Genomic DNA, 57671 nt, shown 5'->3' on the forward strand with positions numbered 1-57671 from the left:
CGGACGTTCGCCGATGTACTGGCCTCTGACCAACCGGAGTTGGTAAGAAGTGCTCCTTAGAAAGGAGGTGATCCAGCCGCACCTTCCGGTACGGCTACCTTGTTACGACTTCGTCCCAATCGCTAGTCCCACCTTCGACAGCTCCCTCCCACAAGGGGTTGGGCCACCGGCTTCGGGTGTTACCAACTTTCGTGACGTGACGGGCGGTGTGTACAAGGCCCGGGAACGTATTCACCGCAGCAATGCTGATCTGCGATTACTAGCAACTCCGACTTCATGGGGTCGAGTTGCAGACCCCAATCCGAACTGAGACCGGCTTTTTGAGATTCGCTCCACCTCACGGCTTCGCAGCTCTTTGTACCGGCCATTGTAGCACGTGTGCAGCCCAAGACATAAGGGGCATGATGACTTGACGTCGTCCCCACCTTCCTCCGAGTTGACCCCGGCGGTCTCCTGTGAGTCCCCATCACCCCGAAGGGCATGCTGGCAACACAGGACAAGGGTTGCGCTCGTTGCGGGACTTAACCCAACATCTCACGACACGAGCTGACGACAGCCATGCACCACCTGTACACCGACCACAAGGGGGGCACTATCTCTAATGCTTTCCGGTGTATGTCAAGCCTTGGTAAGGTTCTTCGCGTTGCGTCGAATTAAGCCACATGCTCCGCTGCTTGTGCGGGCCCCCGTCAATTCCTTTGAGTTTTAGCCTTGCGGCCGTACTCCCCAGGCGGGGAACTTAATGCGTTAGCTGCGGCACCGACGACGTGGAATGTCGCCAACACCTAGTTCCCACCGTTTACGGCGTGGACTACCAGGGTATCTAATCCTGTTCGCTCCCCACGCTTTCGCTCCTCAGCGTCAGTAATGGCCCAGAGATCCGCCTTCGCCACCGGTGTTCCTCCTGATATCTGCGCATTTCACCGCTACACCAGGAATTCCGATCTCCCCTACCACACTCTAGCCTGCCCGTATCGAATGCAGACCCGGGGTTAAGCCCCGGGCTTTCACACCCGACGTGACAAGCCGCCTACGAGCTCTTTACGCCCAATAATTCCGGACAACGCTTGCGCCCTACGTATTACCGCGGCTGCTGGCACGTAGTTAGCCGGCGCTTCTTCTGCAGGTACCGTCACTTTCGCTTCTTCCCTGCTGAAAGAGGTTTACAACCCGAAGGCCGTCATCCCTCACGCGGCGTCGCTGCATCAGGCTTTCGCCCATTGTGCAATATTCCCCACTGCTGCCTCCCGTAGGAGTCTGGGCCGTGTCTCAGTCCCAGTGTGGCCGGTCGCCCTCTCAGGCCGGCTACCCGTCGTCGCCTTGGTGAGCCATTACCTCACCAACAAGCTGATAGGCCGCGGGCTCATCCTTCACCGCCGGAGCTTTCGACCCCCACAGATGCCTGCGGGAGTGATATCCGGTATTAGACCCCGTTTCCAGGGCTTGTCCCAGAGTGAAGGGCAGATTGCCCACGTGTTACTCACCCGTTCGCCACTAATCCCCACCGAAGTGGTTCATCGTTCGACTTGCATGTGTTAAGCACGCCGCCAGCGTTCGTCCTGAGCCAGGATCAAACTCTCCGTGAATGTTTTCCCGTAATCGGGATGAACACCACGAGAGCGGTGCGAGAGGAGGAATGATCCTCTCGCACACAGCGTCCTCGCTGTGTTTTTCAAAGGAACCTCGTCCCGATCGTGACGACCGGAGACGGGGTATCAACTAATCTGGCGTTGATTTTTGGCACGCTGTTGAGTTCTCAAGGAACGGTCGCTTCCTTTGTACTCACCCTCTCGGGCTTTCCTCCGGGCTTCCCTTCGTGTTTCCGACTCTATCAGATCTTCATTCGATCCGATTTCCTCGGTGCTTTCCAGGTTCCCGCTTCCGCGTTTCCCTTTTCGGCGTTTCCGACTTTATCAGAAGTTCTCGGCCGGTCTGACCGGCCGTTCATTTCCGAGTTATCGGGAGTGCTTTCCGGGGCGCCGTTCACGGCCTCCGACCAAGCACATGTAGATTCTATCGGTTGCCGCTGAACATGTCCAGCTCTAGGCAACTCATTGAATCTACCTCCCCACGCCCGCCGTGTCAACGGCTCTTGCGAGGCGAAGAGGACACTAGCAGCTCACAGGGGCCGGACGCACATCAGGCGGCCGTCGGCACGGCGGCGCTGCGGTCCGTCTCTTCGAGATCACCCGTCTCACCCGAGCGTGCCGCACGGCCACCGAGGACGTAGACGTACGCCAGGAATGCCAGCTCGGCCGCGACCCCGATGCCGATGCGGGCCCAGGTGGGCAGGCCGGAGGGGGTGACGAAGCCTTCGATGGCGCCGGAGACGAGCAGGACCAGGGCCAGGCCGATCGCCATGCCGATGGCGGCTCGCCCCTCTTCGGCGAGAGCCGCGCGGCGGGTGCGCGGGCCGGGATCGATCAGCGTCCAGCCCAGACGCAGTCCCGTACCGGCGGCGACGAAGACCGCGGTCAGTTCGAGCAGGCCGTGCGGGAGGACCAGGCCGAGGAAGGTGTCGAGGCGGCCGGCCGAGGACATGAGGCCGAAGCCGACGCCCAGGTTGAGCATGTTCTCGAAGAGGATCCAGAGGACCGGCAGTCCCAGGAAGACGCCCAGGACCAGGCACATCGCGGCCGCCTGCGCGTTGTTCGTCCACACCTGGGCGGCGAAGGCCGCTGCGGGATGGCTGGAGTAGTAGGTCTCGTACTCGCCGCCGGGACGGGTCAGCTCGCGCAACTGGCTGGGGGCCGCGATGGACGACTGCACCTCGGGATGGGTGCCGATCCACCAGCCCAGGAGGACGGCGATGGCCGTGGAGACGAGCGCCGTGGGCACCCACCAGTGGCGGGCCCGGTACACGGCCGCGGGGAAGCCCCGGCTCAGGAAGTGCGTGACGTCCCGCCATGAAGCGCGGCGGGTGCCGGCGACGGCACTACGCGCGCGCGCCACCAGTTGGCTGAGCCGTCCGGTCAGTTGCGGATCCGGAGCGCTGGACTGGATGAGGGAGAGGTGGGTGGCGGTGCGCTGGTAGAGGGCGACGAGTTCGTCTGCCTCGGCACCGCTGAGACGGCGCCGACGGCGGAGCAGTGCATCGAGCCGGTCCCACTCGGCTCGGTGTACGGAGACGAAGACGTCCAGGTCCATCGGCTCTGACTGCTCCTCGGCTGGTCGTCCACGGTTCGTCGTGGATGCTCGTACGTGCTGTCAGCTTGTCGTACTGCGACGCGACGCGCCCCCAGCTTGGCAGACTTGCGTTCAGGGGCGGACCAGGGAAGGGCGGCGGGCGTGAGTGAGCTGGTGACGGGCGAGGCGGTGGCGCTCGAACTGCGGCCCGCGAAGCTGCCGAGCAGGACGCTGGCCGTGTTGCTCGACCTGGCGGTGGCGATGGTCGCGTACATCATCGTGATCACGGTGCTCGTGGCGTCGACGGCTTCGCTGGACGAGGCCGCGCAGGTCGCGCTGTCGATCGCGGCGTTCCTGCTGGTTCTGGTCGGCGGGCCGATCGCCGTGGAGACGCTCAGTCACGGGCGCTCGCTCGGGAAGCTGGCGTTCGGACTCCGGGTGGTGCGGGACGACGGCGGGCCGATCCGGTTCCGGCACGCACTGGTGCGGGGCGCGATCGGAGTGGTCGAGATCCTGCTGACGCTCGGGGTGGTGGCCTGCATCGCCTCCCTGGTCTCGGCGCGGGGGCGGCGGCTCGGGGATGTGTTCGCGGGCACGCTGGTCGTGCGCGAGCGGATACCCGCCGGGCGGGCCGGCTTCGTGCCGCCGCCTCCTCCCTGGCTGGCGGGGCGGTTCACCGGGCTGGATCTGTCGGCGGTGCCGGACGGGCTGTGGCTCGCGGTCCGGCAGTACCTGACGCGGATGCAGCAGCTCGATCCTCAGGTGTCGGCGGGCATGGCGCAGCGACTCGCGGCCGATCTCGCGCAGCGGACGGCGGCTCCACTGCCGCGGGATCTGCCTCCGGCCGCCTTCCTGGCGGCCGTGGTGCACGAACGGCAGACCCGTGAGGCCCGGCAGGCCGCATCGGCGCCCTATCAGGCTCCCGTCCTCTATCAGGGTCCCCTCTCCTATCAGGCCCCCCTCCCCTATCAGCCCCCGGCCTCGTACCGGCCGCCGGCGGGGGCCTGGCCCCAGGGTCCCGTTCCACCCGCTCCGGTTCAGGACCGGCCGCAGGAGCCTCCGGCGCCTCCTTCTTCCTCGCCGGTGTCGCCGCGGGACGAGGCGCAGGCCGGCCGGTCGGCCACCGGGTTCGCGCCGCCGGCTTAGCGCGGGGTGCCGTCAGGCGCGGTGCTCACCGCGTCCGAGTCACCGGTGGTGCCGGTTCAGTCGAATCTCGACGGCGGGGACTGAAGGTCCTCCAGCTCGATCCCGGGCGCGGCCAGGACCACGTCGCCGGCGATGTGGACGGCGTGCTGTTCGCCGGTGTCCAGGGCTGTGACCTGGTACTCCTCCACGATCAAGGCACCGTTGTCAGTGGCGTGTGCTTCGCTGTCCACCAGAGCCCAGGACTGGTCCACGGTGCGGGGGGCGAGGACGGGGTCCGTGAACGCCACGAGGCGTACGCGGGTCGCGGCGGACGAGGGGGTGAGGCGCAGGAGCCGGGCGGTGGCGACGAGGAACGCGGGGGACGTGCCGGTGAAGGCGTGGGCGCGCACATTGCCTTCGGTGGCATGGGTGCCGGTGGGGTCGGTGCGGACCCAGGTGACGCCGTCGAGGGCGGCGCCGCGCACCTGCCAGCCACCCGCGTGCAGTTCGAGACGGAGGGGACGGCCGAGCTCGTCCAGGGCGAGGTCGACGGAGCCGCGCTGATCGCCGGCGGGACCGGTCAGCTGCGAGACGTAGCGCCAGCCGGACGGGCCGGGGGCGCACTGGAAGTGCTCTTGGGCGAGGGGGGTGTGATCGTGCGGATCGTGGAGCGAATAACGGCCGCGGGGCATGGGGGTCCTGGGTCTTGACGGGCTGGTCCGGCCGGAAGCCATGGGTCGGCGGGCCAAAGGGGCAGGCCCCCGGCACGGGGGTGCGGGGGCCTGCCTCGGAGGACCTGCTGCCGGGGAGGGTGCGCCGGTGCACCGGCGCACCCTCCCCGGCGGGCGGGACTACGGAATCGCCGGCTCAGTAGCGGTAGTGGTCCGGCTTGAACGGGCCGTCGACCTCCACGCCGATGTACGCGGCCTGCTCCGGGCGCAGCTGGGTGAGCTTCACGCCGAGCGCGTCCAGGTGCAGGCGGGCGACCTTCTCGTCGAGGTGCTTGGGCAGCACGTAGACGCCGATCGGGTACGCGTCGGGCTTGGTGAACAGCTCGATCTGGGCCAGGGTCTGGTCCGCGAAGGAGTTGGACATCACGAACGACGGGTGGCCGGTGGCGTTGCCCAGGTTCAGCAGGCGGCCCTCGGAGAGGACGATGATCACCTTGCCGTCGGGGAACTTCCAGGTGTGGACCTGCGGCTTGACCTCGTCCTTGACGATGCCGGGGATCTTGGCGAGGCCGGCCATGTCGATCTCGTTGTCGAAGTGGCCGATGTTGCCGACGATCGCCTGGTGCTTCATCTTGGCCATGTCCGAGGCCATGATGATGTCCTTGTTGCCGGTCGTGGTGATGAAGATGTCGGCCTTGTCGATGACCTCGTTGAGGGTCGTGACCTGGTAGCCGTCCATCGCCGCCTGCAGGGCGCAGATCGGGTCGATCTCGGTGACGATCACGCGGGCGCCCTGGCCGCGCAGGGACTCCGCGCAGCCCTTGCCCACGTCGCCGTAGCCGCAGACGACGGCGGTCTTGCCGCCGATCAGGACGTCGGTGGCGCGGTTGATGCCGTCGACCAGGGAGTGGCGGCAGCCGTACTTGTTGTCGAACTTCGACTTGGTGACGGCGTCGTTGACGTTGATCGCCGGGAAGAGGAGGACGCCGTCGCGCTGCATCTCGTACAGGCGGTGGACACCGGTGGTGGTCTCCTCGGTGACACCGCGGATCTCCGAGGCGAGCTGGGTCCACTTCTGGGGGTTCTCGCCCAGGGTGCGGTGCAGCAGCTGGAGGATGACGCGGTGCTCGTCGGACTCGGCCGTGTCCAGGGCGGGGACCTCACCGGCCTTCTCGTACTCGACGCCCTTGTGGACCAGGAGGGTGGCGTCGCCGCCGTCGTCCAGGATCATGTTCGGGCCGCCGGTGGGGCTGTCCGGCCAGGTCAGCGCCTGCTCGGTGCACCACCAGTACTCCTCCAGGGTCTCGCCCTTCCAGGCGAAGACCGGGACGCCCTGCGGGTTGTCGGACGTGCCGTTCGGGCCGACGGCGATGGCGGCGGCGGCGTGGTCCTGGGTGGAGAAGATGTTGCAGGAGGCCCAGCGCACCTGCGCGCCCAGGGCGACCAGGGTCTCGATGAGCACGGCGGTCTGCACGGTCATGTGCAGGGAGCCGGTGACGCGGGCACCGGCCAGCGGCTGCGTCTCGGCGTATTCCTTGCGGAGGGCCATCAGGCCGGGCATCTCGTGCTCGGCGAGGGTGATCTCCTTGCGGCCGAACTCGGCCAGCGAGAGGTCGGCGACCTTGAAGTCCTGTCGGTTCTCGACAGTCGTCATTGCGAGCTGCTCCTCGGGGTTGGGGCGAGGTGGGTACGGCTGGTCTGCGCGGCGGCGGACACAGGGGTGCCCGGGAGAGGACACAGGCATGCCCGCGTACGCGCAGCGCAGTCCGTCGGAGGCCCTCTCTCCCTCGGCCGGTCCCTGTGGACCGCCCGACCGCCATCAGCAGCGACGTCTGGCTCCGTCCCAAGCTACACCGGACGACCCGGTCGCCCCCAGTCCGCCGGTGCATTCCCGGGGTCGTATTCGCGACGATTCGAGGGGCGGAGGTGGGGGCTGTGGTGGTGCGTCGGGGCTGTGGTGGTGCGTCGTGCCGGGGACGGCCGCTCGCCGTGGCGCGGGTCAGTGACCGGCGGTGTGCGGGGTCGGGCCGCCCGGGGTCGCCTGCGGGTCCGGGCCCTTGGCGGCCTCGGCCTCGCTGTAGATGTCGGGTTCGAGGTAGATGACACGGGCGATGGGGACGGCGGCGCGGATGCGGGCCTCGGCGGCGTTGATGGCGCTCGCGACCTCGGCGGCCGTGTCGTCGTGCTGGACGGCGATCTTGGCGGCGATCAGCAGTTCCTCGGGGCCGAGGTGCAGCGTGCGCATGTGGATGATGCCGGTGACCGTGTCGCCGTCGACGACCGCGGCCTCGATCTTCTTGACCTCTTCGACGCCCGCGGCCTCGCCGAGCAGCAGCGACTTGGTCTCGGCGGCCAGGACGAGGGCGATCAGGACGAGCAGGACACCGATGCAGACGGTGCCGATGCCGTCCCAGACGCCGTCGCCGGTGAGCAGGGCGATGCCGACGCCGCCGAGGGCGAGGACCAGGCCGATGAGCGCGCCGAAGTCCTCCAGGAGGACGACGGGCAGCTCGGGCGCCTTGGCGCGGCGGATGAACTGCGACCAGGAGAGCTTGCCGCGCAGTTCGTTGGACTCCTTGATGGCCGTGCGGAAGGAGAAGCCCTCGGCGATGATCGCGAAGACGAGGACGCCCACCGGCCAGTACCAGTGCTCGACCGCGTGCGGGTGGCTGATCTTCTCGTAGCCCTCGTAGATGGCGAACATGCCGCCGACGGAGAAGAGGACGATCGAGACCAGGAAGGCGTAGATGTAGCGCTCGCGGCCGTATCCGAAGGGGTGTTGCGGGGTGGCTTCGCGCTGCGCCTTCTTGCCGCCTACGAGCAGCAGGAACTGGTTGCCGGAGTCGGCGAGCGAGTGGACGCCCTCGGCGAGCATCGAGGAGGAGCCGCTGAACGCGAACGCCACGAACTTCGATGCCGCGATCGCGAGATTGGCGCCGAGTGCCGCCACGATCGCCCTGGTACCGCCTGACGCGCTCATGTGTCCGCGTTGTCCCTTCGCCTCTGTCGGCCTGGCCCTGGTACATCCGTCCGGGCGTGTACCCGGCTTTGCCCGGCCTTTGCCGGTGGGCCATTCTTGCAGCCCGGCCGGGCACCGGCGCGTCAGGTGTCCACAACCCCGGTCAGATGATCGGCCGACCGTCCACAGCCCTGGTCATACGATCACAGTGGCGCGGAAGACCGTGCCCGCGCCCGAGATCTCCGCCTTCTCGCCGGCCGGGACGAAGACCGACCGGCCGGGGCTCAGTTCGTGTTCGCCCGCCCGGACGGCACCGGCCGTGCAGAGCAGGATCTGCGGGGTGTCGCGGGTGAGGTCGTGGGTGGTGCCGCCCTCGGGGAGGACGTACCGGGAGAGCCGGAACTCGTCGATCGGCGTCTCGTAGACCTCCTCCTCGTCGGGGGATGCCTCGGGGCGCAGCACGCCCGGGTCGGCCGGTTCGAAGCGGACGACGCGCAGCAGTTCGGGGACGTCGACGTGCTTGGGGGTCAGGCCGCAGCGCAGGACGTTGTCGGAGTTGGCCATGATCTCGACGCCGAGGCCGCTCAGGTAGGCGTGGGGGATGCCGGCGCCGAGGAACAGCGCCTCGCCGGGCTGGAGGCGTACGGGGTTGAGGAGCATGGCCGCGATGACGCCGGGGTCGCCGGGGTAGTGGTGGGCGATGTCGGCGTAGGCGGCGTAGGCGCCGCCGAGGCGGGTGCAGGCGGCGGTGGTCTCGGCGACGGTGTGGGCCATCTCCGCCGGGTCGGCGCTGAGGATCGCGGTGAGGACCTCGCGCAGGGCGGCGTCCTCGGGGTGCGCGTGCAGCAGGTCGACGTACGGCTTGAGGGAGTCGACGCCGAGCCCGTCGAGCAGGTCGGCGGCCTGGGCCGGGTCGCGGAAGCCGCACAGGCCGTCGAACTCGGTGAGGGCGCAGATCAGCTCGGGCTTGTGGTTGGCGTCCTTGTAGTTGCGGTGCGGGGCGTCGATCGGGATGCCGCGCCGCTCCTCGTCGGCGTACCCCTCCTCGGCCTGCTTCAGGTCGGGGTGCACCTGGAGGGACAGGGGGGCTCCGGCGGCGAGGATCTTGAGCAGGAACGGCAGGCGGGGGCCGAACTTCGCGACCGCGCGGGCGCCGAGTTCCCGCTCCGGGTCGGCCTCGATGACCTCGACGAGGGTGCCGCGCGCGGTGCGCGAGGGGGCACCGGGGTGCGCGCCCATCCACATCTCCGCCTGGGGTTCGCCGGTCGGCTCGACGCCGAGGAGCTGCGGGATGGCGGTGCGGGATCCCCAGGCATAGGGGCGGACGGTGTTGTCGAGGCGGTCCATGTCTCTTCTCTGTCTCCGTGCGTACGCTGCTCGGCCGGCGCTGCCGCGTCCGCCGGCGCCCCGGGCGGGCGCGAGCGGTCGGCCAGGAGCCAGATCAGGCCCTCGAAGCGAGCGCCAGGTAAACGGCGGCGAAATCCGTGACGGCGATCAGTTCCGCGAGGGTCTCCAGTTCGCCGCCCTCCTCCGGTTCGAGTTCGCTGACGGGCGTGTCGTGACTGAGGGCGACGTCCCGGGCGGCCGGGGCGGCGGTGAGGCCGCCGACCGGGCGGTCGCGGAGCAGCACCACGCGCGCGTGCAGCGCGGGCGGCTCCTCCACGCGGTCGCGGAAGAAGTCGTCCGGGTCGGCGCTGGCGGCGAGGGGGCCGGCCAGCAGCGCGTTGTGTGCGGCGAGCGCCTCGGGCAGCTCGGCGACCAGGGCGGGGCGGCCGGCGAGTTCGGCGAGGGCGGCGGCGAACCGGCGGCCCGCGGGGCCGGCCGAGGGGCCTTCCGTCCACACCACGGGCAGTGCGTCGGCGACTTCGGCGGCGAGGGTCTTGGCCGGGTTGCTGTAGGTCGCGATGGCGGGGCCGCAGCGTTCCGCGACATGGTCCAGGCGGTCGGCGACCTTCTCCAGGGCCTCCGGCGGGGCGGTGAGCAGGCCGATCCGGTCCAGGAGTGCCAGCAGCGGGGTCAGCAGGGCCCAGAAGACGCCCGAAGAGGACGCGGCGAGCGGTTCCTCCTGGTCGTACGGGGCCGTCGCCATCGGTACGAACAGGCCGTGCGCGCCGGCCACCGCCTCGGCGAGCGGGGTGTCGGGCGGGGCCACGCCGACGACCGAGCAGCCGCGGCGGTACGCCTGGTCGGCGAGGAGGGAGAGGCTCGGTTCGGTCCCGTCCGGGGTGGCGATCAGCAGCAGGTCGACGGATCCGGTCCAGCCGGGCAGGTCCCAGCGGAGGGCGCCCGCGGCCGGGGCGACGCCGCTGGGGGCGAGCCGGACGACGGGGCTGCCGACACCGGCCAGCGTGCCGAGGAGGTCGGCGGTGTGGGTGGCGGCGGCGCCGGGGCCCGCGATGAGGACCGCGCGGGGGCGGCCGTCGGGCTTGAGGTCGCCGACGCCGGCCTCGGCGGCGTGCCGGGCGGCGGTGCGGACGCGGGCGCCGGCCTCCGCCGCACCGCGCAGCAGGCCCCGGTGGTCGGCCTCGGCCAGGTCTTCCGGGGTGTCGAGCAGCGATTCGTCCAGCATGGGCGGCAGCCTCCGATCGCCGGGGTCCTGGGGTCCTGTGCGGTGAAGGTCCGCGTCACTCGGGGCGGCGGGCCTCGTCCACCAGCAGGACGGGGATGCCGTCGCGGACCGGGTAGGCCAGGCCGCAGTCCTGGCTCGTGCAGATCAGCTCGGTGTCCTGCTCCTTCAGGGGGGCGTGGCAGGCCGGGCAGGCGAGGATCTCCAGGAGGCCGGCTTCGAGCGGCATGGGGTGTCCCTTCGGCGGGCGGATATGCGTCTGTGGATATGCCTGGTCAGCGTACCGCCGATGGCCGGACCGCTCAGCCCCTGATGATCGCCAGGGCTTCGTCGCGGACCTTGCTCATCGTCGGCTCGTCCTTGGCCTCGGCGTTCAGGCGGAGGAGCGGCTCGGTGTTGGACGGGCGGACGTTGAACCACCAGTCGGCCGCGGCGACCGTGAGGCCGTCGAGGTCGTCCAGGGTGACGTCGGCGCGGCCCTCGTACGCGGCGCGGATCGCGGCGAGGCGGGCGGACTGGTCGGCGACGGTGGAGTTGATCTCGCCGGAGCCGGTGTAGCGGTCGTACTGGGCGACGAGGGCGGACAGCGGGCCCTCCTGGCCGCCGAGCGCCGCGAGGACGTGCAGGGCGGCCAGCATGCCCGTGTCGGCGTTCCAGAAGTCCTTGAAGTAGTAGTGGGCGGAGTGCTCGCCGCCGAAGATCGCGCCGGTGCGGGCCATCTCGGCCTTGATGAAGGAGTGGCCGACCCGGGTGCGGGCCGGGGTGCCGCCGTTCTCCCGTACGACCTCCGGGACCGTGCGGGACGTGATCAGGTTGTGGATGACCGTGCCCTTGCCGCCGTTGCGGGCCAGCTCGCGGACGGCGACCAGCGCGGTGATCGCGGACGGGGAGACCGGGGCGCCGTCCTGGTCCACGACGAAGCAGCGGTCGGCGTCGCCGTCGAAGGCGATGCCGAGGTCGGCGCCCTCCGCCGGGACCCGCTTCTGCAGGTCCACGAGGTTGGCCGGGTCGAGCGGGTTGGCCTCGTGGTTCGGGAAGGTGCCGTCCAGTTCGAAGTACATCGGGACGAGGGTCAGGGGCAGGCCGGCGAAGACCGAGGGGACCGTGTGGCCGCCCATGCCGTTGCCGGCGTCGACCACGACCTTCAGGGGGCGGATGGAGGTCAGGTCGACCAGCGAGCGCAGGTGCGCCGCGTAATCCTCCAACGTCTCGCGCGAGGAGAGGGTTCCCGGCCGGTCCACGGGGGCCGGGGCGCCCTCCGCGAGCCAGCGCTCGGCCAGCTCGCGGATCTGCGCGAGGCCCGTGTCCTGGCCGACGGGGGCGGCGCCCGCGCGGCACAGCTTGATGCCGTTGTACTGGGCCGGGTTGTGGGAGGCCGTGAACATCGCGCCCGGGATGTCCAGCGCGCCCGAGGCGTAGTACAGCTGGTCCGTGGAGCACAGGCCGATCTCGGTGACGTCCACACCGCGGTCCGCCGCGCCGCGCGCGAAGGCACGGGAGAGGCCGGGGGACGAGGGCCGCATGTCGTGGCCGACGACGATGGCCGCCGCTCCCGTCACCTCCGCGAAGGCGGCGCCGAAGAGTCCGGCCAGCGCCTCGTCCCACTGGTCCGGGACCACTCCGCGCACGTCGTACGCCTTCACGATCTGCGACAGATCAGCAGTCACGGCCAACCCTCCTGAAAGTCCTATGGGTGCCCACAAACTACCCGTCGGGAGCGAGGGCCCGGTGCGCGGACACCAGGTGGACGCTCAGCGGACCCCCACCCGTAACGCGCGTCGAGGAGAATCGTCACGCCTGACGGGGGTGGCGTGGGGTGGCGTTCACCGGGGCGCCGTTCACCAGTGCACCGTTCACCGGGGCGAGGCGCTCGGCCGTGGCCCGGTCGCGGTGCTCGGCCGCCCTCAGTTGTCCGGGGAGCGCAGGACCCTCAGGTGGCCGCGGCGGGCGACCTCCATGGGATCCACCGTGCGGGCACCGCCGCCGCCCGCCTCGGCCGCGCGCTCCTGGGGGCGGGCCGCCTCGCGCACGGCGTTGGCGAGCGCTTCCAGATCGTCGCCGCTGGGGCGCGCGGGCGCGGAGCCGTCCAGGAGTCGTACGACCTCCCAGCCGCGCGGGGCGGTGAGGCGCTCGGAGTGCTCGGCGCACAGGTCGTAGCAGTGGGGTTCGGCGTAGGTGGCGAGCGGGCCGAGGACCGCGGTCGAGTCGGCGTAGACGTACGTCAGCGTCGCGACGGCGGGTCGGCCGCAGGCGGTTCGCGAACAGCGACGTACAGGGCTCACGACGTTGGACGGTACCGCACTCTTGAGCGGGCCGCGACGACTCTCCACCAGGTCACTCCACCGTGTCGGGTTGTGAAACGCCCCACACCGCGCTCCGAGCGGGCCCTGCTGACCTGCGCGGACGGGCATCCGGCGTTGGTCCGAAGGGGCCATCCCTGGTTACGAGTTGGTACAAACATCGTCAATTGCCTTGAGTCGGCGGTCCAGGAGAGTTACGGAAACGAGTCAGACCTTGGCTGGAATGGTCATGCTGCGACGCGGTGGTCCGGGGCCGGTTGCCGCGTGGAGCCGGACGGGCGGAGGGCGCGGGGACTACGCTTCACCAGTGATGGACAACCGTGTACCGCCCCGCGCCGCCGGCCCCGGGCCCCGTCGCCGTGATCGCCACGGTCGAGGCATGCGGGGGCCGATCGCACCTCCGCAGGTGCCGCTGGCGGCCAGCCGCGCCGAAGTCTTCGCGGACCTGGTGCAGGACTCCGTGGAGCGTCTCGAACGGCGGTGGCCGCAGCTGGCCGACATGGACTTCCTGGTGCTGGAGGTGCCCCGGCTGGAGCGGCCGGGTGATCAGTCGGCGTGGGGGGACGAGGCCGTGCCGCTCGGCGGGATCATCCCCGCGCGTGACGGACGGCGGGCTCGGGTGGTCGTGTACCGCCGGCCGGTGGAGATCCGGACCAAAGGGCGGGACGAGCGGGCGGCGCTGGTGCACGAGGTCGTGGTGGAGCAGGTGGCCGAGCTGCTCGGCCTGACCCCGGAGACGGTGGACCCGCGGTACGGGGAGGAATAGCGGGCCGGCTGCGCGAGCGCCCCGCAGGGGCCCGGGAGACCGTGCGAGCGGCCACGGCGGGCCGTGCCCGGCGGCGTACCGCAGGCCCGGCGGTGGTTCCCGGAGCCCGTTCCTCCTGCTCTTCGCGCAGGACCTGCCTGCGCAGGACCTCCTTCTGCAAGACCTACCTGACAGGAGCCATTTCTGCAGGACCTACCTCTGCAGGGCTTACTTCTGCAGGACCTACTTTCTGCAGGGCTTACTTCTGCAGGACCGACAAGTCCTCCTCGGTCTGCGGTACCGCCACCATCCCGTGGTCGTTCGGGAGGGTCTGGATGGTGAACGCGGGGACGCCTCCCTCGGTGGCCGCGAGGGTGCGGGAGGCGTAGACCGGGCCGCCGGAGACGGGTTCCACCGTGAGGGCGTACGTGCCCTTCAGGCCCGTCGGGACCGGGGCGTCGACGTTCTGGGTGGTGCCGGACTTGATGGTGTAGCTCTTGGTCACCGGGCTCCCGCCCTCGCTGCCGGCCGACGCCGTGACCTTGACCGTGGCCGTGCCGCCGGGGGCCGTCAGGGCGAGGGTCGTGCCCTTCGCGCTGTTGTCGGCCGAGGTCGCACGCGAGCCGACGGCGGCGGTCGCCGGGATGAACGCCGTTTCCCGCTTGTCGCCCTTGCCGCGCACGACCTGGAGGGCCGCCACGACCGGGACCGTCCGGTCGGTGGGGGTGAGGACGAGGGAGCCGGCCTCGCCACGGGTGACGTCGCCGAGGTCGACCGTCGTCGTCATGCCGGACTTGACGTGCAGGGTCTCGTTCCCGGCCGGGGTGATCAGGCCGTCGGGCGAGGCCAGGCGGATCTTGAGGTCGGCGTCGTCGTCGCCGGGGGTGAAGGCGATCAGACGGACATCGGTGGCGTCCTTGGGGATGCCGGGCAGGATCTGGCTGCCGGCCGGGTCGGCGGCAGCGGCCAGCCAGTCGCCGCCCGCCTTGTCGTCCAGGGCCTGCACGGCCGCACCGACCCGGCCGCTGCGCACGCTGACGTGCACGGTCAGGTCGGTCTGCCGTTCGTCGGTGAGCGTGGAGAGCAGGATCGGCTCGCTGGCGTGCGGACCGACGGTGAGGTTCTCGCCCAGGGACGCCTTGATCGCGCCGTCCTTGCCGTACAGCTCGATGTCGACCACGGCGGCGGAGTCGTCGGGGTTGGTCAGATGGACGTAGTCGGTGCGGCCGGCGGCCGTGCCGGCGCCGGGGAACCAGAACTCCGTATCGGCGCCGGTGCAGTTGACGCCCTGGAGGCCGCGGCCGGTGCCGACGGCGACCTCGGTGGTCTCCTGGACGGTCCAGCCGGGTGCGAACCCGCCGTCCGCGGTGCCGACCAGCGCGGGCGCCTCCGCGCCGGAGGTGTCGCCGGTGGCCGGTGTGCCCGGTGCCTTCGGCGTGAGCACCGGCTGCCCGGCCTTCTTCCCGGCGCCCTTGCCGTCCTTGCCGCCGTCCTTGCCGCCGCTCTTCCGGTCCGCCGACTGTCCGGTGGCCGGCTGGAGTCGGGCCTTGCCGCTGCTCGCCGCGCCCTTGGTGGCGGGCGTGAACGACGTGTACGCCGTGTCGGCGACGTCCGACGTGCTCGGCGCCGGGCACAGCAGGCTGGTGCGTTCCACGGGGAGTTGGGCGGCCGCCTTCGGGGCGGCGGCGCCGGAGGCCGACGGGGAGTCGAACCCGGCGTACGCGGTGACGGCGGCCAGCGCGGCCGTGCCGGCGATCAGGGACAGGGTGGTGCGGTTCACTGCTGGCTCCCGTCGGGGCGCTGGCTGCCGGTGCCGTGGGGGTGCTGGGCCGGGTCGTAACCCTGCTGGGCGGGGTCGTACGCCGGGTCGTAGCCCTGCTGCTGGTAGGCCGACGGGTCGTAGGACGGCTGGTCGGTGCCGGCGTTGTAGGCGTACGGGTCGTACGGGGCCGTCTGGTACGGGTCGGCCTGGTACGCCTGCTGGTCGTAGCCGGTCGGGGACGGGTACGTGTCCTGGCCGTATCCGGTGTACCCGGCCTGCGCGTACGTGCTCGCGTCCCACTCGTCGTACGACTGCTGCTGCGGGACGGCGGCCGGGGGCCGGTCCGGCGGCGGAGGGGTGCCGGGCGGGTCCTCGGCGGGCGGGTCCTCGGCGGGCGGTTCCTCGGCCTGGGCGCGCAGGCGGCGGGCGCGGCGGCCCTCGCCGGCGGTGGCCTGGGCGGGCACCGGCTGCTCCTCCGGCAGGTCGTCGTCGACGTCGCGGCGGCGGCCGGGCAGGGCGAGGACGACCAGGACGACGGCGAGCGCGCCCTGCGCCCAGAGCCAGGCGGCGTGGGCGATCGGGGCGTCGTAGGTGACGTCCAGCCGGCCGCCGCCCGCGGGGAGCCGGAAGCCCTGGGCCCAGCCGTCGACCGTGGTGCGGGTGAGCGGCCTGCCGTCGACACTGGCCGTCCAGCCGTCGGCGGTGCTGTCGGCGAGGCGCAGCACCCGGTCGCCCGAGCCGGAGGGGATCGTGGTGTGGATCTCCACCGGTCCCGCGGCGACCGGCTGGGCCTTGCCCGAGCCGTCGGCGGACACGATGGTCGCGCGGGCGACCTCCTGGTCGACGCGCCACAGGGCGCTGCCGTTCTGCTGGCTGAGCCGGGCCAGGCCGGGGGTGGCGTCGAGGACGCGGGTGATGTCGCGGGGGGCGCCCTTGTGGACGAGGACGTAGCGGACGGCGAAGCCGCCGAGTTCGTCGGCCTGGTCGGCGCCGGAGCCGGCGACGAGGTTGGCGACGATCTTGTCCAGACGGCTGTTCCCGCCGTCGGCGGCGGTGAGTTCGGCGTCGCCCGTGCGGGCCCCGGAGCCGCGGACGAGGCTGTAGCGCACGCGCGCGGTGGAGTCGCTGTCCAGGACCAGGGTGCGGGCCTGGTCGCCGCCGCTGGAGTCCTCGGCGACGAACGCGGGCACCTGGGCCGGGTCGCGGCGCTCCAGGGGGCCGTCGGCGCCGCGGATCATCCAGCCGGCGGCGACGAGCAGCGGACCGGCGGCCGAGGCGAAGGCGATCAGGGCGGCGACGGGCTGGCGCCAGCCGAAGCTCTGCTCGGCCACGCGTGCGCGTGCGCCGTCGGCGCCGAGGGCGGCGGCGGCCAGCAGGGCGATGCCGTAGACGAGGGTGGCCGGTCCGGCCCAGGCGGACTTGTTGGCCAGGACCGCGAAGACGAGGCCGGTCAGGGCGACGGCCCACGCGGTGCGGATGCCCAGCTGCCGCTCGGAGCGCAGGAGGGCGGCGAGCGCGGCGAGCACGATGCCGATGAGCATCAGGCCGTGCACGGTGCCGGGGCCGCCGGGGGCGGCGCCGAGCAGGTCGAGCGCGGAGGCGGCCGAGGGGCCGTACTCCAGGCCCGCCTCCCGGAAGAAGCCGGTCGGGAGCAGGGTCAGCGACCAGGGGGCGAGAAGCAGCAGCGGGGTGCCGAGCTGGACGAGGAAGCGCAGTGCGTGGGCGACGAGGTCGCCGCGGCGCAGGACCAGCACACCGAGGCCGAGCAGCAGCGCGATGGGCCACACGATCGGTGTGAAGGCGGTGGTGATGGTCAGCAGCAGCGCGTACGCCCAGGTGGCGCGCCAGCTGCCGCGGGCGCCGGTGCGGTTGGCCAGGCCGCTCGCGGCGATGCCCGCGCGCGCGATGAGCGGCAGCAGTACGGTGAGGACGGCGGTGCCGATGCGGCCGCCGGCCAGGGCGCCGGTGGTGGCGGGCAGGAAGGCGTAGGCGATCGCGGCCCAGGCGCGCAGCAGCCGGGAGGTGACGAGGGGCCGGGAGGCGAAGTAGGCGGTGAATCCGGCGAGCGGCACCGAGCCGACCAGCAGGACGGTGACGGCGAGCCCGGTGGAGCCGAACAGGAGCGAGGCGAGGGTCGCGACGACAGCCAGGTAGGGCGGTGCGGACGGGGTGCCGCCGGCGCCGACCGGGTGCCAGGCGTCGAGGTAGCGGGACCACAGGTCGCCGGCGCCGGCCGGGGCCGGCAGCAGGGCACCGCCGGCGAGCGCGCCGCCGCCGAGCAGGGCCCGGCAGGCGACGAGGGAGATGACCAGCAGCGCGAGGAAGAGGACCGGGCCGGGTCTGCGGGCGATCCGCTTGAGCCGGGCGAACTGCTCGACCTGGAGGAAGTCGGCGTCGTCGCCGCCGGGCCCGGACTCCACGGCGCCGCCGTGCCGGCCGGCCGAGGAGGTGTCGGACTCGGAGCCGCTGGTGAAGTTGCCCGCGATCTGTTCCACGGTGGCCCGGACGGTGGCGCCGGGCGGCGGGAACAGCTGGCGCAGTTCCCCCTTGTCGATCTGGGAGGAGCCGCGGCGGCGCCGGGCGGCGATGATCCGTTCGGGCCGCAGCAGGGTGCTCAGCAGACCGCGGATCTCGTCGAGGGCCTGGCCGGGGACCTTGCCGACGAGGTAGGCGAGGGTGCGCAGGACGGTGCCGAGGACGAGTCGCAGCAGGACCCAGGGCAGCGCGGCCGTACGGGTGTTGGCGAGCAGGGTGTAGACGGCGCCCGCCTTGTCGACCTTGTGCGGGGAGGCGGCGGTGCGGCCGGCGCAGTCGACCGCGCGGCGCTCGCGGGAGGCGGCCTCGGCGTGCCGGACGACCGCGTCGGGGGCGATCAGGACGCGGTGGCCGGCCGCGTGGGCGCGCCAGCACAGGTCGACGTCGTCGCGCATGAGGGGCAGTCGGCGGTCGAAGCCGCCGAGCTGCTCGAAGACGTCGCGGCGGATGAGCATGCCGGCGGTGGAGACGGACAGCACGGTGCGGACATGGTCGTGCTGCCCCTGGTCCTGTTCGCGGCGGTCCAGGCCGGTCCAGCGGCGGCCGGAGTGGGCGATGGAGACGCCGACCTCCAGCAGCTGCCGGCGGTCGTACCAGCCGCGCAGTTTGGGACCGACGACCGCGACGTCGTCGCGGCCGAGTTCGAGTTCGTTGTCGACGACCCGGAGCAGCTGGGCGAGGGCGTCGGGTTCGGGGGCGCAGTCGTCGTGCAGCAGCCACAGCCATTGGACGGGCTCGCCGTGCGGCAGTTCGGGCAGGTCGTAGGCGTCGTCGCGCCACGCGCGCGTGACCGGGTCCCAGCCGCTGGGGCGCTTCAGGTAGGGCAGGTCCTCCGGGGTGAGGACGGGCGCGGTGCGGCTCGCCTCCTCCACGGCCTGGCCGAAGCCGGTGCGGCGGGCCAGGTGGAGCACGTTGGCGTCGCCGAGGGCCTCGGTGAGGAGCTGGGCGGAGGCGTCCGCGCTGCCGGTGTCGGCGGCCACCGCGTACTGGACGGGGCGCTCCTGGCCGAGCAGCCCGGCGAGCGCGTCGGGCAGCCAGCGGGCGCCGTCGTGGGAGACGAGGACCGCGGTCACCACATGACGCGGGGACTCAGGGGTGGCAGCCGGGTTGTGGGCTGCCGCATGGCTGTGCACGGACATCGAGGTACGGGCCCCGGTTCGATGGACTGCGGTGGACGCCTGCGCCTCCTCGTGCGTCGAGGGGACAGCGGGGCGTCTCGGACGAGCGACCACACTATCGGCTGCCCATGACGACGGCCCGCCGCCTGTGGATAACCCACGGGCTACGGGCCGTTCGTGACGTTTCCGGTGAGGAACGCCTGCGCGTGTGTGCGCGTGCGCGCGTCCGGCGCGGGTGTCACGCGCGTGTGCGGCCGCTTCAGACGGCGGCCTTCTTCAGGCGGCGGCGTTCGCGCTCGGACAGGCCGCCCCAGATGCCGAAGCGTTCGTCGTTGGCGAGGGCGTACTCGAGGCACTCGGAGCGGACCTCGCAGGCGAGGCAGACCTTCTTGGCCTCTCTGGTGGAGCCGCCCTTCTCGGGGAAGAAGGACTCGGGGTCGGTCTGGGCGCACAGCGCGCGCTCCTGCCAGCCGAGTTCCTCGTCCGCGTCGTCGACCAGCAGTTGCTGCACCAGCTCGGTCATGTGCGCCCCTCGTCTGTCTTTCGCGTCCCCGTGCGTGGCCGTTACCGATGGCGGCTGAACGACACGAGTGAAATTACAAGTGTGCTGCTCCGGGCGAGTCAAGCCGAGATCTGCTATTGAGCCCGTTATTCACTCTGCGGAACCAAGGCCATGCGGAAAGTGTTCAAATCGGCATAAACCTCGACACGCAGCGGGCTCGCGCGGGGGCGGTCGTCTCCCCGTACAAATCTCTGTACGGAGAAAGACGCCTCCGTGTTCGATCGCGTTCCGCGAGGCTCCAGCGCTCGGATGTGCCCCATGTGTCCCGGCACCCCCATGCACAAACCTTTCACCTGAGAGATGAACCGGATGAGGTGAAACATGTCCCACATGCCGGGCGCCGAGTTGACAGTGCGCGTGTGAACCGATGTCCTAGTGGGCATGCTCGCGAACTTGGCACTCACCTCGACCCGCATCGCCGGGTCCGTCGGTGCCGCCCGCGCGCGCTGTAGCTGTTGTTGCTGTCACAGCTGTTGAGCCAAGCCCGCTCCGGCTGTTCCCGAGTCCATCCCGGCTCGGTCGCGTCTCCCGCCCCCTGACCCCTCCTTCGGGGCACCCCGCTCGCCCGTGACCCGGGCGGACCGTACGCGCCGTTCGGATCCACCTCCCAGCTCCAGCCCCCCACTCTTTCCGCCGAGGACCACCGCACCCCGATGAACAGCGACAACGATCTCCAGATCGCCGGCGACATCCTCGAAGTCCCGCACCTGCTCCAGCCGCCGCGCGAGCACCCGGCCACCGTCGCCGAGTTCGTGGGGCTCGCCCGCTCGATCGCCGCCGACCGCGCCCAGTGGGCGCACCTCGTCCGGTACGACGCCACCACCCGCTGGTACCACCGGCTGCGCACCGGCCCCGGCTACGAGGTGTGGCTGCTGTCCTGGGTGCCCGGCCAGGGCAGCGGACTGCACGACCACGGGCGCTCCTCCGGGGTGCTCACCGTCCTGGAGGGCACCCTCACCGAGCGCACCGAGCGCGGCACGCGCGCGCTGGCGGCGGGTGCTCAGCGGGTTTTCGCGCCGGGGTACGTCCACGAGGTGGTCAACGACGCGCTGGAGCCGGCGGTCAGCCTGCACGTGTACCACCCGGGTCTGACCGAAATGCCCATGCACACCTCCCCGCACTGCGAGGCTCGTCCGGTGACTGCCTGACGCGTTGTCGGACCCGCCTGCAAGACTTGGCGCATGCGCATTGTGGTTCTGGCAGGCGGCATCGGCGGTGCCCGTTTCCTGCGCGGTCTGAAGCGGGCCGTGCCGGACGCGGACGTCACGGTCATCGGCAACACCGGCGACGACATCCACCTCTTCGGGCTGAAGGTCTGCCCGGACCTGGACACGGTGATGTACACGCTGGGCGGCGGCATCAACGAGGAGCAGGGCTGGGGAAGGACCGACGAGACTTTCCACGTCAAGGAGGAACTGGCGGCCTACGGGGTCGGGCCGGACTGGTTCGGGCTCGGTGACCGGGACTTCGCGACGCACATCGTGCGGACGCAGATGCTGGGCGCCGGCTTTCCGCTCAGCGCGGTCACCGAGGCGCTCTGCGACCGTTGGAAGCCCGGCGTGAAGCTGATCCCGATGACCGACGACCGCGTCGAGACGCACGTGGCCGTCGAACTCGACGGCGAGCGCAAGGTGATCCACTTCCAGGAGTACTGGGTGAGGCTGCGCGCCTCCGTCCCGGCCGCGGCGGTCGTCCCGGTCGGCGCCGAGCAGGCCAAGCCGGCCCCGGGCGTCCTGGAGGCCATCGCCGAGGCGGACGTGATCCTCTTCCCGCCGTCCAACCCGGTCGTGTCCATCGGCACGATCCTCGCCGTGCCCGGCATCCGCGAGGCCATCGCCGACGCGGGCGTGCCCGTGGTCGGCCTCTCCCCGATCGTCGGGGACGCGCCCGTGCGCGGGATGGCCGACAAGGTGCTCGCCGCGGTCGGCGTGGAGTCCACCGCCGCCGCGGTCGCCGAGCACTACGGCTCCGGGCTGCTGGACGGCTGGCTGGTCGACACCGTGGACGCGGGTACGGTCGAGCGGGTCGAGGCGGACGGCATCCGCTGCCGGGCCGTACCGCTGATGATGACGGACGTGGACGCGACGGCGCAGATGGCGCGCGAGGCGCTGGCGCTGGCCGAGGAGGTGCGGACGGCGTGAGCGGATCGGCGTCCGCCACGGCGGAGGAGCGGCCCGAGTACCGGGTCTGGGCCCTGTCCGGCATCCCCGAGGTGCAGCCGGGCGACGACCTCGCCAAGCTGATCGCCGCGAGCGAGCCGGGCCTGGCCGACGGAGACGTGCTGATCGTCACCTCCAAGATCGTCTCCAAGGCGGAGGGCCGGGTCGTGCGGGCGGCCGACCGGGAGGCCGCGATCGACGCCGAGACGGTCCGGGTGGTGGCCCGGCGCGGGGCGCTGCGCATCGTGGAGAACCGGCAGGGCCTGGTCATGGCCGCCGCCGGGGTAGACGCCTCCAACACCCCCGCCGGGACGGTGCTGTTGCTGCCCGTGGACCCGGACGCGTCCGCGCGCGCGATCCGGACCGGACTGCGCGAGGCCCTCGGCGTCAACGTGGGCGTCGTCGTCACCGACACCTTCGGGCGACCCTGGCGCGCGGGGCTCACGGACGTGGCGATCGGCGCCGCCGGGGTGCGCGTGCTGGACGATCTGCGGGGCGGCACGGACGCGTTCGGCAACCCGCTCAGCGCGACCGTCGTCGCCACGGCGGACGAGCTGGCCGCCGCCGGTGACCTGGTCAAGGGCAAGGCGGCCGGGCGTCCGGTGGCCGTGGTGCGCGGACTCCCCCACGTCGTCCGCCCCGAGACCGACGGCGCCCGCACGGGCGGCGGTGCCGACAACGGCGGCGGTGTCGACAACGGCGCCGGTGAGGACGTCGGTGACGGTGAGGGCGCGCGGGCGCTGGTGCGTGACGCGGCCGACGACATGTTCCGGCTCGGCACCTCCGAGGCGATCCGGGAGGCCGTGACCCAGCGCCGCACCGTACGGGCCTTCACCGACGATCCCGTCGACCCCGGAGCGGTCCGGCGTGCGGTGGCGGCGGCGGTCACCGCGCCCGCCCCGCACCACACCACGCCCTGGCGGTTCGTGCTGCTGGAGTCGGCGCGCTCGCGGGTACGGCTGCTCGACGCGATGCGGGACGCCTGGGTCGCCGACCTGCGCCGGGACGGCAAGAGCGAGGAGTCCATCGCCCAGCGGATCCGGCGCGGCGACGTGCTGCGCAACGCGCCGTACCTGATCGTGCCCTGTCTCGTCATGGACGGCTCGCACACCTACGGGGACGCTCGGCGGGACGGTGCCGAGCGGGAGATGTTCGTGGTCGCCACGGGCGCGGGCGTGCAGAACCTGCTGGTCGCCCTGGCCGCGGAGCGGCTGGGCTCGGCGTGGGTGTCGTCCACGATGTTCTGCCGGGACGTGGTGCGCGAGGTGCTGGAGCTGCCGGCGGACTGGGACCCGATGGGCGCGGTGGCGGTCGGCCGTCCGGCCCGGGAACCGGGACCGAGGCCGGAGCGGGACGCGGCGGCGTTCGTGACGGTGCGGTGAGTTCCGCGCGCGCACCCCGCCCGCTCCCGTCCGGCCGGTCCGAGCGCCTAGTCTCGTAGGACGGCACGGGCACCCCGAACACCGGCACCCCGAGCACCGGCACCCCGAGGACTCATTCGTGGCAGGACGCTTCCCTCAGCGGCCCACGCGTACCACCGTGCGCGGCGGGCATGCCGCCGTACCCGCGGCGGCCTCGGCCGGGATACCGCAGCAGGCGGTGGCGCCCGCGCTGGTGCGCCGGTGGGTGCCGGACGGGCCGCTGGACCTCGGGCTGACCCTCGGGCCGCTCCGGCGCGGGCCCGCCGACCCGACGTTCCGGGCCACGGCGGACGGGTCGGTGTGGCGGACGAGCCGCACACCGGCCGGGCCGGGCACGCTGCGGGTGCGCGCGTACGGCGGTGAGGTGCTCGGCGAGGCGTGGGGGCCGGGTGCGCAGTGGCTGCTGGACCGGCTTCCGGAGCTGCTCGGTGCCGCCGACGATCCGGCGGCGTTCGTGCCGCGGCACCGGGTGGTGGCGGTGGCGCGGCATCGGCGGCCGGGGCTCAGGCTGACCCGGACCGGGCTGGTGCTGGAGTCGCTGATCCCGTCCGTGCTGGAGCAGAAGGTCACCGCCGACGAGGCGTACCGGGCGTGGCGGCTGCTCGTGCGGAGGTTCGGCGAGCGGGCGCCGGGGCCCGCGGGGGCGGGCGAACGGCCGATGTGGGTGATGCCGGGGCCGCGGGCCTGGGCGCTGATCCCCTCCTGGGAGTGGCACCGGGCCGGGGTCGACGACAAGCGCGCGTCCACGATTCTGCGGGCCGTGCGGGTCGCCGCGCGGCTGGAGCAGGGGGTGGGGATGCCGGCGGCCGAGGCGCGGGCACGGCTGGAGGTCGTGCCCGGCATCGGGCCGTGGACGTCCGCCGAGGTGGTGCAGCGCAGTCATGGGGCGGAGGACGCGGTCACCGTCGGAGACCTTCATCTGCCGGGGATCGTGGGATGGGCGCTGGCCGGGGACCGCGACGCGGACGACGCGGAGATGCTGCGGCTGCTGGAGCCGTACGCGGGCCAGCGGCATCGGGCGGCCCGGCTGATCCTGCTGAGCGGCCATGTGCCGGCCCGGCGCAAGCCGAAGATGCCCCGGGTGGACATCGGGCTGTTGTGAAGTGTCGCGGGCCGCACGGCGTGGGCCCGCTCACCGGCACCGGCCGGGGACGCCGCCCCCGGGCCCACCACCGGGCACGCCCCGGATCCGCCCCCGCCCGCCCGCGCTGAGTCACCGGTCGGAGGAGAACCGCACCGGCACCGGCACCGGCACCGGCACCGGCACCGGCACCGGCAGGCAACGGCAACGGCAACGGCAACGGCAACGGCCAGGATGCCGACTTGAGGCGCACCCCCGGACCTGCCCCCCCGCATCCACCACCCCGCCCGCGCGCACTGAGCGCCGCCCACACGGAGCGCCGCCGCACTGAGCGCCGCCGCACTGAGCGCCGCCGCGTCGAGCTACTGGTCGGAGGAGAACCGCACCGCCCCCGCCGGGATGCGGGCGTCGCACCACACCCTGGCTCCCTCGCGGAGTTCGTTGTCGGCGCCCACGATCGCGCCGTCGCCGATGACCGTGCCGGTGAGGACGGAGCGTTCGCCGACGCGGGCGCGGGTGCCGATGAGGGAGTCGGTGACGACCGCGCCGGGTTCGATGACGGCGCCGGGGAGGATGGTCGAGCCGAAGACCCGCGCCCCCTCCGCCACGAACGCGCCCTCGCCCACGACCGTGCCGCCGGTCACCTTGGCGTCGGGGGCGACCGTGGCCGTGGGAAGGACGAGGCGGTCGCCGCAGCGGCCGGGGACGGCCGGAGAGGGAGCGCGCCCGAGGACCAGGTCGGCCGAGCCGCGGACGAACGCGGCCGGGGTGCCGAGGTCCAGCCAGTAGGTGGAGTCGACCATGCCCTGCAGATGGGCGCCGGCCGCCAGGAGCCCAGGGAAGGTCTCGCGTTCCACCGAGACCGGGCGGCCGGCCGGGATCGTGTCGATGACCGAGCGGCGGAAGACGTACGCCCCCGCGTTGATCTGGTCGGTGACGATCTCCTCCGGGGTCTGCGGCTTCTCCAGGAAGGCCAGGACGCGGCCGGTCTCGTCGGTGGGGACGAGCCCGTAGGCGCGCGGGTCGGTCACCTTCGTCAGATGGAGCGAGACGTCCGCGCCCGTCGACGCGTGGGTGTCGACCAGTGCCCTGATGTCCAGGCCGGTCAGGATGTCGCCGTTGAAGATCAGCACCGGGTCGTCGGGGCCGGAGTGCAGACGGGCGGCGACGTTGCGGATGGCGCCGCCCGTGCCGAGGGGCTCCTCCTCCGTCACGTACTCGAGGTGCAGGCCCAGCGCGGAGCCGTCGCCGAAGTACGGCTCGAAGACCTCGGCCAGGTAGCTGGTGGCGAGGACGATGTGCTCGACGCCGGCTGCCCGCGCCCGCGCCAGCTGGTGCGTGAGGAACGGCACTCCGGCGGCCCGGACCATCGGCTTGGGCGTGTGCACCGTGAGCGGTCGCAGCCGGGTGCCTTTGCCGCCGACCAGGAGGATCGCTTCTGTCACCTGTCGTCTCTGCTTCCTGCCGGGACCGGCCGCACTACTCGTGGACTCTCGTTTCGGCCGGTCAGTGTATGCAGACCGGGCGACGACGCCTTCGCCGGCCGCGCGGTGTCCCACGAGATCGGCGTACGGTTTCCCCCGACCGCCATGGACCGGCCCCCCGGCCGGTCCCGCCCGTCCCCCGGACCACCCCGCCCGCCCCTCGACGGCGGTGAACGAGCGCGCCGGCCTCAACGCCCCTGCGAGCGTGCCGCGCTGGAGCGGGCGGTGCCGAGCTCGGCGTAGAGCCGCTTGCCGGGGCACTCGGTGGCGTACCCGTCCCGATGGCCGGAGATCACGTTCAGTCGTACGTTCTTCCCCTTGGGGTAGAGATTGCCACCACCCGACGTGAGATATGTCTTTCCGCGTGGATCGGCCCCGAAGAGCCCGAGCTTCCACGCGGTGAGCCTGGCGACGGCCGTCATCGCGGCGCCGGTCGGCTTGCCCGACCCGTACGTGCCGATCACGGCGACGCCCATGCTGTCGGTGTTGAAGCCGAGGGTGTGGGCGCCGAGCACCGCCCTGGCCACGCCCCCGGCCCGGCCCTCGTAGAGGGTTCCGCACTTGTCGACGAGGAAGTTGTAGCCGATGTCCCGCCAGCCCATGCTCTTGACGTGGTAGCGGTAGATACTGCGGATGACGGAGGGGGCCTGTGCGCAGGTGTACTTGTTGCCCGAGGCCGTGTGGTGCACGAAGGCCGCCTTGACCTTCCTGGTGTAGGCGAACCCGTGCTCGCGCAGTGACTCGTCCGCGCCCCAGCCCCGGCGCGTGACGATCCGCGGGCGCGGGCCGATGTGCGGCTTCGCCGGTGAGGGACCCTGGAGACGGGTCATCTCCTCCTCGGTGGCCGGCCGGTCCAGTTCCGGGATCTCCGTGGCGCCGAAGGCGGTGATCTCGGCGTTGGCTCCCGAGGCGGCGATCGCCGCCTCCGTGTCCAGCGCGGTGCGGGGCGGCTCGTCGGCCGGCAGGTCCGCGGGCAGCGCCTCCCCCGAGTCCCCCGTCTCCTCGGCGTCCCCCGCGTCCTTCCCGGGATCCACCAGTTCCAGGCGCAGCCCGGACGGCAGCGGCAGCGGGGCCGCGCCGCTTCCCGCCCGGCTCCCGGCGGACCGCGCGCCACGCGCGCCGCCCCCAGCGGAATCGCCGTCCGCGCCGGAATCGCCGCCCCGCCCGTCCACGTCCTCCGACCGCACCCGCACGTCCACCCCGTCCGAGTCGCCCACCCACAGTGGCGCGGTCGCCCCGCGCACCCGGCGGGAGGAGCGTTCCGCCGTGCCCGGTTCGGCGCCGTGGTCGGCGTTGTGCGTGTCGACGTCCTGCCAGCCGGACCACTGCCCCGTCGCGGCGGCGCGGGTGCGCACCTGCACCCGGCCGCGCAGCTCGGTGTCCGGGTCGTCCCAGACGACGCCCACCAGTGCGAACCGGTCGAGGCCGGCTCGGCGCAGCCCCTGCTCCGGAGCCACGCCGAGAACGCGCCGGCCGGAGAGGGGGACGAGCGGCAGCGACCGGGTACTGCCCGGGACCGTGGCCCGCGCCGCCCGGCCGGCGGTGACGGCACCGCGCCCGGGCACGGCAGGCGCCGCGGGCACGGCAGGCGCCGCTGTCGGGGTCGGCGCGGCGGTCGCGGTCGGCGCCGACGCGAGCGCGAGGACCACGGCGCAGGTGACACCGATCGAGCAGGCGGCGAGCGGGGAGACGCCGAGGAAGGGAGGGAGGTATCCACGCATGTGCAAGATCGTGGACATGGCCGTACACATCTGTCCATCGATGAACTGACGGACCGTCGGAAAACGTTCCGCCGAACCGGTGGCCCGGTCCCCCACGGCGCGCGCCCGCCCGCGCGTACCCTGTGCCGGGTGAACGCCACCGATCGCACCCCCGCCGACCTGCTGACTTCCGCGCTCGCAGCGGACCCCGGCCGCCCGCTGGTGACCTTCTACGACGACGCCACGGGCGAACGCGTCGAACTGTCCGTGGCCACCTTCGCCAATTGGGTGGCCAAGACCGCCAACCTCCTCCAGGGCGACCTCTCCGCCGGGCCCGGGGACCGGGTCGCGCTGCTGCTGCCCGCGCACTGGCAGACGGCGGTGTGGCTGCTGGCCTGCTCCTCGGTCGGCGCGGTCGCGGACGTCGCGGGAGACCCGGCGGCGGCCGACGTCGTGGTGAGCGGGCCGGACTCGCTCGACGCCGCCCTCGCCTGCTCCGGCGAGCGAGTGGCGCTGGCGCTGCGGCCGTTGGGCGGGCGCTTCCCGCAGACTCCGGCCGGGTTCGTCGACTACGCCGTGGAAGTGCCGGGCCAGGGCGACCGGTTCGCCCCCTTCGCCCCGGTGGATCCCGCGGAGCCCGCGCTGATCGTCGCCGGACGGGAGTTCAGCGGGGCGGAGGTCACCGAGCGGGCCGCGTCGGAAGCGGGCGCGCTCGGGCTCACCGGACCCGGGTCGCGGCTGCTGTCCGGGCTGCCGTACGACACCTGGGAGGGGCTGAGCGCGGGGCTGTTCTCGCCGCTGGCCGTCGGGGGGTCCGTGGTGCTGTGCCGGCACCTGGAGCGGCTGGACGAGGAGGGGCTCGCCAAGCGGGTCGAGAGCGAGCGCGTGTCGGCGGTACGGCGGTAGCCAGGCACCACGGCGGTCCCCTGCCCGCCGTCCCCCCGTCCGCCGTCCTCTCGTCCGCCGTCCCCTCGTCCGCCATCCTCTCGACCGCCATCCTCTCGACCGCCGCCCCCTCGACCGCCGCCCCTTCGTCCGCCGTCCCCTCGACCGCCGTCCCCCGGACGGAGTAACAAAGGGCGCTCCCGGTCCGCCTCCCCGCCATCGTCGTAAGTGCAGGACGGGACGCTCGTACGCCATGGAGGGGTGGACCTGACGTGGGCGACACCCAAGGCAATCACCAGGGTCCCGGTGCCGGCTCCTCGGCCACCGGGGAAGGGCTCGTACGACGCGGGCGTCGGCGGTGGAACAGGGGTGCGGCGCTCGTAGGGACCGTGCTCCTCGCCGCCGCCTCCGGCGCCGGCTGGGCCGTCTACGCCAAACTCGACGGCAACATCACCGCGGACGAGGCCGCCGCCGCCGAGCTCGCGCGCTACGAGCGGGAGCGGCCCACCGCGCTGGTGCGGGGCGCGCAGAACATCCTGCTGATCGGATCCGACACCCGGGCCGGGGACGGCAACCGCAAGTACGGCAAGGACCTCGGCACCGAGCGGTCGGACACCACGATCCTGCTGCACCTGGCCGCCGACCGGGACAGCGCCACCGCCGTCTCGCTCCCCCGGGACCTGATGGTGGACATCCCGTCCTGCCGGCAGGAGGACGGCAGGCGCAGCGACCCGGTGTTCGCGATGTTCAACCACGCCTTCCAGGTGGGCGGTTCGGCGTGCACGATCCGGACCGTCGAGAAGCTGACGGACATCCGCATCGACCACCACATGGTCGTGGACTTCAGCGGGTTCAAGGACATGGTGGACGCCGTGGACGGCGTGGAGGTGTGCCTGGAAGCGCCCGTGGACGACAAGGCGGCGAAACTGAAGCTGCCCGCGGGCCGGGTCACGCTCGACGGGGAGCAGGCACTCGGGTACGTGCGCGCCCGCAAGTCGCTCGGGAACGGCAGCGACACCGAACGGATGGAACGGCAGCAGCGGTTCCTCGGCGCGCTCGTCAACAAGGTGCGCAGCGGCGATGTCCTGCTGAATCCGGTGAAGCTGTATCCGGTGCTGGACGCGGCCACCTCCTCGCTGACCACCGATCCCGAACTGGCAAGTCTGGGCGGCTTGTACCAGTTGGTGCGCGGGCTGCGCGATCTCCCCACCGAACGCGTGCGGTTCCTGACGGTGCCGCGGGAGTCGTACGTCTACGACGCCAACCGCGATCAGCTCGTGGAGCCGGAGGCCGAGAAGCTGTTCGCACTGCTGCGGGCCGACCGGCCGGTGATGGTGGCCTCGGAGAATTCACAGAAAGTTCCCGGGGAGGGCACAGACTCGGCCGGGTCCGACGGCGCCTCGCCCGCCCCGACGTTCCGCGGAAACACCGCCGCCGAACAGACCTGCGGGTAAGGCGCGCACCAAGTCGGCGAACTTCCGTTCAGAAAATGAGGGGGATTGCCCGGTTGTAGGCACGTCGAATTTGTCACGGGCGTCGCCCGACGCTGAACTGGGCGGATAGTGTGAGCGATCCGGTGCACCTGGCCGCGAGGTCCGTCCTGGGGTCGTGCACTGTTTCACCGAGACCCGAGCGCCTTGGAGGGGGAAGGCGCCGCGTGGCCCCGACGGAGGATTCGGACAACCGTGGACGCGCAAGGCCGTGGGCGGGCGGAGAACATCGATCCCGCAGACCAGTGGGTACTCAATCCGAACACCGGCGAATACGAACTGCGACTGAGCAATTCCGCAGCGCAGCCGCCGGTACCCGGACCCCGTAGACCGTCCCCCCGGGACGGGGGCGGCGCGACGGGCGGGCGTGCGCGGCAGACGACCGGGGAGACCCGGCACGCTGCCGGGGAGAGCCGGCACACCGCCGGGGAGAGCCGGCAGACGCCCCGGGCGCGTGGCACCGAGGTGCCGGCGCCGCGCTCGGCACGCCGCCGAGGCGCCGAGCCGGAGGCACCGCAGGGGCGGCGCGCGTCCCGGCGGCCGGTGAAGAAGAAGAAGTCGAAGGCGAAGAAGATCCTGCTGTGGACCGGCGGGACCATGGCCTTCGTGCTGGTCGCCGTGACGGCCGCCGGCTACCTCTACATCAAGCACCTGAACGACAACATCACGTCCGTGTCCGACGACGGCGCCAGCACCGGCGGCTTCCGCAAGGACGAGGCGATCAACATCCTGCTGATCGGCACCGACAAGCGGACCGGCAAGGGCAACGAGGGGTACGGCGACGCGGGCAGTGTCGGGCACGCCGACACCACCATCCTGCTGCACCTCTCCAAGGACCGCTCCAACGCCACGGCGCTGAGCATCCCGCGCGACATGATCGTGGACGTCCCGGACTGCCCGACCACGCAGGAGGACGGCAGCCAGAAGGTCATCGCGGGCACGCAGGGCGTCCGCTTCAACACGAGCCTGGGGCAGGACGGCCGCACGCCGAGCTGCACCATGCGCACGGTGACCGAGCTGACCGGGATCAAGCCGGACGACTTCATGGTGGCCGACTTCAACGCGGTCAAGACGCTGACCGAGGCGGTCGACGGCGTCGACGTCTGTCTGGCCAAGGACATCGACGACCCGGACTCGCATCTGAAGCTGTCCAGGGGCACACACAAGATCTCCGGTGAGCAGGCGCTGGCGTTCGTGCGCACCCGGCACTCCGTCGGCTTCGGCGGCGACCTGAGCCGGATCGGGCTGCAACAGCAGTTCCTGGGCGCCCTGATGCGCAAGCTGAAGGGCAACGCCACGCTCACCAGCCCGACCAAGATGCTGAAGCTGGCCGAGGCCGGCACCAAGGCGCTGACCGTGGACGACCAGCTGGACAGCATCGGCAAGCTGAAGGACCTGGGGCTGGAGCTGGGCAAGCTCAACCCGAAGAACCTGGCCTTCACGACGGTGCCGGTCAAGGACAACCCCGCCGACGGTGTCGTGCACAAGACGGTGGTCCTCGACCAGGCGCTGGCCCCGCAGGTCTTCGACGCCATCCAGAACGACGTCTCCTTCACCGAGGTGAAGAAGCAGCAGAAGGCGGAGAAGGACGCGCAGGCCGCCCGGCTCAAGGGCAGCAAGGCACCCGCCTCCGAGGTCCGGGTGCGCATCCTCAACGGCGGCGCCGCGGGCGGCAGCGCCCAGGCGGTGCTCAACTGGCTGCAGAACGAGGAGGGCGTCGGCAAGTCGGAGAACTCCGGCAACGCTCCGGCCGCACTGGCCAAGACCACGCTGGAGTACGCGCCCGACCAGGCGGCCCAGGCCCGCCGGCTGGCCGCGATCATGGGCCTGTCGGGGGCCGCGATGAAACCCGGCAAGAGCGTGACCAACGCCCAGGGGCTGCCGGCGATGACGCTGACCCTGGGCAAGGACTTCAAGGGGGCGGGGGTCCCCCTCAAGGCGCCGTCGAAGGCGCCGGACGTCGACAAGTCCACGGCAGACAAGGTGAAGTGCGCCTCGTAGGTAACCCAAGGGGCCCGTCGTGCGTCTAACCGGACGCGGGGCGGGCCCGTTGCTTGGCGCAAGGGTGGGGAGGGCAGGGAGTTGGCGCAGAGCGAGGTGCGCGGGCAGGCTCCGGCGGTCGAGGACACGATGTCGCTCACGCCGAAGACCTCGGAAGCGCCGGCGCGTTCCGGCCGGCGCGGCGGCAGACGGCGGGCGGGCGGTCCGCAGACGGACCGGCCTCGACGCAGACGGCGCGCGCTGCGCTGGTCCGCGACCGTGCTGGCGGTGGTGATACTCGGCACCGGGGGTGCCGGATATCTGTACTACCAGCACCTCAACGGCAATATCAAGAAGGGTGCGCGCGCCAACGGCGACGACTCCAAGGCGCAGCGGACCGCGCCGAACGCGGCCGGCCAGACCCCGCTGAACATCCTGCTGATCGGCTCCGACAGCCGGAACTCCGCGGAGAACGTGAAGCTCGGCGGCAGCAGGGACCACGCCGGCGACCCACCGCTCGCGGACGTCCAGATGCTCATCCACCTCTCCGCGGACCGCAAGAGCGCCGCGATGGTCAGCATCCCGCGGGACACCCGTGTGGACATCCCCAAGTGCACGGACCCCGAGACCGGCAAGGTCTATCCGCCGACGAACGACATCATCAACGTCACCCTGGCCCGCGGCGGAGCCGGCTGCACGCTGCTCACCTGGGAGAACCTCACCGGGGTCTACATCGACCACTGGATGACGATCGACTTCTCGGGTGTGGTGCGGATGGCGGACGCCATCGGGGGTGTCGAGGTCTGTGTGCGGCAGAACGTGTGGGACCACCCGACGCCGAGGGTGCCCGGCGGCTCCGGGCTGAAGCTGAAGGCCGGAACACAGAAGATCTACGACAAGCAGGCCCTCCAGTGGCTGCGCACGCGGCACGCCTGGGGCGACGACCTGATGCGGGCCCGCGCCCAGCACATGTACCTGAACTCGATGATCCGTACGCTGAAGAAGCAGAACGTGTTCACCGACAGCGGCCGGCTGATGGACCTGGCCGAGGCGGCCACCAAGTCGCTGAAGGTGTCGGAGGAGATCGGCACCGTCAAGAAGCTCTACGACCTGGCCATGCAGATGAAGTCGGTGCCGGCCAACCGCATCACCTCGGCGACCATGCCCAACCTGAAGGACCCGCAGAACGGCAACCACGTCGTCCCGGACGAGCCCAACGCCGACAAGATGTGGGAGATGCTCAAGGACGACGTGCCGTTCGACAAGAACGGCGGCACGTCCGGCGCGAAGAAGGGCGCGGGCAAGGACAAGCCCACCAAGAGCCCCTCGCTGGACCCGAGCCGGCTCGGGGTGCTGGTGCAGAACGCCACCCGCACCTCCACCGAGGCCGCGGTGCAGCAGCGGGCCTCGGCCATCGGCCAGGTGCTCGTGCAGAAGGGCTACGCCCGGGCGCAGGCCGACACCTCGGGGAGCCTGGCCGAGGACAAGACGGTCGTGCGGTACCCGAGCGCGGACCTGGAGGGTGACGCCCAGGCCGTGGCCAAGTCGCTGGGCATCCCGATGAGCGCGGTGCAGAAGTCCACCGATGTGACGGGCGTCACGGTCGCCGTCGGCGCGGACTGGCGCACCGGCACGTCCTACCCGAAGCAGTCCCAGCCGAAGGCCGGTGACCTGCCCGCCAACTCCGACGCCGTCAACGGCTCGGACACCTCCGGGTGCATGCCGGTGTACAGCGTCTACCGGTGGTAGTCCGGTACGCACGCGAAGGGCCCCTCCTCCGGTGAGGAGGGGCCCTTCGCGCACCGGTCAGGCGGCGTCGACGACCGCCGGCCGCCGGGAGGCGATGACCTTCCTCGCCAGCGACTTCGGACTGGTCAGGAAGCCCCAGCCCCAGGACATGTGCATGGTGGCGAGGGCCACCGGGATCTGCAGCCGGGCCTTCAGGGGCAGCCCCTTGCCGGCCGGGACGGAACCCGCGGCGATCGCGGCCAGGTAGCCGCCGGGGATCACGAAGCCCCACGGGGTCAGCGCCGCGCCGACGACCAGGCCCGCGGCTATCGCGCACACCGCGGTCGGCGGCGCGAGGTAGCGCAGGTTGATCGAGCCGGAGTGGTAGCGGGCGACGACGTGCCGCCAACGGCCGTAGTCCTTGTACTGCTTCGCCAGCGCCCGCACGGACGGCCGTGGCCGGTACGACACCTTCAGCTCGGGCGAGAACCAGATGAGCCCGCCCGCCTCACGGATACGGAAGTTCAGCTCCCAGTCCTGGGCGCGGATGAACTCCTCGTTGTACCCGCCCTGCTGCTCCAGCGCCTCGCGGCGGAAGACACCGAGGTAGACGGTCTCGGCGGGTGCGGCCCGGCCACCGGTGTGGAAGGCAGCGTTGCCGACACCGATCTTCGAGGTCATCGCGGCGGCCACCGCGTGCTCCCAGGCGTTCTCGCCCTCGGCGTGCATGATGCCGCCGACGTTCTGCGCGCCGGTCTCCTCCAGGAGGCGGACCGCGGTCGCGATGTAGTTCGGCGAGAGCATGCCGTGGCCGTCGACGCGGACCACGATCGGGTGCCGCGACGCCTTGATCGCCGCGTTCAGCGCGGCCGGGGTGCGGCCGGTCGGGTTCGGGACGGTGTGCACGCGCGGGTCGTCGCGGACCAGCTCGGCGGCGATCTCGTCCGTGCGGTCCGTGGACGGACCGAGGGCGATCACGACCTCCATCTCGCCGGCGTACTCCTGCGCGAGGATCGCTTGGACGGCCCCGCGCAGATGCCGCTCCTCGTTGAGGACGGGCATGATCACGGACACAGCGGGGAGCCGCACGTCGGACTTGGCGTTCATAGGGGCCTCACGTTACCGCGAACGGGGGACACGGGTGCGCGCCGCCGGGGCTGCGGCGCGGGCTGGAGATCGTATCGGCCTACTGTGCTCGCGGATCCCACGTACGGCCTCGTCCGGAGGTGTCCTCCTTGCCCACCCCGCCTCGGTCCCCCGCCCCTGAGCAGCGCCGCCCGCAGCCGCCCCGCCGGGTGCCGCGCCCGCCCCAGCGGCCCGTGCGGTCCGTCCGGCCGCCCCGGCGGCCACGCTGGGCCATGCGGGCGGTCACCACGCTGTCGGTCGTGGTGCTCGCCTCCGCCGGGATCGGGCACGCGGTCGTCGCCAGCCTGGACGCGGGCATCGCCCGGATCGACGCCTTCAAGGACATGAAGAACCGGCCCCGGGCCGGTCACGGCATGAACGTCCTGCTGGTCGGCACCGACGGCCGCGACAAGATCAGCGAGCGGGACCGGCGCACCTACCGGCTGGGCGGGCAGCCCTGCCACTGCACGGACACGATGATGATCGTGCACATCGCGGACGACCGGGAGCGGGCCACCGTGGTGAGCCTGCCGCGCGACTCCTACGCCGAGACGCCCGCGCACGTCGACCAGAACTCCGGGCAGCGGCACGGCCCGCACCCGGTCAAGCTGAACGCCGCCTACGCCGAGGGCGGCCCCCAGCTGACCATCCGCACGGTGGAGAACATGACCCATGTGAAGATCGACCACTATCTGGAGGTCGACTTCACCAGCTTCATGAAGACCGTGGACGTGCTCGGCGGGGTCAAGGTCTGCACGGCGACGCCGCTGAAGGACCGGTACACCGGGCTGGACCTCGCGCCCGGCACGCACACCCTGCGGGGCGGCCAGGCGTTGCAGTACGTACGCGCCCGGCACCTCGACGGAGCCAGCGACCTGGGCCGGATGAAGCGGCAGCAGCGGTTCCTGGCCGCGCTGCTGGAGAAGGCGACCTCCTCCGGGGTGCTGCTGAACCCGATGCGGTTCCGGGACGTGACCCGGGCCGTGCTGGGCTCGGTCCGCGCCGACGCGGGCTTCGGCACCGACGAGCTGCTCGACCTGGGCCGCGCGATGCGGGACTTCTCGCCGTCCTCGTCCGAGTTCACCACCGTGCCCATCGGGCAGATGAACTACCCCGTCAAGGGCATCGGCTCGACCCTGAAGTGGGACCAGGCGCGGGCGGACCAGCTGTTCGGGGCGCTGCGGGACGACAAGCCGCTCACCGGAGACCAGCCGCGCCGTGATCCGGCGCAGGCTCCGGTACCGGTGGAGGTGGCCCCGGACACGATCCGGGTCCAGGTGGCGAACGGCACCGGCACGGTCGGGCTGGCCAAGCGGGTCGACGCGGCTCTCGCGGCGACCGGCTTCGCCACCACCCGCCGGCCGGTGACCGCTCCCGCCCGGGTGCCGCGCACGGTGATCTTCTACGACCCCCGCTGGGACCGCTCCGCCCGCTCCCTGGCCGCGGCCCTGCCGGGCAGCGAGCTGCGCGCGGCGCCGGGCCAGGGGCCGCTGCTGAAGGTGACGGCCGGCGCCGACTTCAGGAGCGTGCGCAACGTGCGCTTCGAGGACCCGGGCCGGCCGGAGCAGACCGTGGTGCGGGGCAACGAGGTGGTCTGCTCCGACAACGCCTGAGGGGGTGCCGGGACCGCCGGCCCGCGCGGGACGGTGCCCGTCGGGCGGGAAGCCCTCCGGGTCCGCTCAGGTCCTCTCGAGTCCTCTCGGGTCCCGTCCGGGTCCTCTCGGGTCCTCTCCCGGCCCTCCGGGGCCCTCCCGGGTCCTCCCGGGTCCTCCGGGGCCCTTCCGGGCCCTCTCTAGTCCTCGAATCCCTCCGCCGCGCGCTTCTCGCGCAGCTCGCGGATCGCCCGGCGGCGGGCCAGGCGGTGGGTGCGGCGGATCTGGGCCTCCTGGCAGCGGCGGCGGTCGCGGTCGGTCTCCGGTATCACCGGCGGCACCCGGCGCGGCTTGCCGTCGGCGTCGACGGCGGCGAAGACCAGGTAGGCCGAGCCGACCTGGGTGGCCGGGGCGGACTCGTTCCAGCGTTCGGCCAGGACCCGGACGCCGACCTCCATCGATGTCCGGCCGGTCCAGTTGACCTGCGCCTTCACATGGACCAGATCGCCCACGCGGACCGGCTCGAGGAACGCCATCTCGTCCATGGAGGCGGTGACGGCGGGGCCGCCGGAGTGCCGGCCGGCCACGGCGCCCGCCGCGTCGTCGACCAGCTTCATGATCACCCCGCCGTGCACCGTCCCCAGCAGGTTGGTGTCGTTGTGGGTCATGATGTGGCTGAGCGTGGTGCGCGAGGCGGACGTGGGCTTGCCCGGGATGTCCGCTTCCATGTCCGGATCCCTGTCCATGGCCTGGTCTGTCATGGCCCCCACCTTATGCCGTGGTGACAATCGCGGAATTTTGTGTCGGGTTCGCAACAGCGGGGCTGTGATTTTCCGACATCCCTTGTCCGGCCCATGGCGCCTCCCTGCACACTGGGGCGCATGAATGACTGGCCCGAGGGATGGTCCGACGACAACCGCGGCCCGCGCTACGGACGCGGCAGTGCCGGCGCGCAGCCGGAGGGTGCCCGCGTGATGCGCCAGGTGCAGCGCGGCCCGGCGGTACCGCCCGGGCAGCGCTCGGCGTACGGCGACCCCGGCCCGGCGGCACCGCCGTACGGAGCCGGAGTTCCGCAGCAGCCGTCGTACGTGGACGGCCGGGGCCACGAGGGCGGTGCCGGCCACGACGACTACGACAGCGGCTACAACACCGGCCAGGTCTACGGCAGCCCCGGCGGCCGGGGACCGGGCGATCCCGCGGGCGGGTCCACCCGCGCCCCGCGCCCCGCGCCGAACTGGCGGCGCCGGATCAAGTGGACCGCGATCACCCTGGCGACCGTGCTGGTCGTCACCTCGGTCGCGACCTACTTCTGGGCCGACTCCAAGCTGCGCCGCGAGGTGGACCTGTCGAAGGTCATCGACCGGCCGGAGGCGGGCGACGGCACGAACTACCTGATCGTCGGCTCGGACAGCCGTGAGGGCATGTCCAAGCAGGACGAGAAGAAGCTGCACACGGGCGGTGCCGAGGGCAAGCGCACGGACTCGATGATGATCCTGCACGTCGGCGACAACGGCGACACGCTGATCTCGCTGCCCCGTGACTCGGACGTGGTGGTCCCGTCGTACCAGGGATCGACGTCCGGCAAGGTCTACCCGGCGCAGGGCCGGCACGCGAAGCTGAACGCGACCTACGCCGAGGACGGGCCGACGCTGCTGGTCCGCGCGATCGAGGCCAACACCGGTCTGCACATCGACCACTACGTGGAGATCGGCTTCCAGGGCTTCGCGAGCATCGTGGACGCGGTGGGCGGCGTCGAGATCGACATCGACAAGGGCTTCAAGGACAAGTGGTCGGGCGCCGACTTCAAGGCCGGCAAGCAGACCCTGGACGGCCAGCAGGCCCTCGCCTTCGTCCGCACCCGGCACGCGTTCGCCGCGTCCGACCTGCAGCGCACCAAGAACCAGCAGAAGTTCCTGGCCGCCCTGGCCCACCAGGTCGCCACCCCGTCCACGATCCTCAACCCGTTCAAGTTCTACCCGACCATGGGCGCGGGCCTGGACTCCCTGATCGTCGACAAGGACATGTCCCTGTGGGACCTGGCGTCGATGTTCTGGGCGATGAAGGGCGTCAGCGGCGGTGACGGCACCTCGATGAACATGCCGATCTCCGGCTCCGCCGGCGGCAACCTCGTCTGGGACAAGGCGAAGGTGAAGACGCTGGTGGACGAGTTGAACAAGGACGAGAAGGTCACCGTCTCCGGCAACTGACGACCGCCGGGCCACGGGCACACGGAGCAAGGGCACCCGCGAGGGTGCCCTTGACCGTTCCCGGCAGGGCCGGACTCACATGGCGGCGCCGGCCATCGCCCGACAGGTGTCCGCGCAGCGGCGACACGCCTCGGCACAGCGCATCATCTGCTGGTCGTCCGGCATGGACATACACGCCTCGGCGCACATGTCACAGACCCTCGCGCACATCGCGCACATCTCGCCGGCCATGGGCGAGCGGCGCATCATCATGTCGGCGCACATGCGGGTCGTCTCGGAGCAGTCCATGAGCGCGCGCATGACCTGCATCTGTGCCTGACCGCCCTGCTGCATGCAGGAGCTCATGGTCTCCTCACACATGTTGTGGCAGCTCATGCATGCCTCGATGCACTCCTGCATCTGTCGGGTGAGGGCAGGCATCATTCCGGACTGGGTCATGGCTCCTCCTCGGAGGCGGTGGGACCCGGGGCGGGCCCCGTGTGGTTCCGTCCTACGCCGGGCGGTCCCGTCCCGCACGTCGGGTTACGCCCACCTGCCCCACGCGAAAAAGGCGCCCCTCGGGGCGCCTTTCCGGAAGCCGGGCCGTTACGGCGGTTGCGGGCCATGACGATGCGCTGGACCTGGTTGGTGCCCTCGTAGATCTGGGTACAGGTCACACGGCCCTGACCAGCATGAACAGCCCTCTCAGAGGAGGGCTCCGCAGCATTTCCCCATGATCGTCAACAGTCTGCGCAGGTCACCCCAGCCGCCTTGAAGCCGAGCCTGGGACGGCAACGGACGAGCAGGCTTGGAGGGCGTCACGCGGTTTCCCGTTCCGTCAACCGTGATCGCTTGACCCACACGCCCGGCCCTCGGGAGCATCAACCCAGACGCGAGGCACTGACAGCGGCCTGGGAGGGGAATCCAGACCATGAAGGTCACCAAGCTGGTCAGCACGTGCGACATCAAGGACTGCCCGACGATCTACGCGACGGATCGCGGCACCTTCTTGGTGCAGGGCGAGACGCCAACGGACCACGGGCTCCAGATTCCCGCTCACGAAACCCTGGTCGAGATTCCGATGGAACTGCTCCAGAAGGCCATCCGTGACAAGCTCATCTAAGACCCTCGGCGACCTCTTCGACTCGTTCCAGCGTGAGGCTTTCCGTCTGGAAACCCTGGACGACTACAGCAAGTCCGGGAACGTCGACGCATATCACGCCTACCTGGCCGGGGAGCCGCAGCCCGAGGACTACAACGCAGGATGGGTGGAAGAACTCCGCTCGCACACCGAGAACGGGCAGCGGGTCTATCGGGTGCACATTCTGTCGCGCCCGCTCACAGGCTATCTTTTGTTCGAACTCGGGTGGGGCTACCGGAAGAACATGACGGGAGGTGAAGAGTTCTTCATCCTCGACGTCACCGAGAAACCCAATCCCCTGGCCGGCGTACCGGACTTCTGGTGCTTCGATTCCGAGTCCGTGGCCGTGATGAACTACGACGGCGCGGGAAAGTACCTGGGCTCGGAAGTGCTGGAGCCGGAAAAGGTGGCGGAGTTCATCAGGTACCGCGACATGGCACTCGCCCACGCGGAACCATTTACCGAATGGTGGGCCAAGTACGGGGCGTGAACAGAGCACAGCTCGGGGCCGCGCTGCGGGCGCTGCGAATGGCATCTGGAATAGAAGCCAAGGCAGTGGCCCGCAGCGCCCTCATGTCTCCGTCCAAGCTGTCCAAGATCGAGAATGCCAAGCTCGCACCGAGCGCCACCGATGTTGAACGCATCCTGACCGCCATCGGCGTCTCGGATGAAGTCAAGGCCGAGTACACGGAGGCTGCCCGCGCATCCGCGACCGAAGCGACAGCGTGGCGGCTACTGAAGCGCATCGGCGTCCACAAGGGGCAGCAAGCCGCCAAGGCCCTGGAAGCCCAGATGTCGATGCTGCGGCTCTTTCAACCGGCGCTGGTCCCCGGCCTGCTCCAAACCCCGGAGTACATCCGGGCCGTTCTTGAACGGCACAACCTGAGTGAAGACGCCCTCACGCGCACGATCAACGGAAGGCTCGAACGGCAAGCGGTTCTGTACGACAGCACGAAATCACTTCAGTTCGTCATCACGGAACCCGTGCTGAGGTGGAGAATCGTCCCACCGCAGATGATGGCGGCGCAGCTCGACCGCATCGCCTCCATATCGCGCCTGCCTCACGTGGATGTTCGAGTGGTACCGCTGGCGATTCAGCAACACGACATCGCCAATCACGCGTTCGTTATCCGCGATGACCACATGGTGACGATAGAGACCGTGCACGCTGAAGTCGTCGTTACGGACCCGAGAGACGTTGGGCTGTACGTAGATAAGTTCAATGGGTTCGCGGCCGTAGCTCTGTCGGGGGACAGAATGCGGGTCCTACTCGAAGACATCCGCAACGACTTTTTGCGGGAACAGGAAACAGCCTAGAGGCGCGCCCCCGGCCAGCCGAAGATGGCGTCATGGGGAGCGAAGAGAGAACTTCCGATCCGGAGTCGACCTCATCGGCAATCAGCCTGATGGACGGGACAAGTGAGGCGTCCCCTAAGCCTGGATGCCGTACGTGCCTCTCGCTGTCGGTCGCGCGCGAGAACGCGCGATCCGCAGGGGACTACAGCGGGGTTTCAGACGGCAACGTAAGGCTCCGCCGCCACCAAGCCGAGGTACACGCGTGACGCGCAAGGGAGCGGCGCAGCGTCTCTTCGCTGACCGGCCGCTGATGACGATGCGCGTTTCCCGTGACTCCGGGCGATCGTGGGGGCCCGAGCAGGCAGTAACCGCGAGCGATGCTCTGGCACCTCTCGTGACTTCCGCGTGGCCGCCGTGCGAGTGCGCGCGGTGCGCCGAGTCCGGCAAGCGTTCCAACCGCTGAAGCGTGGCTCTCCCCCTTTGACTCCCGCCCGTTCGGGCGGCGACGGCCAGCCATGGCCGTGATCAGTTAGCAGGAAGGTGCAGTGATGCAGAACGGAACCGACCTGTACGCGCTCGACATCAGCGGGGCCTCGTTCGTCCAGGCGTGCGGCGGCCCCTGCACGGAGGGGTGCGTGACCCTGGCCCGGATCGGCGACGGTCTCTGGGCGCTCGGTGACAGCAAGCGGCCGGAGGCGCAGCCGTTGCGGTTCACCACGGAGGAGCTGGGCGCGGCCGGTATCGACCCGGCGCGCTTCGGCCTGAACGTCTGATCCTTCCCCTCCCGTCAGCCGGGCCGGGTCCATCCCCCGTCCCTGGGTCCGATCCGGCTGGCACCACTCGAACGGGAACGACTGGTGCACCACCACGGCTACCTATGGACCGGACCGAAAGAGCGCTTCGACAATGAGGCTCTACGGCGTCCCCCACACCCTGAGCCTCCAGCAGCTCCAGTGTCCGATGAGGACGTGAAGGCGGAACAGCTACTGAAGCGCTACGGGGAAGTGGTGGCCGAGTTCCCGACATCCGATCTGCCGCCGATCGAAACAGCGTACTGGCTCATCAAGCCCCGTTCCTCAGTTCGTGGCACCTGGGATGAACCCGAGGAAGCGGCAACATGGATCGGCGAACGGCTGACCGAGTACGCGCCCCGGTTCGCATCGGAGAGGGACCGAGACACCACGCGCCTGGCTCGGCTCGTGAGCATCGCTGCTGAGCAACTGTGCTCAGGTTCTGATCTGTCGTATGGCTACTACCTGGAACGCCCCTCGTACCTCTCCCTGGCAGTGGTGACGTGCTCCCCGAATCGCTCGAAGCCTGAACTGGCCTGCCCGGTGGGACAGTCGAAGTAACAAAGAAGCCCCGGCCCAAAATGGCCGGGGCTTCGTCGGTTCGTTAGAGCAGCGCCAGGAACGGATTCGAGTCTCCGAGCGGTTCCGACCGCTTCGGTTCGGGCGCAGGCTCTGGGGCCCGCTCCGGGGCAGGGCGGTAAGCGTCCAGACGGACAACCCGTGCGCGGTTCTGTTCACACTCCGCGCTTGCCGGCCACACATCATGAGTCGCAGCGACTCGGCGGCGCGGATAGACCTCGGTCACTCCGCCCCCTGTCTCACCCAGCCAGGCTCATGGCCGGGTGCGGTCTGCGACTGGGGGAGGCCATGGCGGTGTCCCGCGATCAGATCGACTTCAAGGCCGAGACGCTTCGGGTCGACTTTCAGATTGCGGAGGACGGAGACACCGAGTCGGGGAAGAACACCGCGATCCAGCGTCGGCACATCAAGGCTCGTGACGAAGGCGAGCCAGGGGCGCACTGTCCCCCTCCCTCCGAACGTCGCCTTCGAGCTTCAGCCACACATCGAGAACCACGCCGTATGGGGGCCGGAACGGCTTCTCTTCCCCAACGTGACGCGCACTGGCTACCTCTACGCGTCGTACTTCAACCCGAAGATCTGGAGGGAGGCTCTGGGCAAGGGACAGGTGGAGTACTGCAAGGCTCACTCACTCCGGCACTCCTACGGATCACGGCTGCTGTACGCCGGAGTCCCCGAGAACGATGTGGCCGACTGGATGGGCCACAGCAGTACGGATGTGCTGAGGGAGCACTACCACTACATCTTCGAAGGGGCCGAGCAGCGCGGCCGGGCCGCCATCGCAACGATGTTGACGCCCGGCGCTGACGATCCCACGGAGACATCAGAGGTCGCCTGATCCGCCTACGACAACAGCCCCCGGCAACGCGCCGGGGGCTGTGCTGTTTACGCAGGTCAGAGGCCGTTTCCAGCCAGGCGTCTACCCAGGATTCCCCAGCATGACGCCCATGAACGGGCCTGATCTGGCCGCAACGGACAGCACGTCGTGACCGTCTCGCCGGGCCGTCGGAATAGCCCCTGACCTGCGAAAACCCTGCTAGGGAAGGTTCCTCGCCATGACGATGCGCTGGACCTGGTTGGTGCCCTCGTAGATCTGGGTGATCTTGGCGTCGCGCATCATGCGCTCGACCGGGTAGTCCCGGGTGTAGCCGTAGCCGCCGAGGAGCTGGACGGCGTCGGTGGTGACCTCCATCGCGATGTCCGAGGCGAAGCACTTGGCGGCGGCGCCCAGGTAGGTGAGGTCGGCGTCGCCGCGCTCGGAGGCGGCGGCGGCCTGGTAGGTGAGGGCGCGGGCGGCCGAGATCTTCATCGACATGTCGGCGAGCATGAACTGGATGCCCTGGAAGTCGGCGATCGGCTTGCCGAACTGCTTGCGCTCCTGGACGTACCCCTTGGCGTAGTCGAAGGCGCCCTGGGCGACACCGAGAGCCTGGGCGGCGATGGTGATGCGGGTGTGGTCCAGGGTCTTCATCGCGGTGGCGAAGCCGCTGCCCTCCTCGCCGATCATGCGGTCGGCGGGGATGCGGACGTTGTCGAAGTAGACCTCGCGGGTCGGGGAGCCCTTGATGCCGAGCTTCTTCTCCGGGGCGCCGAAGGAGACGCCCTCGTCGGACTTCTCCACGACGAAGGCGGAGATGCCCTTGGTGCGCTTGTCCGCGTCCGTCACGGCCATGACGGTGTAGTAGTCGGAGACGCCGGCGTTGGTGATCCAGCGCTTGACGCCGTTGAGGACCCAGTGGTCGCCGTCGCGGACGGCCTTGGTCTTCATGCCGCCCGCGTCCGAACCCGCCTCCGGCTCGGAGAGGCAGTAGGAGAACATCGCGTCGCCCTTGGCGAGCGGGCCCAGGTACTTCTTCTTCAGCTCCTCGGAGCCGGAGAGGATCACCGGGAGGGAGCCCAGCTTGTTCACGGCGGGGATCAGGGAGGAGGAGACGCAGGCGCGGGCGACCTCTTCGATCACGATCACCGTGGCGAGCGCGTCGGCGCCGGCGCCGCCGTACTCCTCGGGGACGTGTACGGCGTGCAGGTCGTTCGCGACCAGGGCGTCGAGGGCCTCCTGCGGGAAGCGGGCCTCCTCGTCCACCGCCGCGGCGTGGGGCGCGATCTTCGCCTCGACCAGGGAGCGGACGGCGTCGCGGAGCATGTCGTGCTCCTCCGACGGGCGGTACAGGTCGAACTCAGCCGTTCCGGCCACGGTCTCTCACGCTCCAAAGACGCAGTGATACTGACGCTAATTACCGTTAAGTAACTCAAATTTTAGAGCCCTGCTCCGAGCGCGCCTACGTGAGCTTGACGACAGCGGCGAATTTGCCCGGTACACCTCCCGACTATGCTCGGGCCCGCATGAACGACCATCCACCGGCTGGAGCATCCATGAGCCTGAAGATCACCGTGATCGGCACCGGCTACCTCGGCGCCACACACGCCGCGGCCATGGCCGAGCTGGGCTTCGAGGTGCTGGGACTGGATGTCGCACCCGAGAAGATCGCCCTGCTGGAGCGCGGCGAGACCCCGATGTACGAGCCCGGTCTGGAGGAGTTGCTGCGCAGGCACGTCGCCGGGATCGAGGGGTCGACCGGGCGGCTGCGGTTCACCACGGACTGGGCCGAGGCCGGCGCCTTCGGCGATGTGCACTTCGTGTGCGTGAACACCCCGCAGAAGCACGGTGAGTACGCCTGCGACATGTCGTACGTCGACTCCGCGATCGCCTCCCTCGCCCCGCACCTGCACGGGCCGGCCCTGGTCGTCGGCAAGTCGACCGTGCCGGTGGGCTCCGCCGACCGGCTCGCCGGCTACCTGGCCGAGCACGCGCCCGCCGGTGCCGACGCCGAGCTGGCCTGGAACCCGGAGTTCCTGCGCGAGGGCTTCGCCGTGCAGGACACCCTGCACCCGGACCGGATCGTGGTCGGCGTGCGCAGCGAGCGCGCGGAGAAGCTGCTGCGCGAGGTGTACGCGGGCCCGGTGGGCGAGGGCACGCCGTTCGTGGTGACCGACTTCCCGACCGCCGAGCTGGTGAAGACCTCGGCGAACTCCTTCCTCGCGACCAAGATCTCCTTCATCAACGCGATGGCGGAGGTGTGCGAGGCCGCCGGCGGCGACGTGGCGAAGCTCGCGGAGGCCATCGGGTACGACGACCGGATCGGCGGCAAGTTCCTGCGCGCGGGGATCGGCTTCGGCGGCGGCTGCCTGCCCAAGGACATCCGGGCGTTCATGGCCCGCGCCGGTGAGCTGGGGGCCGACCAGGCGCTGACCTTCCTGCGCGAGATCGACTCGATCAACATGCGCCGGCGCGGCCAGATGGTCGAGATGACCCGGGAGGCGCTCGGCGGCGGTTCCTTCCTCGGCAAGCGGGTCGCGGTGCTCGGGGCCACCTTCAAGCCGGACTCGGACGACGTCCGTGACTCCCCCGCGCTGAACGTGGCCGGCCAGATCCACCTCCAGGGCGGTCAGGTGACGGTGTACGACCCGAAGGGCATGGTGAACGCCCGCAAGGTCTTCCCGACGCTGGGGTACGCCGACTCGGCCCTCGCGGCCGTCCGGGGCGCCGATGTCGTCCTGCACCTGACCGAGTGGCGGGAGTTCCGGGAGCTGGACCCGGCGGCGCTCGGCGAGGCCGCGGCGGCCCGGGTGATCCTGGACGGGCGCAACACCCTCGACCCGGAGCTGTGGCGGCGGGCCGGGTGGACGTACCGCGCGATGGGGCGTCCCACCGCCTGACGCTCCGCCGGGCGGGGACCGTCCGGTGCGGTCTTCGGCCTCGGCCACGGCTCGGCCACGGCACGGTCGCGGCCGGCCGCGCCGGGGGCGCCGGTCCCGTCGACGTGCACAGGTGACGCCGGTTCGGCCGAGGCTCAGTCGGCCGAACCGGCGTCTGTGCGCATTCTGCACCACACCGCCGTGCCCCACCCTCTCTTCGCCCCGTACCGGCGCATCCCGGCGCGGGCCCCGCACCCCCCGCGTCGGGCGACGGCGGCGCCCCGGGACAACGGCGGACTTCCCGTGTCGACGCCGCCCCCTGGGGGCACCCGTTCCGTCTCTGCGCCCGCCGACCCGTCCGGAGGAGAACACCATGGCGTCCGTGGCCCGTTTCCGTTCCGTCGTGCTCGACTGCCCCGATCCGCACGCGCTGGCCGCCTTCTACGCGGCGGTGGCCGGGGGCACCCCGTGGGCCGAGGACGACGACTGGGTGGTCCTCCAGGTCCCGGACGGGCCGCGGCTGGCCTTCCAGCGGGCCGAGGGGCACACCCCGCCGGAGTGGCCGCGCGCGGACCGCAACGGCCAGCAGTTCCATCTGGACTTCGACGCGGGCCCGGACTGGGCCGACGTCGACGCGGCGCACGAGCGGGTGCTCGCGCTCGGCGCCCGTCCGCTGGATCTGGAGGACCGTGAGAAGAAGGACTTCCAGGTGTACGCCGACCCGGCCGGGCATCCGTTCTGCCTGTGCCGGATCGAGGAGCCGTGACGCCGTCCGTGCCCGATCGAGGAGCCGTGACGCCGTCCGTGCCCGATCGAGGAGCCGTGACGTCCCCGGGGGCGTCGGGCCCGGGGGCTAGGGCGCGTCCAGGTCGGTGATCCGCATCGCGGACACCTCCCGGCGATGCTGCGCGGCCCGGGCCGTGAAGTCCGCGCTGCGCAGCACTCGCTGCACGTTTCCCCAGGTCAGCAGGGCCAGATCGGCCTCGGTCCAGCCGCGTCGGAGCAGCTCGGCGATCAGGTGCGGGTAGCGGGAGGCGTCGGCGAGCTCGCGGGGGTGGACGGCCCCGGAGTCGTAGGTGCCGGACAGGCCGACGCACTCGGGGCCGGCCACGTCGCGGACGTGGTCGAGGTGGTCGGCGACGTCCGGCACGGTCGGGCCGGTCTGCTCGGCGGTCAGCGGCACCATGCACAGGCCCTTCGCCCCGCCCAGGGCGGCGAGCAGGTCGTCGGGCAGGTTGGCCGGGTGCGGGCGCAGGGCGCGGGCGGCCGAGCGGGTGCACAGCACCGGGGTCTTGGACAGGGCCAGGGTCCGCTCGACGGTGGCCTCGCTGGCGCCGGTGACATCGGCGAGCACGCCGAGCCGGTTCATCTCGCGCACGACCTCCTCGCCGAACCGGGTCAGTCCGGAGGCGCCCGCCCAGGCGGTGCCGGTGAGGGAGAGCACGCGCAGCCCGAGGGCGTGCAGGACGCGCAGGATGCCGAGGGAGCCGTCGAGGGCGGTGCCGTGCGCGGGGCCCAGCAGGACGGCGACCCGGCCGCGGTTGCGGGCGTCGATGACCTGCCCGGCGGTGCGCACCAGCCGCAGCCCCTCCGGATGCGCCTCGACCACGGCGCGCACCTGGTCCAGCTGCTCCAGCGTGGCCGCCACGGCACGCTCGCCGCCCGCCCCCTCGGGCAGGTGCAGTGACCAGAACAGGGCGCCGACATGCCCCTCGCGCAGCCGGGGCACGTCCGTGTCGACGGCGGCCTCGCCCAGCTCCAGGTCGTACCAGGGCAGATGGCGCAGGGCCCAGGGCAGGCCGCTGTAGCCGTCGGCGACCGGGTGGCCGGCGAGCAGGGTGTGCGCCCGCGCCAGCAGCTCACCGGCCGGCTGCTCGGGGAAGGGGTCGTCCGGCAGGTCGTAGCCCCCGTCGGCCTCGGCCGTGAGGGGGGTGTCGTCCTGGAGGTCGGCCATGGCGGGCTCCGTACGTCGTCGTGGGCTACGTCGGTCGTGAGCTACGGCGTGCTGTGGCTGGCGTACCGACACGTTCGCACGGAGCGGACGGAGACTTCCTGGTGAGTGGGGCGTTCGGGGGTAACCCGTCAGGGGCGGCGCGGCGCGCCGCCCCTGGACCGGAGATTCAGTCCCGGGTGCCGTCCAGCGACGCGATGGTCGCGAGGGACGGGGCGCGGGTGGCCTGCAGATCCCGGGCCACGTCCTCGGCCGCGCCCAGCACCCGCACCGCGTTCTGCCAGGTCAGCTTGGCCAGGTCGGCCTTGGACCAGCCGCGCTCCAGCAGTTCGGCGAGCAGGTTCGGGTAGCCGGAGACGTCGTCCAGGCCGTCCGGGGTGAACGCGGTGCCGTCGTAGTCGCCGCCGATGCCGAGATGGTCGATGCCGGCCACCTCGCGCATGTGGTCCAGGTGGTCCGCGACCGTCGACACCGTGGCGACCGGGCGGGGGGTGCGCTCCTCGAAGGCCCGGTGGATCTTCATCGCCTCGGGGCTGGTGTCCAGGTGGTGCAGGCCGTGGGCGCGCATGTTCTCGTCGGCCGCGGCGGTCCAGTCCACGGCCGCCTGGAGCACGAACTTCGGCACGAACGTCACCATGGCGACGCCGCCGTTGGCGGGCAGGCGCTCCAGCACGTCGTCGGGGATGTTGCGGGGGTGGTCGCACACCGCTCGCGCGGAGGAGTGGGAGAAGATCACCGGCGCGGAGCAGGCGTCCAGCGCGTCCCGCATCGTCGTCGCCGCCACGTGCGAGAGGTCGACGAGCATGCCGACGCGGTTCATCTCCCGGACGACCTCGCGGCCGAAGGCGGACAGGCCGCCCACGTTCGGCTCGTCGGTCGCGGAGTCGGCCCAGTCCACGTTGGAGTTGTGGGTGAGCGTCATGTAGCGCACGCCGAGCGCGTACAGGCCGCGCAGCGTGCCGAGGGAGTTGGCTATGGAGTGACCGCCCTCGGCCCCCATCAGCGAGGCGATACGGCCGTCCCGGCGTGCCGCTTCCATGTCGGCGGCGGTCAGCGCGGGCGCCAGCTGCGCGGGGTAGCGGGCCAGCAGCTGCCGGACGCAGTCGATCTGCTCCAGCGTGGCCGCCACCGGCTCCGGCTGCTCGGCGGGCACGTACACCGACCAGTACTGGGCACCCACGCCGCCCTCGCGCAGCCGCGGCAGGTCGGTGTGCAGGTGCTCGTGCTGGTCGCCGGCGATGTCCAGGGCGTCCAGGTCGTAACCGGACCGCTTGCGCAGTGCCCAGGGCAGGTCGTTGTGCCCGTCGACCACGGGGAACTCGCGCAGCAGCGCGCGTGCTTCGTCCAGGGCGGCCACGGCGGTCACTTCCCGAAGCCGAAGCCGCTGCCCGCGCCCTCGACCTTGGAGCGCAGCCGCTTGCCCTTCTCGGTGGCCTGGTCGTTGAGGTCCTGCTGGAAGTCGCGCATCTTGTGCAGCAGGTCCTCGTCGTGCGCGGCGAGCATGCGGGCGGCGAGGAGCCCCGCGTTGCGGGCACCGGCGACGGAGACCGTGGCGACCGGGACCCCGGCCGGCATCTGCACGATGGAGAGCAGCGAGTCCATGCCGTCCAGGTACTTCAGCGGCACCGGTACGCCGATGACCGGCAGCGGGGTGACGGAGGCGAGCATGCCCGGCAGGTGGGCGGCACCGCCCGCGCCCGCGATGATCACCTTCAGGCCGCGGTCGGCGGCCTGCTCGCCGTACGCGATCATCTCGCGGGGCATGCGGTGCGCGGAGACGACGTCGACCTCGTAGGCGATCTCGAACTCGTCCAGGGCCTTGGCGGCGGCCTCCATGACGGGCCAGTCGGAGTCCGACCCCATGACGATGCCAACAACAGGGCTCATTCGGTGATGGTGCCTCTCAGGTAGCCGGCTGCGTGACGGGCGCGCTCCAGCACGTCGTCCAGGTCGTCGCCGTAGGTGTTGACGTGTCCGACCTTGCGGCCGGGCTTCACGTCCTTGCCATACATGTGGATCTTGAGCTTGGGGTCGCGGGCCATGCAGTGCAAGTACGCGGAGTACATGTCCGGGTAGTCGCCGCCCAGGACGTTGACCATCACGGTCCACTTGGCGCGCGGGCGCGGGTCGCCCAGCGGAAGGTCCAGGACCGCGCGGACGTGGTTGGCGAACTGCGAGGTGATCGCGCCGTCCATGGACCAGTGGCCGGAGTTGTGCGGGCGCATCGCCAGCTCGTTGACGAGGACGCGGCCGTCGCGGGTCTCGAACAGCTCGACGGCGAGGTGGCCGACGACGCCCAGCTCCTTGGCGATGGTCAGGGCCATCTGCTCGGCGTGCAGGGCGAGGTCCTCGGAGAGGTCGGGCGCGGGCGCTATGACGGTGTCGCAGACGCCGTTGACCTGCTGCGACTCGACCACCGGGTAGGCGACGGCCTGGCCGTGCGGGGAGCGCACGACGTTGGCGGCCAGCTCGCGGACGTAGTCGACCTTCTCCTCGGCGAGGACCGGGACGCCGGCCCGGAACGGCTCGGCGGCCTCCTCGACGCCGTCCACGACCCACACGCCCTTGCCGTCGTAGCCGCCGCGGACGGTCTTGAGGACGACGGGGAAGCCGTCCCCTTCGTCCGCGAACCGGACCACGTCCTCCGGATCGCTCACGATCCGGTGCCGGGGGCACGGGATGCCGATCGCATCGAGCTTCGCACGCATCACCCCCTTGTCCTGGGCGTGCACCAACGCGTCGGGTCCGGGGCGCACGGGGATGCCGTCCGCCTCCAGAGCCTTGAGGTGCTCGGTGGGTACATGTTCGTGATCGAAGGTGATCACGTCGCACCCGCGCGCGAACTCACGCAGCGTGTCCAGGTCGCGATAGTCGCCGATGACGACATCGCTCACGACCTGCGCCGCGGAATCCTGAGGGGTGTCACTGAGGAGCTTGAACCTGATGCCCAACGGGATGCCCGCTTCGTGCGTCATACGCGCGAGCTGCCCCCCGCCGACCATGCCGACTACCGGGAACGTCACACCCCTAGCGTATCGGCCACGGCGGAGCGGCCGGATCGCGTCCCTCTCACGATCTCTTACCCGGTGCTTCCCCGCCTCTTTCCGACCTGTTTCCCGGGCGTGGCGAGGTCCACAGGCACCGGGTGGTCCGCCCGGCTAGCATGGCGGGGTTGACGAAACCTAGCGACGGGAGCTGCACAGCCATGGAACCTCGTTCCTCGGGGCTGCAACGGCTCGTACGCGAGGTGGCCAAGTTCGGCGCCGTCGGCGGAGCCGGCGTCCTCGTCAATCTCGGCGCGTTCAACCTGGTCCGGCACCTGTCCGACCTGCCGGTGGTGCGCGCCAGCATCATCGCGACCGTCGTGGCCATCGTGTTCAACTACGTCGGCTTCCGCTACTGGACGTACCGGGACCGCGACAAGAGCGGGCGCACCAAGGAACTGACCCTGTTCCTGCTGTTCAGCGCGGTCGGTCTGGTGATCGAGAACGGCGTGCTGTACCTGGCGACCTACGGTTTCCACTGGGACAGCCCGCTCCAGAGCAACGTCTTCAAGTTCGTCGGCATCGGCGTGGCGACCCTGTTCCGGTTCTGGTCGTACCGCACCTGGGTGTTCCGTACGATGCCGGCCCGGGAGGCCGTGGCCGGCGCCGAATCGATTCTGAAGCAGGAGTCGAAGCGGCCCGCGCCGAGCCCGAAGCAGGAGACGAAGCGACCGGCGCCGAGCCAGCGCGTCCCGTAAAGAGCCGCGCCGCGAGGTGCCGTCGATCGCCTGCGGCGCCGTCGTGGGCGGCTGCCGTGCTGTCGTGGCCGGCTACCGCGCTGTCGTGGGCGGCTGTCGCGTTGCCGTGGCTGGTCGCGCGGTTGCCGGCACCGCTTCGGGGCGTCGGCCCGCGTTGCGGGGGAGCGCTCAGCGGACCGTCGGCCGGTCGTCGTCCGACTTGCGCGCGGGGGCCGTGCGGGAGAGGAACAGGCCGAAGACCGGGGGCTGCGCCTGGAGCAGTTCCAGCCGGCCGCCGTCGGCCTCCGCGAGGTCACGGGCGACGGCCAGACCGATGCCCGTGGAGTTCCGACCGCTGATCGTGCGCTCGAAGATCCGTGCGCCGAGGTCGGCCGGCACCCCCGGCCCCTCGTCGGTGACCTCGATCACGGCCTGGTTGCCGGTGACCCGGGTGCGCAGGGCCACGGTGCCGCCGCCGTGCATGAGCGAGTTCTCGATCAGCGCGGCCAGCACCTGGGCGACCGCGCCGGGCGTGCCCACCGCCGTCAGATGCCGCTTGCCCGAGCTGACGATGGCCCGGCCGGCGCTGCGGTAGGCGGGCCGCCACTCCGCGAGCTGCTGCTGGATGACCTCGTCCAGCTCGAAGGAGACCGCGGAGCCGGTGCGGGGATCGCGGGAGTTCGTGAGCAGCCGCTCCACCACGTCGGTCAGTCGCTCCACCTGCGTCAGCGCGACGTTCGCCTCTTCCTTCACCGTGTCCGGGTCGTCGGTCAGGGTGATCTCCTCCAGGCGCATGGACAGCGCGGTCAGCGGCGTGCGCAGCTGGTGGGAGGCGTCGGCGGCCAGGCGCCGCTCGGCCGTCAGCATGCGCCCGATCCGCTCGGCGGAGGAGTCCAGCACATCGGCGACGCGGTCCAGCTCGGGCACGCCGTAGCGCTTGTGCCGCGGGCGCGGGTCTCCGGAGCCGAGGCGCTCGGCGGTCTCGGCGAGGTCGGTCAGCGGCGAGGCGAGCCGGTTGGCCTGCCGTACCGCGAGCAGCACCGCCGCCACCACCGCGAGCAGCGCGACCAGCCCGATGATCAGCAGGGTCCGGCCGACCTCGCGGGTCACCGCGGAGCGGGGCTCCTGCACGGTGACCGTCTCGCCCTCCTCGCCGTGCTGCGTGGAGTGGATGGTGTCGCCCTCGGGCTTGCTGCCGATCTCGATGGGCGTCCGGCCGGGCATCCGGATGACCGCGTACTGGTCCTTGCTGACCGGATTGCGCAGGACGTCCGCGTTGACGTTCTCCGCGGCGAGGATCCGGCTGTCCACGATGCTGGCCAGCCGCACCGCCTCGGACTCGACCCGCTCCTGGGCACTGTTGCTGATCGTCCGGGTCTCGACGATCACCAGGGAGATCCCGAAGACGGCGATCACCACGAGGACGACGGCGAGGGTGGACTGGATGAGACGTCGGCGCATGATCCGTTACCTGGGGAAGATCGCTGGTGGCCGGGCTCAGCTCTTCTCGAAGCGGAAGCCCACGCCGCGCACCGTCGCGATGTACCTCGGGTTCGCCGCGTCGTCGCCGAGCTTCTTGCGCAGCCAGGAGATGTGCATGTCGAGGGTCTTGGTCGAGGACCACCAGGTGGTGTCCCAGACCTCGCGCATCAGCTGGTCCCGCGTCACCACACGGCCGGCGTCCCGCACCAGCACGCGCAGCAGGTCGAACTCCTTCGCGGTCAGCTGGAGTTCCTCGTCGCCCATCCAGGCGCGGTGCGACTCGACGTCGATCCGCACGCCGTGGGTGGCCGGCGGCTGCTGCGGTTCGGCGGCGCCGCGCCGGAGCAGGGCCCGCACCCGGGCGAGCAGTTCGGCGAGCCGGAAGGGCTTGGTGACGTAGTCGTCGGCGCCCGCGTCCAGGCCGACGACGGTGTCCACCTCGTCGGCCCGCGCGGTCAGGATGAGGATCGGTACGGTGTGGCCGTCGGCGCGCAGCCGGCGGGCGACCTCCAGGCCGTCCATGCCGGGCAGGCCCAGGTCCAGCACGACGAGATCGACGCCGCCCTGCATTCCGGCGTCGAGCGCGGCGGGTCCGTCCTCGCGCACCTCGACCTCGTAACCTTCCCGGCGCAGGGCGCGGGCCAGCGGCTCCGAGATGGACGCGTCGTCCTCGGCGAGCAGTACACGGGTCATGAGGTGATGGTAGACCGCCCGCGCACGGTGCCGGGGTGTGATCGGTTTCCAGGATTCTTACCTTCGCGCCCCGCTGGTACGAACCATTGACCTGGGGATGCGATCGTAGGAGAGACCTTCGAATCCGGTTGCGCGGTTCCCGCGACACCTGTGATCCGCGTCTCAAGTCCTTCCATATCCGGCAGTGTCCTGCCGTATGGTGACCTGAACGCCTGTAGTGCGCACCGGGGACCTTTGGCGAGCAGTCGACGCTGAAGGTCTCTTTTGTGTACGGGCTGATGAAGATCAGCCTCGAAAGGAATGACCTCTGGCCGGGCTCCGGACGCAGCGACGCGTCGTGGGGCGTGGATCCCGGTGGTCGCCGTCCGCCGCTCCGCGATCCGGAGCGGACTCCCCCTGGGCGTGGGGGTGGACGACCGACCCTGCCGGTGCCGGCCGCACCCCCACCGGGCGCGCAACGCTCCAGCCGCGCGTCCCGACCACGCAAGGAACGACCATGGCGTCCAGCCTGACGAAGGACTCGGTCCGCCCGGGCACCCCCGGTTCCGAGAAGACCTTCTTCGGCCACCCCCGCGGACTGGCCACTCTCTTCATGACCGAGATGTGGGAGCGCTTCAGCTTCTACGGCATGAGGGCCCTGCTCGTCGTCTACCTGCTCTCCGGCGGCCCCGACGCCAAGAAGGGCAGCATGGGCGGCGGGCTCGGCATGGACCTGGCCACGACGACCGCGATCTACTCGGTCTACCTGTCGATGGTGTACCTGCTCGCCATGCCCGGCGGCTGGCTCGGCGACCGCGTCTGGGGTCCCCGCAAGACCGTCGCCATCGCGGCCGTCACGATCATGGCCGGTCACGTGGTGCTGGCCCTGCCCGGCGGTCAGGCGCCCTTCTTCGCCGGTCTGGCGCTGGTGGCGCTCGGCTCCGGTCTGCTGAAGGCCAACATCTCCACCATGGTCGGCCACCTGTACAAGGGTCCGGACGACCCGCGTCGGGACGGCGGCTTCACGATCTTCTACATGGGCATCAACATGGGTGCCTTCTTCGCGCCGCTGATCATCGGCACGGTCGGCCAGGAGGTCAACTGGCACCTCGGCTTCGGTCTCGCCGCGGTCGGCATGGCCATCGGTCTCGCCGCGTTCCTCCTCGGCACCCGCAACCTGAGCCCGCAGAGCAGCGTCGTCCCGAAGCCGCTGGCGGCCGAGGAGCGCGCCACCTGGCTGCGCAAGGGCCTGATCTGGCTGGCCGTCGCCGTCGTCTTCTACGGCATCGTCGGCATCAGCGGCCACTTCACCCTGAACTGGGCGATGATCCCGCTGACCGTGATCGGTCTGATCATCCCGGCCGGCGTGCTGCTGCGCATCAAGCGGGACAAGGACCTCTCGGACGTCGAGCAGTCCAAGATGACGGGCTACATCTGGTTCTTCGTGGCCGCCGCCGTCTTCTGGATGATCTACGACCAGGGCGGCTCCACCGTCCAGGCCTTCGGTGAGAACAAGGCCGCCGGCTCGCTGTTCGGCCTCGACTTCCCGTCCTCGTGGTACCAGTCGCTGAACCCGGTGTTCATCATGGCGCTGGCCCCGGTCTTCGCCTGGTTCTGGCTGTGGCTGAGCCGCAAGGGCCAGGAGCCGAGCACGGTCGCGAAGTTCGCCGCCGCCCTGTTCTTCATCGGCGTCTCGTTCTTCTTCTTCCTGCTGCCGCTGGGCATGGCGTCCGACGGCACGAAGGTCAGCCCGATGTGGCTGGTGGGCATCTACCTGATCCAGACCGTGGGCGAGCTGTGCCTGTCGCCGGTCGGCCTGTCGGTCACCACCAAGATGGCTCCGGCCAAGTACGCCAGCCAGATGATGGGCGTGTGGTTCCTCGCGGTCACCGCGGGCGACTCGATCACCAGCCTGCTGTCCAACCCGGCCATCGCGGGTGTCGACCTCAGCGGTTCCGGCGCGGTCCTGGTGGAGGCGATCCTCGCCGCCGTCGCGGGTGTCGCGGTCTACATGTACCGCCGCAACGTGAAGTCCCTGATGGGCGACGTGCACTGACCTGACCCCAGGTTCCGGGAAGGGCCACCGCATCCTCGGATGCGGTGGCCCTTCGCGTTCACCGGCGTGCCCGGCGCCCCGGCAGGAACGTGAACACCGCGCCGCCCAGCAGGATCGCGGTGCCCGCCACCAGGCCCAGGGCCTTCAGCGCCCCGTGGTCGCCCGCGCCGGTCTCGGCGAGGCCGCCGTCACCACTGTCACCGCCGCCGCTCCCGGACGAGGAGCCGCCGGACGACGTGCCGCCCGCCGCCCCGCCGGGCTGCCCGGTGGTGTCCAGGGTGAGCGAGACCTCCGTCCTGTCCGGCGTGCAGGTCGTGGTCGTACCGAGCGCCTTCACCGTCAACACGCCCGGGGACAGCGTCGAGGAGCCGCTCGCCCCCGGCTTGTAGGTGCCGGTGAGGTCGGGGATCTCGATCGGGTCGCCGGACTTGATGGGCCCGGCGTTCGCCGGCCCCTCCACGTGCACCGTCCCCTTGTCGGCGCCGCCCAGCGCCACCTCCATGGACGGCTTCACGGAGTCCTTCGGGATGTCCGCGGGGCTGTCCATCACCGACTTCTCGAACCGGACGGTGAGGGCGTAGCTGCCGCCGTCCTTCTTGGCGTTGATCTGCACCGGCGAGGTCGCCTTCTTGTCGCCGATCGGGGTCTTGCACGAGTACGGGATCTGCACCTCCTTGCCGGTGAAGTCGGTCTGGCCGGTGCCGCCGGTGGCCGTCGGGGTGGCCGTGGCCGTCTTCGTGGGCGTCGCCGTGCCGGTCGGTGTGCCGGACCCGGTGGGCGTCGACGTCGACGTGCCGCCGCCCGCCGTGACCTGGATCGTCGCCGCCTTCTGCACGGCCTCCTTCGGGGAGCACTTGGTGTCGGTGGACATCGCGTTGACGGTGTACGCGTCCGGCGTCAGCGTCACCTCGCCGGCCGCCGTCAGCTTCAGGGTGCCCTTCATGTCGGACAGCACCATGCCGGCGCCCTTGGGGATCGCGGGGTTCTCCCGCGGGCCCCGCATCGCGATGTCGGCGGTCTGCGCGCCGGCCGCCTTCAGCACGCCGGACGGCTGCACCGAGTTGGCGGGGAGGTCGATGATGTCCGGGTTCTTGGACGCGGCCTGGACGAACTTCCACACGACGTCCACGGTGTCGCCCACCTCGGCCGTGGCCGGCGCGGTGATCTCGACCTTCGTGGTGCCGTCGACGGGGTCGATGCCCGCGGGCGGCACGCAGTGGGTGGCGTACGACACCTCCGCCGCCTGCGCGGGTGTCGCGGCCACGCCCAGCAGGACGCCCGCACCGCCGAGCGCCAGCGCGGCCCCGGCCGCCGCCAGTCTGCGTCCCCCGGCCGCTGTGCCTCTCCTTCGCATGCTCACGTGGGTCCCTTCGTGGTGGGAGTCGTCGGACTCGTCGGGCTGTCGTGGTGCGGTGCGGAGGACCGGCCGGCCGGGTCGCCCGGAGCGGAGTCCGGGGTGAACCACGGCAGGGTCGGAGTCGTGGCGGCCGGACCGGCCGCGGGGGCCGGGGGCCCGGCGGTACGGGAGCGCGGCAGGGGCAGGCGCGGGGCGGGCCGGGACAGGCGGCGCCGGTGTCCGCCGCCACCGGGGCGACGCGGGCGCCCCCGGTCCACCACGGCCATGCCGATGCGGAACAGCGCGGCCGGGATCACCAGGCAGAGCAGGAGCCAGAACAGCGTCACGCCCCACGGCCGGCCCACGGCCCACGGTTGCTCGGCGAGCACCCGGCCGGTGTACCTCAGCGTCACGGTGTAGTCGCCGTGCGCCCCGGCGGACAGCTCGACCGGCAGCCTGATCTGCGCCTTCTTCCCCGGCGCCAGAGTGCCGCGCCACTGCCGCTCGTCCCACTCGGGGGCGAAGACGCCGTGCGCGGTGCCGACCCGGAACACCGGGTTCTCGATCGCGCTCGTGCCGGTGTTGCCGACGGTGAGGACCAGGGTGCGGCTCGGCGGCGCCCCGAACCAGGTCAGCAGGCCGCTCGACCC

At 71.2% G+C, this 57671-nt stretch carries 49 protein-coding genes and 1 rRNA gene (1 of these 50 running past the window's edge); 23 read left to right on the forward strand and 27 right to left on the reverse strand.

Features of this window, described 5'->3' with window-relative positions:
- Positions 1–60: 60 nt before the first annotated feature.
- Positions 61–1586 (reverse strand): 16S ribosomal RNA (locus tag ACZ7KF_RS02520).
- Between the two features lie 108 nt (positions 1587–1694).
- Between ACZ7KF_RS02520 and ACZ7KF_RS02525 the strand changes: the two genes are divergently transcribed.
- Positions 1695–2030 carry a hypothetical protein gene (locus ACZ7KF_RS02525; RefSeq protein ID WP_471068631.1) on the forward strand — a complete coding sequence of 112 codons (336 nt, stop codon included), beginning with the start codon at positions 1695–1697 and terminating at the stop codon, positions 2028–2030.
- Between the two features lie 109 nt (positions 2031–2139).
- Here ACZ7KF_RS02525 and ACZ7KF_RS02530 read toward each other — a convergent pair whose 3' ends face one another.
- The gene (locus ACZ7KF_RS02530) at positions 2140–3147 is read right to left on the reverse strand and encodes a stage II sporulation protein M (RefSeq protein ID WP_471068634.1); all 1008 of its coding nucleotides are present in this window, start codon (positions 3145–3147) and stop codon (positions 2140–2142) included.
- Between the two features lie 141 nt (positions 3148–3288).
- Between ACZ7KF_RS02530 and ACZ7KF_RS02535 the strand changes: the two genes are divergently transcribed.
- Entirely contained in the window at positions 3289–4272 is a 984-nt protein-coding gene (locus ACZ7KF_RS02535; RefSeq protein WP_471068635.1) for an RDD family protein, read from the forward strand.
- A gap of 56 nt (positions 4273–4328) precedes the next feature.
- Here the strand turns inward: ACZ7KF_RS02535 and ACZ7KF_RS02540 are convergent, their stop codons facing one another.
- From ACZ7KF_RS02540 to ACZ7KF_RS02575, 8 genes are all read right to left on the reverse strand, one after another.
- On the reverse strand, positions 4329–4943 hold the full coding sequence (locus ACZ7KF_RS02540; RefSeq protein WP_471068637.1) for a hypothetical protein: 615 nt from the start codon (positions 4941–4943) through the stop codon (positions 4329–4331).
- Positions 4944–5118: 175 nt separating this feature from the next.
- Entirely contained in the window at positions 5119–6576 is a 1458-nt protein-coding gene (gene ahcY / locus ACZ7KF_RS02545; protein ID WP_471068640.1) for an adenosylhomocysteinase, read from the reverse strand.
- 345 nt (positions 6577–6921) lie between these two features.
- Positions 6922–7902: a cation diffusion facilitator family transporter gene (locus tag ACZ7KF_RS02550; protein ID WP_471068642.1), complete on the reverse strand. Its 981-nt coding sequence runs from the start codon at positions 7900–7902 to the stop codon at positions 6922–6924.
- A gap of 174 nt (positions 7903–8076) precedes the next feature.
- Positions 8077–9228, reverse strand: a complete 1152-nt coding sequence (gene manA, locus ACZ7KF_RS02555) for a mannose-6-phosphate isomerase, class I (protein ID WP_471068645.1) — start codon at positions 9226–9228, stop codon at positions 8077–8079.
- A 94-nt stretch (positions 9229–9322) separates the two neighbouring features.
- Positions 9323–10450, reverse strand: a complete 1128-nt coding sequence (locus tag ACZ7KF_RS02560; RefSeq protein WP_471068647.1) for an SIS domain-containing protein — start codon at positions 10448–10450, stop codon at positions 9323–9325.
- Between the two features lie 55 nt (positions 10451–10505).
- On the reverse strand, positions 10506–10676 hold the full coding sequence (locus ACZ7KF_RS02565; protein WP_073901335.1) for a Trm112 family protein: 171 nt from the start codon (positions 10674–10676) through the stop codon (positions 10506–10508).
- Positions 10677–10749: 73 nt separating this feature from the next.
- Complete coding sequence (locus ACZ7KF_RS02570; RefSeq protein WP_471068650.1) at positions 10750–12114, reverse strand: phosphomannomutase/phosphoglucomutase; 1365 nt, start codon at positions 12112–12114, stop codon at positions 10750–10752.
- Between the two features lie 237 nt (positions 12115–12351).
- The gene (locus tag ACZ7KF_RS02575; RefSeq protein WP_225822241.1) at positions 12352–12777 is read right to left on the reverse strand and encodes a DUF3499 domain-containing protein; all 426 of its coding nucleotides are present in this window, start codon (positions 12775–12777) and stop codon (positions 12352–12354) included.
- 349 nt (positions 12778–13126) lie between these two features.
- Between ACZ7KF_RS02575 and ACZ7KF_RS02580 the strand changes: the two genes are divergently transcribed.
- Positions 13127–13513: a metallopeptidase family protein gene (locus ACZ7KF_RS02580; protein WP_471068653.1), complete on the forward strand. Its 387-nt coding sequence runs from the start codon at positions 13127–13129 to the stop codon at positions 13511–13513.
- Between the two features lie 238 nt (positions 13514–13751).
- Here the strand turns inward: ACZ7KF_RS02580 and ACZ7KF_RS02585 are convergent, their stop codons facing one another.
- The 3 genes from ACZ7KF_RS02585 to ACZ7KF_RS02595 form a co-directional block, all read right to left on the reverse strand.
- Entirely contained in the window at positions 13752–15272 is a 1521-nt protein-coding gene (locus ACZ7KF_RS02585) for a DUF5719 family protein (protein ID WP_471068655.1), read from the reverse strand.
- Positions 15269–18928: a glycosyltransferase family 2 protein gene (locus tag ACZ7KF_RS02590; protein ID WP_471068658.1), complete on the reverse strand. Its 3660-nt coding sequence runs from the start codon at positions 18926–18928 to the stop codon at positions 15269–15271. The genes ACZ7KF_RS02585 and ACZ7KF_RS02590 overlap by 4 nt, the downstream gene beginning before the upstream one ends.
- A gap of 238 nt (positions 18929–19166) precedes the next feature.
- The gene (locus tag ACZ7KF_RS02595) at positions 19167–19430 is read right to left on the reverse strand and encodes a WhiB family transcriptional regulator (RefSeq protein WP_003975777.1); all 264 of its coding nucleotides are present in this window, start codon (positions 19428–19430) and stop codon (positions 19167–19169) included.
- A gap of 692 nt (positions 19431–20122) precedes the next feature.
- On the opposite strand from ACZ7KF_RS02595, the gene ACZ7KF_RS02600 reads away from it, so the two are divergent.
- From ACZ7KF_RS02600 to ACZ7KF_RS02615, 4 genes are all read left to right on the forward strand, one after another.
- Entirely contained in the window at positions 20123–20617 is a 495-nt protein-coding gene (locus ACZ7KF_RS02600) for a cysteine dioxygenase (RefSeq protein ID WP_471068661.1), read from the forward strand.
- 33 nt (positions 20618–20650) lie between these two features.
- Entirely contained in the window at positions 20651–21610 is a 960-nt protein-coding gene (cofD, locus tag ACZ7KF_RS02605; RefSeq protein WP_471068663.1) for a 2-phospho-L-lactate transferase, read from the forward strand.
- On the forward strand, positions 21607–23010 hold the full coding sequence (locus tag ACZ7KF_RS02610; protein WP_471068666.1) for a coenzyme F420-0:L-glutamate ligase: 1404 nt from the start codon (positions 21607–21609) through the stop codon (positions 23008–23010). Before cofD ends, ACZ7KF_RS02610 begins: the two co-directional genes overlap by 4 nt.
- A 118-nt stretch (positions 23011–23128) precedes the next feature.
- A complete protein-coding gene (locus ACZ7KF_RS02615) occupies positions 23129–24151 on the forward strand; it encodes a DNA-3-methyladenine glycosylase family protein (RefSeq protein WP_471068668.1) in 1023 nt (340 codons plus the stop codon).
- A gap of 341 nt (positions 24152–24492) precedes the next feature.
- On the opposite strand, the gene manB is transcribed toward ACZ7KF_RS02615, so the two are convergent.
- Positions 24493–25575, reverse strand: a complete 1083-nt coding sequence (manB, locus tag ACZ7KF_RS02620; RefSeq protein WP_471068671.1) for a mannose-1-phosphate guanylyltransferase — start codon at positions 25573–25575, stop codon at positions 24493–24495.
- A gap of 227 nt (positions 25576–25802) precedes the next feature.
- Entirely contained in the window at positions 25803–27335 is a 1533-nt protein-coding gene (locus tag ACZ7KF_RS02625; protein WP_471068674.1) for a peptidoglycan recognition protein family protein, read from the reverse strand.
- Between the two features lie 129 nt (positions 27336–27464).
- On the opposite strand from ACZ7KF_RS02625, the gene ACZ7KF_RS02630 reads away from it, so the two are divergent.
- From ACZ7KF_RS02630 to ACZ7KF_RS02645, 4 genes are all read left to right on the forward strand, one after another.
- Complete coding sequence (locus ACZ7KF_RS02630) at positions 27465–28220, forward strand: TIGR03089 family protein (protein ID WP_471068677.1); 756 nt, start codon at positions 27465–27467, stop codon at positions 28218–28220.
- Between the two features lie 251 nt (positions 28221–28471).
- Positions 28472–29653 (forward strand): LCP family protein, encoded by a 1182-nt coding sequence (locus ACZ7KF_RS02635; RefSeq protein ID WP_471068680.1) that lies wholly within the window; start codon positions 28472–28474, stop codon positions 29651–29653.
- 231 nt (positions 29654–29884) lie between these two features.
- Positions 29885–31690, forward strand: a complete 1806-nt coding sequence (locus tag ACZ7KF_RS02640) for an LCP family protein (RefSeq protein ID WP_471068683.1) — start codon at positions 29885–29887, stop codon at positions 31688–31690.
- Between the two features lie 129 nt (positions 31691–31819).
- A complete protein-coding gene (locus ACZ7KF_RS02645) occupies positions 31820–33418 on the forward strand; it encodes an LCP family protein (protein WP_471069559.1) in 1599 nt (532 codons plus the stop codon).
- A gap of 57 nt (positions 33419–33475) precedes the next feature.
- Here the strand turns inward: ACZ7KF_RS02645 and ACZ7KF_RS02650 are convergent, their stop codons facing one another.
- The gene (locus ACZ7KF_RS02650) at positions 33476–34504 is read right to left on the reverse strand and encodes a glycosyltransferase family 2 protein (protein WP_471068686.1); all 1029 of its coding nucleotides are present in this window, start codon (positions 34502–34504) and stop codon (positions 33476–33478) included.
- A 128-nt stretch (positions 34505–34632) separates the two neighbouring features.
- On the opposite strand from ACZ7KF_RS02650, the gene ACZ7KF_RS02655 reads away from it, so the two are divergent.
- The gene (locus ACZ7KF_RS02655; RefSeq protein ID WP_471068689.1) at positions 34633–36135 is read left to right on the forward strand and encodes an LCP family protein; all 1503 of its coding nucleotides are present in this window, start codon (positions 34633–34635) and stop codon (positions 36133–36135) included.
- A gap of 179 nt (positions 36136–36314) precedes the next feature.
- Here ACZ7KF_RS02655 and ACZ7KF_RS02660 read toward each other — a convergent pair whose 3' ends face one another.
- Positions 36315–36875 (reverse strand): acyl-CoA thioesterase, encoded by a 561-nt coding sequence (locus ACZ7KF_RS02660; RefSeq protein ID WP_471068692.1) that lies wholly within the window; start codon positions 36873–36875, stop codon positions 36315–36317.
- Between the two features lie 120 nt (positions 36876–36995).
- Here ACZ7KF_RS02660 and ACZ7KF_RS02665 point away from each other — a divergent pair, with 120 nt between their 5' ends.
- A complete protein-coding gene (locus tag ACZ7KF_RS02665) occupies positions 36996–38321 on the forward strand; it encodes an LCP family protein (protein WP_471068694.1) in 1326 nt (441 codons plus the stop codon).
- A gap of 75 nt (positions 38322–38396) precedes the next feature.
- Here the strand turns inward: ACZ7KF_RS02665 and ACZ7KF_RS02670 are convergent, their stop codons facing one another.
- On the reverse strand, positions 38397–38759 hold the full coding sequence (locus ACZ7KF_RS02670; protein ID WP_225822257.1) for a four-helix bundle copper-binding protein: 363 nt from the start codon (positions 38757–38759) through the stop codon (positions 38397–38399).
- A 472-nt stretch (positions 38760–39231) separates the two neighbouring features.
- Here ACZ7KF_RS02670 and ACZ7KF_RS02675 point away from each other — a divergent pair, with 472 nt between their 5' ends.
- The 6 genes from ACZ7KF_RS02675 (at position 39232) to ACZ7KF_RS02700 (ending at position 42945) form a co-directional block, all read left to right on the forward strand.
- Complete coding sequence (locus ACZ7KF_RS02675; RefSeq protein ID WP_065960306.1) at positions 39232–39423, forward strand: hypothetical protein; 192 nt, start codon at positions 39232–39234, stop codon at positions 39421–39423.
- Positions 39407–39931 carry a DUF6879 family protein gene (locus tag ACZ7KF_RS02680; protein ID WP_471068698.1) on the forward strand — a complete coding sequence of 175 codons (525 nt, stop codon included), beginning with the start codon at positions 39407–39409 and terminating at the stop codon, positions 39929–39931. The genes ACZ7KF_RS02675 and ACZ7KF_RS02680 overlap by 17 nt, the downstream gene beginning before the upstream one ends.
- Positions 39928–40758, forward strand: coding sequence for a helix-turn-helix domain-containing protein (locus ACZ7KF_RS02685; RefSeq protein WP_471068701.1), 831 nt, complete (start codon positions 39928–39930; stop codon positions 40756–40758). The genes ACZ7KF_RS02680 and ACZ7KF_RS02685 overlap by 4 nt, the downstream gene beginning before the upstream one ends.
- Before the next feature lie 527 nt (positions 40759–41285).
- Entirely contained in the window at positions 41286–41510 is a 225-nt protein-coding gene (locus ACZ7KF_RS02690) for a DUF397 domain-containing protein (RefSeq protein ID WP_471068704.1), read from the forward strand.
- 84 nt (positions 41511–41594) lie between these two features.
- Complete coding sequence (locus ACZ7KF_RS02695) at positions 41595–42089, forward strand: hypothetical protein (protein WP_471068707.1); 495 nt, start codon at positions 41595–41597, stop codon at positions 42087–42089.
- Positions 42090–42522: 433 nt separating this feature from the next.
- Positions 42523–42945, forward strand: a complete 423-nt coding sequence (locus ACZ7KF_RS02700; RefSeq protein WP_471068710.1) for a tyrosine-type recombinase/integrase — start codon at positions 42523–42525, stop codon at positions 42943–42945.
- Between the two features lie 198 nt (positions 42946–43143).
- Here ACZ7KF_RS02700 and ACZ7KF_RS02705 read toward each other — a convergent pair whose 3' ends face one another.
- Positions 43144–44301, reverse strand: coding sequence for an acyl-CoA dehydrogenase (locus ACZ7KF_RS02705; RefSeq protein ID WP_471068713.1), 1158 nt, complete (start codon positions 44299–44301; stop codon positions 43144–43146).
- A 179-nt stretch (positions 44302–44480) separates the two neighbouring features.
- Between ACZ7KF_RS02705 and ACZ7KF_RS02710 the strand changes: the two genes are divergently transcribed.
- Together ACZ7KF_RS02710 and ACZ7KF_RS02715 are read left to right on the forward strand one after the other, a co-directional pair.
- On the forward strand, positions 44481–45824 hold the full coding sequence (locus ACZ7KF_RS02710) for a UDP-glucose dehydrogenase family protein (protein WP_471068716.1): 1344 nt from the start codon (positions 44481–44483) through the stop codon (positions 45822–45824).
- Between the two features lie 352 nt (positions 45825–46176).
- A complete protein-coding gene (locus tag ACZ7KF_RS02715; RefSeq protein WP_471068719.1) occupies positions 46177–46569 on the forward strand; it encodes a VOC family protein in 393 nt (130 codons plus the stop codon).
- A gap of 87 nt (positions 46570–46656) precedes the next feature.
- On the opposite strand, the gene ACZ7KF_RS02720 is transcribed toward ACZ7KF_RS02715, so the two are convergent.
- The 4 genes from ACZ7KF_RS02720 to ACZ7KF_RS02735 form a co-directional block, all read right to left on the reverse strand.
- Positions 46657–47757, reverse strand: coding sequence for a dipeptidase (locus tag ACZ7KF_RS02720; RefSeq protein ID WP_471068721.1), 1101 nt, complete (start codon positions 47755–47757; stop codon positions 46657–46659).
- Positions 47758–47923: 166 nt separating this feature from the next.
- Positions 47924–49111, reverse strand: a complete 1188-nt coding sequence (locus tag ACZ7KF_RS02725) for a dipeptidase (RefSeq protein WP_471069560.1) — start codon at positions 49109–49111, stop codon at positions 47924–47926.
- Between the two features lie 5 nt (positions 49112–49116).
- The gene (purE, locus tag ACZ7KF_RS02730) at positions 49117–49641 is read right to left on the reverse strand and encodes a 5-(carboxyamino)imidazole ribonucleotide mutase (RefSeq protein ID WP_471068724.1); all 525 of its coding nucleotides are present in this window, start codon (positions 49639–49641) and stop codon (positions 49117–49119) included.
- Positions 49638–50777, reverse strand: a complete 1140-nt coding sequence (locus ACZ7KF_RS02735; RefSeq protein ID WP_471068727.1) for a 5-(carboxyamino)imidazole ribonucleotide synthase — start codon at positions 50775–50777, stop codon at positions 49638–49640. Before ACZ7KF_RS02735 ends, purE begins: the two co-directional genes overlap by 4 nt.
- Positions 50778–50959: 182 nt before the next feature.
- On the opposite strand from ACZ7KF_RS02735, the gene ACZ7KF_RS02740 reads away from it, so the two are divergent.
- Positions 50960–51496 carry a GtrA family protein gene (locus ACZ7KF_RS02740; RefSeq protein ID WP_471068730.1) on the forward strand — a complete coding sequence of 179 codons (537 nt, stop codon included), beginning with the start codon at positions 50960–50962 and terminating at the stop codon, positions 51494–51496.
- Positions 51497–51664: 168 nt separating this feature from the next.
- Here ACZ7KF_RS02740 and ACZ7KF_RS02745 read toward each other — a convergent pair whose 3' ends face one another.
- Both ACZ7KF_RS02745 and ACZ7KF_RS02750 read right to left on the reverse strand, forming a co-directional pair.
- The gene (locus tag ACZ7KF_RS02745) at positions 51665–52936 is read right to left on the reverse strand and encodes an ATP-binding protein (protein WP_471068733.1); all 1272 of its coding nucleotides are present in this window, start codon (positions 52934–52936) and stop codon (positions 51665–51667) included.
- A 36-nt stretch (positions 52937–52972) separates the two neighbouring features.
- A complete protein-coding gene (locus tag ACZ7KF_RS02750) occupies positions 52973–53650 on the reverse strand; it encodes a response regulator transcription factor (protein WP_030653180.1) in 678 nt (225 codons plus the stop codon).
- A 496-nt stretch (positions 53651–54146) separates the two neighbouring features.
- Between ACZ7KF_RS02750 and ACZ7KF_RS02755 the strand changes: the two genes are divergently transcribed.
- Positions 54147–55685: a peptide MFS transporter gene (locus ACZ7KF_RS02755; protein WP_471068736.1), complete on the forward strand. Its 1539-nt coding sequence runs from the start codon at positions 54147–54149 to the stop codon at positions 55683–55685.
- A gap of 58 nt (positions 55686–55743) precedes the next feature.
- Here ACZ7KF_RS02755 and ACZ7KF_RS02760 read toward each other — a convergent pair whose 3' ends face one another.
- Together ACZ7KF_RS02760 and ACZ7KF_RS02765 are read right to left on the reverse strand one after the other, a co-directional pair.
- Entirely contained in the window at positions 55744–57039 is a 1296-nt protein-coding gene (locus ACZ7KF_RS02760; RefSeq protein WP_471068739.1) for a hypothetical protein, read from the reverse strand.
- Between the two features lie 2 nt (positions 57040–57041).
- On the reverse strand, positions 57042–57671 hold the 3' portion of the coding sequence (locus tag ACZ7KF_RS02765) for a hypothetical protein (RefSeq protein WP_471068742.1). 465 nt of this gene lie beyond the right edge of the window; 630 of the gene's 1095 nt are visible here — the last part of the coding sequence; its start codon lies beyond the right edge, outside the window — the gene reads right to left on this strand; its stop codon occupies positions 57042–57044.

It is taken from the genome of Streptomyces sp. NPDC038200 (assembly GCF_055600785.1).

Coding starts and splice junctions, on each gene's coding strand:
- ACZ7KF_RS02745 (WP_471068733.1), bottom strand. CDS start 52,936: ATGCGCCGACGTCTCATCCAGTCCACCCTCGCCGTCGTCCTCGTGGTG.
- ACZ7KF_RS02665 (WP_471068694.1), top strand. CDS start 36,996: ATGAATGACTGGCCCGAGGGATGGTCCGACGACAACCGCGGCCCGCGC.
- ACZ7KF_RS02715 (WP_471068719.1), top strand. CDS start 46,177: ATGGCGTCCGTGGCCCGTTTCCGTTCCGTCGTGCTCGACTGCCCCGAT.
- ACZ7KF_RS02645 (WP_471069559.1), top strand. CDS start 31,820: ATGTCGCTCACGCCGAAGACCTCGGAAGCGCCGGCGCGTTCCGGCCGG.
- ACZ7KF_RS02560 (WP_471068647.1), bottom strand. CDS start 10,450: ATGCTGGACGAATCGCTGCTCGACACCCCGGAAGACCTGGCCGAGGCC.
- ACZ7KF_RS02650 (WP_471068686.1), bottom strand. CDS start 34,504: ATGAACGCCAAGTCCGACGTGCGGCTCCCCGCTGTGTCCGTGATCATG.
- ACZ7KF_RS02565 (WP_073901335.1), bottom strand. CDS start 10,676: ATGCCGCTCGAAGCCGGCCTCCTGGAGATCCTCGCCTGCCCGGCCTGC.
- ACZ7KF_RS02595 (WP_003975777.1), bottom strand. CDS start 19,430: ATGACCGAGCTGGTGCAGCAACTGCTGGTCGACGACGCGGACGAGGAA.
- ACZ7KF_RS02670 (WP_225822257.1), bottom strand. CDS start 38,759: ATGACCCAGTCCGGAATGATGCCTGCCCTCACCCGACAGATGCAGGAG.
- manA (WP_471068645.1), bottom strand. CDS start 9,228: ATGGACCGCCTCGACAACACCGTCCGCCCCTATGCCTGGGGATCCCGC.
- ACZ7KF_RS02760 (WP_471068739.1), bottom strand. CDS start 57,039: ATGCGAAGGAGAGGCACAGCGGCCGGGGGACGCAGACTGGCGGCGGCC.
- ACZ7KF_RS02690 (WP_471068704.1), top strand. CDS start 41,286: ATGCAGAACGGAACCGACCTGTACGCGCTCGACATCAGCGGGGCCTCG.
- ACZ7KF_RS02750 (WP_030653180.1), bottom strand. CDS start 53,650: ATGACCCGTGTACTGCTCGCCGAGGACGACGCGTCCATCTCGGAGCCG.
- ACZ7KF_RS02720 (WP_471068721.1), bottom strand. CDS start 47,757: ATGGCCGACCTCCAGGACGACACCCCCCTCACGGCCGAGGCCGACGGG.
- ACZ7KF_RS02710 (WP_471068716.1), top strand. CDS start 44,481: ATGAGCCTGAAGATCACCGTGATCGGCACCGGCTACCTCGGCGCCACA.
- ACZ7KF_RS02600 (WP_471068661.1), top strand. CDS start 20,123: ATGAACAGCGACAACGATCTCCAGATCGCCGGCGACATCCTCGAAGTC.
- ACZ7KF_RS02740 (WP_471068730.1), top strand. CDS start 50,960: ATGGAACCTCGTTCCTCGGGGCTGCAACGGCTCGTACGCGAGGTGGCC.
- ACZ7KF_RS02625 (WP_471068674.1), bottom strand. CDS start 27,335: ATGCGTGGATACCTCCCTCCCTTCCTCGGCGTCTCCCCGCTCGCCGCC.
- ACZ7KF_RS02675 (WP_065960306.1), top strand. CDS start 39,232: ATGAAGGTCACCAAGCTGGTCAGCACGTGCGACATCAAGGACTGCCCG.
- purE (WP_471068724.1), bottom strand. CDS start 49,641: ATGAGCCCTGTTGTTGGCATCGTCATGGGGTCGGACTCCGACTGGCCC.
- ACZ7KF_RS02580 (WP_471068653.1), top strand. CDS start 13,127: ATGCGGGGGCCGATCGCACCTCCGCAGGTGCCGCTGGCGGCCAGCCGC.
- ACZ7KF_RS02590 (WP_471068658.1), bottom strand. CDS start 18,928: ATGTCCGTGCACAGCCATGCGGCAGCCCACAACCCGGCTGCCACCCCT.
- cofD (WP_471068663.1), top strand. CDS start 20,651: ATGCGCATTGTGGTTCTGGCAGGCGGCATCGGCGGTGCCCGTTTCCTG.
- ACZ7KF_RS02660 (WP_471068692.1), bottom strand. CDS start 36,875: ATGACAGACCAGGCCATGGACAGGGATCCGGACATGGAAGCGGACATC.
- ACZ7KF_RS02755 (WP_471068736.1), top strand. CDS start 54,147: ATGGCGTCCAGCCTGACGAAGGACTCGGTCCGCCCGGGCACCCCCGGT.
- ACZ7KF_RS02540 (WP_471068637.1), bottom strand. CDS start 4,943: ATGCCCCGCGGCCGTTATTCGCTCCACGATCCGCACGATCACACCCCC.
- ACZ7KF_RS02550 (WP_471068642.1), bottom strand. CDS start 7,902: ATGAGCGCGTCAGGCGGTACCAGGGCGATCGTGGCGGCACTCGGCGCC.
- ACZ7KF_RS02530 (WP_471068634.1), bottom strand. CDS start 3,147: ATGGACCTGGACGTCTTCGTCTCCGTACACCGAGCCGAGTGGGACCGG.
- ahcY (WP_471068640.1), bottom strand. CDS start 6,576: ATGACGACTGTCGAGAACCGACAGGACTTCAAGGTCGCCGACCTCTCG.